Annotated in this window: 50 protein-coding genes and 6 tRNA genes (1 of these 56 running past the window's edge); 25 read left to right on the forward strand and 31 right to left on the reverse strand. The window is 35.6% G+C overall.

Annotation, left to right across the window (positions count from 1 at the left end):
* Nucleotides 1-248 precede the first annotated feature (248 nt).
* Both ACUTSE_RS14310 and ACUTSE_RS14315 read right to left on the reverse strand, forming a co-directional pair.
* Entirely contained in the window at nt 249-3905 is a 3657-nt protein-coding gene (locus tag ACUTSE_RS14310) for a M1 family aminopeptidase (RefSeq protein ID WP_445640735.1), read from the reverse strand.
* A gap of 3 nt (nt 3906-3908) precedes the next feature.
* Nucleotides 3909-4781 (reverse strand): ABC transporter ATP-binding protein, encoded by an 873-nt coding sequence (locus ACUTSE_RS14315; RefSeq protein WP_115091679.1) that lies wholly within the window; start codon nt 4779-4781, stop codon nt 3909-3911.
* Between the two features lie 192 nt (nt 4782-4973).
* Here ACUTSE_RS14315 and ACUTSE_RS14320 point away from each other — a divergent pair, with 192 nt between their 5' ends.
* Nucleotides 4974-6500, forward strand: coding sequence for a SulP family inorganic anion transporter (locus ACUTSE_RS14320; RefSeq protein WP_445640777.1), 1527 nt, complete (start codon nt 4974-4976; stop codon nt 6498-6500).
* A gap of 317 nt (nt 6501-6817) precedes the next feature.
* On the opposite strand, the gene ACUTSE_RS14325 is transcribed toward ACUTSE_RS14320, so the two are convergent.
* The 5 genes from ACUTSE_RS14325 to ACUTSE_RS14345 form a co-directional block, all read right to left on the reverse strand.
* Nucleotides 6818-7852 carry a PLP-dependent cysteine synthase family protein gene (locus ACUTSE_RS14325; protein ID WP_002987226.1) on the reverse strand — a complete coding sequence of 345 codons (1035 nt, stop codon included), beginning with the start codon at nt 7850-7852 and terminating at the stop codon, nt 6818-6820.
* Nucleotides 7853-7921: 69 nt separating this feature from the next.
* Nucleotides 7922-9982 (reverse strand): S9 family peptidase, encoded by a 2061-nt coding sequence (locus tag ACUTSE_RS14330; RefSeq protein WP_445640736.1) that lies wholly within the window; start codon nt 9980-9982, stop codon nt 7922-7924.
* Between the two features lie 90 nt (nt 9983-10072).
* Nucleotides 10073-10690, reverse strand: a complete 618-nt coding sequence (locus tag ACUTSE_RS14335) for a GNAT family N-acetyltransferase (protein ID WP_445640737.1) — start codon at nt 10688-10690, stop codon at nt 10073-10075.
* Between the two features lie 124 nt (nt 10691-10814).
* Nucleotides 10815-11360: an NADPH-dependent FMN reductase gene (locus ACUTSE_RS14340; RefSeq protein ID WP_445640738.1), complete on the reverse strand. Its 546-nt coding sequence runs from the start codon at nt 11358-11360 to the stop codon at nt 10815-10817.
* An 11-nt stretch (nt 11361-11371) separates the two neighbouring features.
* Nucleotides 11372-11689, reverse strand: coding sequence for a GNAT family N-acetyltransferase (locus ACUTSE_RS14345; protein WP_445640739.1), 318 nt, complete (start codon nt 11687-11689; stop codon nt 11372-11374).
* A gap of 182 nt (nt 11690-11871) precedes the next feature.
* Here ACUTSE_RS14345 and ACUTSE_RS14350 point away from each other — a divergent pair, with 182 nt between their 5' ends.
* The 4 genes from ACUTSE_RS14350 (at nt 11872) to ACUTSE_RS14365 (ending at nt 14023) form a co-directional block, all read left to right on the forward strand.
* Nucleotides 11872-12195 carry a YbaB/EbfC family nucleoid-associated protein gene (locus tag ACUTSE_RS14350; RefSeq protein ID WP_002987236.1) on the forward strand — a complete coding sequence of 108 codons (324 nt, stop codon included), beginning with the start codon at nt 11872-11874 and terminating at the stop codon, nt 12193-12195.
* Nucleotides 12196-12202: 7 nt separating this feature from the next.
* Complete coding sequence (locus ACUTSE_RS14355) at nt 12203-12940, forward strand: DUF4369 domain-containing protein (protein WP_445640740.1); 738 nt, start codon at nt 12203-12205, stop codon at nt 12938-12940.
* Nucleotides 12941-12979: 39 nt separating this feature from the next.
* Nucleotides 12980-13537, forward strand: a complete 558-nt coding sequence (locus ACUTSE_RS14360; protein WP_445640741.1) for a Crp/Fnr family transcriptional regulator — start codon at nt 12980-12982, stop codon at nt 13535-13537.
* Between the two features lie 75 nt (nt 13538-13612).
* Nucleotides 13613-14023, forward strand: coding sequence for an SRPBCC family protein (locus tag ACUTSE_RS14365; protein WP_445640742.1), 411 nt, complete (start codon nt 13613-13615; stop codon nt 14021-14023).
* A gap of 74 nt (nt 14024-14097) precedes the next feature.
* On the opposite strand, the gene ACUTSE_RS14370 is transcribed toward ACUTSE_RS14365, so the two are convergent.
* The 3 genes from ACUTSE_RS14370 to ACUTSE_RS14380 form a co-directional block, all read right to left on the reverse strand.
* The gene (locus ACUTSE_RS14370) at nt 14098-15612 is read right to left on the reverse strand and encodes a PH domain-containing protein (RefSeq protein WP_445640743.1); all 1515 of its coding nucleotides are present in this window, start codon (nt 15610-15612) and stop codon (nt 14098-14100) included.
* On the reverse strand, nt 15612-16193 hold the full coding sequence (locus ACUTSE_RS14375) for a PH domain-containing protein (RefSeq protein WP_445640744.1): 582 nt from the start codon (nt 16191-16193) through the stop codon (nt 15612-15614). The genes ACUTSE_RS14370 and ACUTSE_RS14375 overlap by 1 nt, the downstream gene beginning before the upstream one ends.
* A 128-nt stretch (nt 16194-16321) precedes the next feature.
* Nucleotides 16322-17029 carry a hypothetical protein gene (locus tag ACUTSE_RS14380; protein ID WP_445640745.1) on the reverse strand — a complete coding sequence of 236 codons (708 nt, stop codon included), beginning with the start codon at nt 17027-17029 and terminating at the stop codon, nt 16322-16324.
* A gap of 259 nt (nt 17030-17288) precedes the next feature.
* On the opposite strand from ACUTSE_RS14380, the gene ACUTSE_RS14385 reads away from it, so the two are divergent.
* The 10 genes from ACUTSE_RS14385 to ACUTSE_RS14430 all read left to right on the forward strand — a co-directional run bounded on the left by ACUTSE_RS14385 (nt 17289) and on the right by ACUTSE_RS14430 (nt 27500).
* Nucleotides 17289-17672 carry a hypothetical protein gene (locus ACUTSE_RS14385; RefSeq protein ID WP_445640746.1) on the forward strand — a complete coding sequence of 128 codons (384 nt, stop codon included), beginning with the start codon at nt 17289-17291 and terminating at the stop codon, nt 17670-17672.
* Nucleotides 17673-17805: 133 nt separating this feature from the next.
* The gene (locus ACUTSE_RS14390) at nt 17806-19191 is read left to right on the forward strand and encodes a TolC family protein (protein WP_445640747.1); all 1386 of its coding nucleotides are present in this window, start codon (nt 17806-17808) and stop codon (nt 19189-19191) included.
* 12 nt (nt 19192-19203) lie between these two features.
* Entirely contained in the window at nt 19204-22377 is a 3174-nt protein-coding gene (locus tag ACUTSE_RS14395) for an efflux RND transporter permease subunit (protein WP_445640748.1), read from the forward strand.
* A 23-nt stretch (nt 22378-22400) separates the two neighbouring features.
* The gene (locus tag ACUTSE_RS14400; protein WP_445640749.1) at nt 22401-23480 is read left to right on the forward strand and encodes an efflux RND transporter periplasmic adaptor subunit; all 1080 of its coding nucleotides are present in this window, start codon (nt 22401-22403) and stop codon (nt 23478-23480) included.
* Between the two features lie 7 nt (nt 23481-23487).
* On the forward strand, nt 23488-24021 hold the full coding sequence (locus ACUTSE_RS14405; RefSeq protein WP_445640750.1) for a TlpA family protein disulfide reductase: 534 nt from the start codon (nt 23488-23490) through the stop codon (nt 24019-24021).
* Between the two features lie 297 nt (nt 24022-24318).
* Nucleotides 24319-24666, forward strand: a complete 348-nt coding sequence (locus ACUTSE_RS14410) for an SdpI family protein (RefSeq protein WP_115091681.1) — start codon at nt 24319-24321, stop codon at nt 24664-24666.
* A gap of 609 nt (nt 24667-25275) precedes the next feature.
* Nucleotides 25276-25557: a DUF2089 domain-containing protein gene (locus ACUTSE_RS14415; protein WP_002987264.1), complete on the forward strand. Its 282-nt coding sequence runs from the start codon at nt 25276-25278 to the stop codon at nt 25555-25557.
* A 31-nt stretch (nt 25558-25588) separates the two neighbouring features.
* Nucleotides 25589-26170 (forward strand): hypothetical protein, encoded by a 582-nt coding sequence (locus ACUTSE_RS14420; protein ID WP_445640751.1) that lies wholly within the window; start codon nt 25589-25591, stop codon nt 26168-26170.
* A gap of 40 nt (nt 26171-26210) precedes the next feature.
* Nucleotides 26211-27152: an alpha/beta hydrolase gene (locus tag ACUTSE_RS14425; protein ID WP_445640752.1), complete on the forward strand. Its 942-nt coding sequence runs from the start codon at nt 26211-26213 to the stop codon at nt 27150-27152.
* 6 nt (nt 27153-27158) lie between these two features.
* Nucleotides 27159-27500: an SdpI family protein gene (locus tag ACUTSE_RS14430; protein WP_445640753.1), complete on the forward strand. Its 342-nt coding sequence runs from the start codon at nt 27159-27161 to the stop codon at nt 27498-27500.
* A 3-nt stretch (nt 27501-27503) separates the two neighbouring features.
* On the opposite strand, the gene ACUTSE_RS14435 is transcribed toward ACUTSE_RS14430, so the two are convergent.
* Nucleotides 27504-29702 carry a B12-binding domain-containing radical SAM protein gene (locus ACUTSE_RS14435; protein WP_445640754.1) on the reverse strand — a complete coding sequence of 733 codons (2199 nt, stop codon included), beginning with the start codon at nt 29700-29702 and terminating at the stop codon, nt 27504-27506.
* Between the two features lie 136 nt (nt 29703-29838).
* On the opposite strand from ACUTSE_RS14435, the gene ACUTSE_RS14440 reads away from it, so the two are divergent.
* Together ACUTSE_RS14440 and bshC are read left to right on the forward strand one after the other, a co-directional pair.
* Nucleotides 29839-31743, forward strand: a complete 1905-nt coding sequence (locus ACUTSE_RS14440; protein ID WP_445640755.1) for a T9SS type B sorting domain-containing protein — start codon at nt 29839-29841, stop codon at nt 31741-31743.
* Between the two features lie 102 nt (nt 31744-31845).
* Nucleotides 31846-33435 (forward strand): bacillithiol biosynthesis cysteine-adding enzyme BshC, encoded by a 1590-nt coding sequence (gene bshC / locus ACUTSE_RS14445; protein ID WP_445640756.1) that lies wholly within the window; start codon nt 31846-31848, stop codon nt 33433-33435.
* A 67-nt stretch (nt 33436-33502) separates the two neighbouring features.
* Here bshC and ACUTSE_RS14450 read toward each other — a convergent pair whose 3' ends face one another.
* The 5 genes from ACUTSE_RS14450 to porU form a co-directional block, all read right to left on the reverse strand.
* Nucleotides 33503-33922: a GNAT family N-acetyltransferase gene (locus ACUTSE_RS14450; RefSeq protein WP_445640757.1), complete on the reverse strand. Its 420-nt coding sequence runs from the start codon at nt 33920-33922 to the stop codon at nt 33503-33505.
* A 500-nt stretch (nt 33923-34422) separates the two neighbouring features.
* Nucleotides 34423-35814, reverse strand: a complete 1392-nt coding sequence (locus ACUTSE_RS14455; RefSeq protein WP_445640758.1) for a hemolysin family protein — start codon at nt 35812-35814, stop codon at nt 34423-34425.
* Between the two features lie 218 nt (nt 35815-36032).
* Complete coding sequence (locus ACUTSE_RS14460) at nt 36033-36515, reverse strand: cytidine deaminase (protein ID WP_002987283.1); 483 nt, start codon at nt 36513-36515, stop codon at nt 36033-36035.
* An 86-nt stretch (nt 36516-36601) separates the two neighbouring features.
* Nucleotides 36602-37744, reverse strand: coding sequence for a type IX secretion system outer membrane channel protein PorV (gene porV / locus ACUTSE_RS14465; RefSeq protein WP_445640759.1), 1143 nt, complete (start codon nt 37742-37744; stop codon nt 36602-36604).
* 39 nt (nt 37745-37783) lie between these two features.
* On the reverse strand, nt 37784-41632 hold the full coding sequence (porU, locus tag ACUTSE_RS14470) for a type IX secretion system sortase PorU (protein ID WP_445640760.1): 3849 nt from the start codon (nt 41630-41632) through the stop codon (nt 37784-37786).
* A gap of 205 nt (nt 41633-41837) precedes the next feature.
* On the opposite strand from porU, the gene gldJ reads away from it, so the two are divergent.
* From gldJ to ACUTSE_RS14490, 4 genes are all read left to right on the forward strand, one after another.
* The gene (gene gldJ / locus ACUTSE_RS14475) at nt 41838-43367 is read left to right on the forward strand and encodes a gliding motility lipoprotein GldJ (protein ID WP_445640761.1); all 1530 of its coding nucleotides are present in this window, start codon (nt 41838-41840) and stop codon (nt 43365-43367) included.
* A gap of 68 nt (nt 43368-43435) precedes the next feature.
* Nucleotides 43436-44740: a UDP-N-acetylmuramoyl-tripeptide--D-alanyl-D-alanine ligase gene (locus ACUTSE_RS14480; RefSeq protein ID WP_445640762.1), complete on the forward strand. Its 1305-nt coding sequence runs from the start codon at nt 43436-43438 to the stop codon at nt 44738-44740.
* Nucleotides 44741-44804: 64 nt separating this feature from the next.
* Nucleotides 44805-45257: an NUDIX domain-containing protein gene (locus ACUTSE_RS14485; protein WP_445640763.1), complete on the forward strand. Its 453-nt coding sequence runs from the start codon at nt 44805-44807 to the stop codon at nt 45255-45257.
* Nucleotides 45258-45430: 173 nt separating this feature from the next.
* Nucleotides 45431-45766 carry a hypothetical protein gene (locus ACUTSE_RS14490; protein WP_445640764.1) on the forward strand — a complete coding sequence of 112 codons (336 nt, stop codon included), beginning with the start codon at nt 45431-45433 and terminating at the stop codon, nt 45764-45766.
* Between the two features lie 142 nt (nt 45767-45908).
* On the opposite strand, the gene ACUTSE_RS14495 is transcribed toward ACUTSE_RS14490, so the two are convergent.
* The 6 genes from ACUTSE_RS14495 to ACUTSE_RS14520 form a co-directional block, all read right to left on the reverse strand.
* Nucleotides 45909-45990: transfer RNA gene (locus ACUTSE_RS14495), tRNA-Leu, on the reverse strand.
* 93 nt (nt 45991-46083) lie between these two features.
* A tRNA-Lys gene (locus ACUTSE_RS14500) sits at nt 46084-46156 on the reverse strand.
* 42 nt (nt 46157-46198) lie between these two features.
* Nucleotides 46199-46271 (reverse strand) — tRNA-Lys (locus ACUTSE_RS14505).
* A 41-nt stretch (nt 46272-46312) separates the two neighbouring features.
* Nucleotides 46313-46385 (reverse strand) — tRNA-Lys (locus ACUTSE_RS14510).
* 51 nt (nt 46386-46436) lie between these two features.
* Nucleotides 46437-46509, reverse strand: a tRNA-Lys gene (locus tag ACUTSE_RS14515).
* Nucleotides 46510-46541: 32 nt separating this feature from the next.
* Nucleotides 46542-46614 (reverse strand) — tRNA-Lys (locus ACUTSE_RS14520).
* Between the two features lie 138 nt (nt 46615-46752).
* Between ACUTSE_RS14520 and ACUTSE_RS14525 the strand changes: the two genes are divergently transcribed.
* On the forward strand, nt 46753-47274 hold the full coding sequence (locus ACUTSE_RS14525) for a shikimate kinase (protein ID WP_445640765.1): 522 nt from the start codon (nt 46753-46755) through the stop codon (nt 47272-47274).
* On the opposite strand, the gene ACUTSE_RS14530 is transcribed toward ACUTSE_RS14525, so the two are convergent.
* From ACUTSE_RS14530 to ACUTSE_RS14540, 3 genes are read right to left on the reverse strand one after another with little or no spacing between them, the layout of a single operon-like run.
* Nucleotides 47271-47768 (reverse strand): phosphoribosyltransferase family protein, encoded by a 498-nt coding sequence (locus ACUTSE_RS14530; RefSeq protein WP_445640766.1) that lies wholly within the window; start codon nt 47766-47768, stop codon nt 47271-47273. The genes ACUTSE_RS14525 and ACUTSE_RS14530 overlap by 4 nt on opposite strands.
* Nucleotides 47747-48379 carry a methyltransferase domain-containing protein gene (locus ACUTSE_RS14535; protein ID WP_445640767.1) on the reverse strand — a complete coding sequence of 211 codons (633 nt, stop codon included), beginning with the start codon at nt 48377-48379 and terminating at the stop codon, nt 47747-47749. Before ACUTSE_RS14535 ends, ACUTSE_RS14530 begins: the two co-directional genes overlap by 22 nt.
* Entirely contained in the window at nt 48336-48725 is a 390-nt protein-coding gene (locus ACUTSE_RS14540) for an RNA-binding S4 domain-containing protein (RefSeq protein WP_002987301.1), read from the reverse strand. Before ACUTSE_RS14540 ends, ACUTSE_RS14535 begins: the two co-directional genes overlap by 44 nt.
* An 82-nt stretch (nt 48726-48807) precedes the next feature.
* On the opposite strand from ACUTSE_RS14540, the gene ACUTSE_RS14545 reads away from it, so the two are divergent.
* Nucleotides 48808-49899 carry a hypothetical protein gene (locus tag ACUTSE_RS14545; protein ID WP_445640768.1) on the forward strand — a complete coding sequence of 364 codons (1092 nt, stop codon included), beginning with the start codon at nt 48808-48810 and terminating at the stop codon, nt 49897-49899.
* A gap of 116 nt (nt 49900-50015) precedes the next feature.
* On the opposite strand, the gene ACUTSE_RS14550 is transcribed toward ACUTSE_RS14545, so the two are convergent.
* A complete protein-coding gene (locus ACUTSE_RS14550; RefSeq protein ID WP_445640769.1) occupies nt 50016-50978 on the reverse strand; it encodes a transketolase family protein in 963 nt (320 codons plus the stop codon).
* A 22-nt stretch (nt 50979-51000) separates the two neighbouring features.
* A complete protein-coding gene (locus tag ACUTSE_RS14555; protein WP_002987309.1) occupies nt 51001-51852 on the reverse strand; it encodes a transketolase in 852 nt (283 codons plus the stop codon).
* A 168-nt stretch (nt 51853-52020) separates the two neighbouring features.
* Between ACUTSE_RS14555 and ACUTSE_RS14560 the strand changes: the two genes are divergently transcribed.
* On the forward strand, nt 52021-52794 hold the full coding sequence (locus tag ACUTSE_RS14560; protein WP_445640770.1) for an ABC transporter ATP-binding protein: 774 nt from the start codon (nt 52021-52023) through the stop codon (nt 52792-52794).
* Here ACUTSE_RS14560 and ACUTSE_RS14565 read toward each other — a convergent pair.
* Genes ACUTSE_RS14565 through ACUTSE_RS14575 form a run of 3 tightly spaced genes read right to left on the reverse strand, consistent with a single transcriptional unit; the run spans nt 52778 to nt 55177 of the window.
* The gene (locus ACUTSE_RS14565) at nt 52778-53779 is read right to left on the reverse strand and encodes a cation diffusion facilitator family transporter (protein ID WP_002987313.1); all 1002 of its coding nucleotides are present in this window, start codon (nt 53777-53779) and stop codon (nt 52778-52780) included. The genes ACUTSE_RS14560 and ACUTSE_RS14565 overlap by 17 nt on opposite strands.
* An 11-nt stretch (nt 53780-53790) precedes the next feature.
* Nucleotides 53791-54354, reverse strand: a complete 564-nt coding sequence (locus ACUTSE_RS14570) for a pseudouridine synthase (RefSeq protein WP_445640771.1) — start codon at nt 54352-54354, stop codon at nt 53791-53793.
* A gap of 7 nt (nt 54355-54361) precedes the next feature.
* A complete protein-coding gene (locus ACUTSE_RS14575) occupies nt 54362-55177 on the reverse strand; it encodes an alpha/beta hydrolase family protein (RefSeq protein ID WP_115091536.1) in 816 nt (271 codons plus the stop codon).
* Between the two features lie 199 nt (nt 55178-55376).
* Here ACUTSE_RS14575 and pepT point away from each other — a divergent pair, with 199 nt between their 5' ends.
* Entirely contained in the window at nt 55377-56624 is a 1248-nt protein-coding gene (gene pepT, locus ACUTSE_RS14580; RefSeq protein WP_002987321.1) for a peptidase T, read from the forward strand.
* Between the two features lie 58 nt (nt 56625-56682).
* On the opposite strand, the gene ACUTSE_RS14585 is transcribed toward pepT, so the two are convergent.
* A protein-coding gene (locus ACUTSE_RS14585; RefSeq protein WP_445640772.1) for a toxic anion resistance protein crosses the window boundary here: on the reverse strand, nt 56683-57671 show its 3' portion. Its footprint extends 100 nt past the window's final position; the window shows 989 of its 1089 coding nt (coding positions 101-1089); the start codon falls outside the window, past its right edge — the gene reads right to left on this strand; the stop codon is at nt 56683-56685.

The following is a 57671-nucleotide window of genomic DNA, read 5'->3' on the forward strand; positions in this document are numbered from 1 at the left end:
TAAATGATATCAAGAAATCAGATAGTAAAGCTGACAGATCCGCTTTAATTGGTTATAAACCGGATGCTGTAAAAGGAGAAGCTTTAGTACAACGCAATGCAGTGTACGACAATGCGGCGTATAAATTAAAAACCTACGCTGTAGGCATTAAAATAAAATATGGTTTTGGCTTATAATACTACAAACACTCTTTAACTTACTAACATTTACAAATGAAAAAAAGGGACCTTACGAGGTCCCTTTTTACTTTATATTGCTTTTCTATTGTCATATGAACGAGTATCAATCAACTTATAATAAGGATCAATCCCCACTTCAGTTGGTTTTTCATCTACAATAATCGTAAACTCATTTTCAATGGCGGTTACTTTTACTTTTTGCAGATATAGCACTTTCTCTTTACTCTTCGCTTCTTTCGCTTTGGTGAAAATACCAACCTCAACATAATCAGCTAAAGGCAAAGATTCTATTTTCAAATTCTTATCTCCAGTAAAGACAAGCGGAGTTGTTCCTTGATCTGCATATATCTTTTCTCCTTTATCTCCGGCTCTATATTTACTCACATAAGCTTTGATTTTCACTTCATATTTACCTCCATCTAATGGCTTAATTTCAACTTTATCCACATAGTTATCATATAACGTAATGGTTTCAAACATATCTTTTACCATATAGCGCAAAGAATCAGGAGTAGCGACTTTAATATCATTCACTAATTCTGCAGAAATGGTATAAGGAGCTTCTTGAAAGGCAACTTTTTTCACATACTCTTTTAATACTCCATTCAAAACCGCATCTCCTAAATAATCACTCATCGTATAAAAGACTAAAGATCCTTTATTGTAATGGATGTATTGTTGATTTTCATTATACATCAAAGGTTTCTCTTTTTTAGACTCTCTTGATCGTCCACTTAAATAACCATCTAATGCATCTTTCAAAAAACGCTGCATTTGCCCTTTACCGTATTCTTTTTCTAATACCTTCAATGAACTATATTCCGATAAACTTTCGGAAAGCATCGTTGCTCCTTGTACATTTGCTCCAATCACTTGATGGGCCCACCATTGATGTGCTACTTCGTGTGCTGTTACTGAAAAAGGATAATCTACTGCATTTTCATCGGTATCATCTACATCTGCTACGAATCCAATTGTTTCAGAAAATGGAATCGTATTAGCAAAAGACTGTGCAAAACTTCCCATACTTAATGGAAACTCAATAATTCGCACTTGCTTGTGTTGGTAAGGACTAAAAGCTTCAGAATAATAGGTCAATGACTTTTTCACTCCAGACATCATGCGATCCAAATTGTATTCGTGTCCTTTATGATAGTAAATCTCAATATTGACATCCTTCCATTTATCGCGTTTTACTTCATAACGCGCTGAATTATAAGCATAGAAGTTCAACATCTTTTGATCCATTTTATAATGGAAGTAACGGCGATTTCCTTCGGTCCACTCTTTTTGTAAATAACCTGGTGCAATCGCTATTTGATCAGCCGATGTACTCACTGTGGTTTCAAAGTGAATCCAATCAGCATCACTGCTGATATACGTATTTTGTAAAGCGCGTTTGTCTGTTTGTTCCGCCATACGCTCTTTTGGTGCTAATCCGTGTTTTTTGCGAATTTCATCATCAGTCAACTCCCCACGGTCACTATATCCTAACGAAGGGAAATAACTATTGTTTAAGAACGTTCCGTTATTTAGGATAGGAGATTCTGAACGAATCATGGTATTCGGTTTGTTTTCTACAACAAATTCTAACGTTCTCGTTTCTCCTGCTTGCATCGGTGTATCCAAGCGATAAAAACTCACCCCTTGAATAGAATCAGTAGACAAAAATGTCCCTCCTTCTATAACAATCGTATTCTTTAAACTTGGATAGTAAGCCACGTACAAGCTATCTAATGCTTGCGTAGTTTTATTTTCCAGTATATAAGTTCCCCTTGCTTGGAAATTGTTCTGCTCTGGATATAAATCAACATCTACCTTTACATCTACAATGCGCGGTTGTGCCATCCATTGGTATTTTTTATACGTTTTTTCGTATGCTACTTGTAGAAGCTCTGATTCTTTGGCTGAATGAAACACATTCAATACCGTATTTTCATAATATAAATAAGCACCTAACCCTATAAAAGTCACAAAGAAAAGTAGAGTTGGTACGATAACAATTGCTTTTGAGCGTTTCTTTGCATAGTAAAAGCGCTCTTTCAATCCACTAAATACCCCTCTTCTCCAAAACAATAAGGTCAATCCGCTCAATCCTGCTACAAATAAGCTCCAATAAAGCGCATAGATTACGAACTTACCAAAATCAGCACTCGAACCGAAGCCATTCATATCCGAATAAGAAGGTGTCGGAATCGAATTAAAAAAGAAAATTGGTTGTTCTATTCCTATTTTACCAATTGCAGGCCATCCCATATTAAGCACAAGTAAAACGAAAAATCCAATAATATAATTTTTGAAAAACGTTTGTACTGCCAATGCCATCAAGGCCCAAATAATAAATTCAATCCAATCATACCCCAACAAACTTTGAAGGTATAGCCCAATTTCAAACTGATAAAAGCCGTTATACGCCTGAATTCCAATACTTGTTACCATGATTAATACCAACAACATCAATTGCAATCCAATCAAGGCAAAAAACTTCGAAACGAACAATACCCAGTTAGGAACTGCAGTCGAATCTACAAGTAAATTCATACGTGTATTTTCTCCACGGTGCACAAGCAATCCTGCTCCTAAAAAGGTAATCATCAAGATAAAGAAATGGAAAGTCGAGCCAGGAATCATCAACATTTGCCTTGTCAAGGGATAGGTTGATGTTCCATACATAGTCATAGCGAAACTGGCTACCAAAATCATAAACAATAAACCAACGCCAATCAAAATCAAGAATACGCGGTTACGCGCTAAAAACTTAAAATCGATTTTTGCAAAGGCAAACACATTGCTCCAATTGGCTTTGAGAGAAAAATCATAACGCACCTTTGGCAATACAATTTTAAAAATTCCTCCAAAGTTATTTTTCACTACACGATCTCCTTTTATCTTTCTCTTCCATGAGAATGTGGCTGGTTGTTGTTCAAATTTAAATACTTTACCTAAAACGAATAAAGAGATCAAACTGATTACCAACCAAATACATCGATTTAAAAGATAATACTTCTCTAGTGGTAAATTATTGACATTCAATTCCTCTACGCTCCAATAACGCGTATAATAGCTCAGAGCTTGTCCCCCAGAAGGATCTAATAAGGCACCTAATTCTCTATAATCTACATCAGCAGCAATACTATTAATGATCCCTTGCACAATCATGATGATGATGATGGTTATAAATCCAGTATAAATACTACGTGTCAATGTCACTACAGCAAACACAATCACGCCAATAAATAACATATTGGGAATTAAATTGATCAAGTATACTTGTACATAGTTCCACAATTCATTAGGACCTAACAACTCTGGATTTGCCCAAGGAATAAGAGTCGCTAAGAATGAACCAATTCCCATCATGATGCTAATCAAGAGCGTCACAAGAAAAGAACTAGTAAATTTACCTAGTAAATATTGCCATTTAGAAAAAGGATACGAATATAAAATATGGTGTACATTATATTTATAATCCCTGTAAATGGCCATTCCAATAATAGAAGGAAATAAAAAATACAGTAGCATATTGAATGAATCCAACATCACATTGAGTAAATAAGCGGAATTCATTTGCAATAAAGAAGCAGATGTATTTTTCACGGCATCAAAAACACCAATGGTCGACATCATCGATAAGAAACTTATCGCAAAGAAAATCGCTAGGTATAAGTAGAATACCCAGCTCTTAAACCAACGTTTAAGTTCAAAAGAAAAAACTGTTTTAAACATCCCTTAATCGTTTTTTAATGCAACAAAATAAACATCTTCCAAAGTTGGTTTAACCGATTCAAATCCTTCACTTGCTAAAGAATCCTCAGCATATACGCGAATTTTTAATCGGTTTTCTTGGTTATACTTTCCAGAAAGGATATTCAATTGGTTGTATTGATCCACCTCTTCTCTATTGATCTCTTTTAACCAAATACGTCCCGTTAATTTTTGTTCCGCTTCTTTCGGTGTGCTTCTTTCCAAAAGATGTCCGCCATTTAAGATAGCCATCTCATGACATAATTCATTCACATCATCTACGATATGCGTGGAAAAAATCACAATGTTATTGGTTCCAATTTCTCTTAGAACATTTAAGAAACGATGACGTTCAGCTGGATCTAATCCTGCTGTTGGTTCATCTACAATAATTAATTTAGGGTCATTTAACAACAATTGAGCAATACCAAAACGCTGTTTCATTCCTCCAGAATATCCACTTACGCTTTTGCGTCTTACTTCATATAAATTAGTTACTTCTAATACGCGATTCACAATTTCACGGCGTTCTGAAGCATTGGAAATTCCTTTTAATCGGGCAAAATAATCCAATAAATCCACGGCAGACATATTAGGATACACACCAAAATCTTGCGGTAAATACCCTAATACTTTACGAAATTCATTTTGCTGTTCTAAGATATTTATATCGCCAAATCGAATACTTCCTGTATCTGGCTTTTGTAGTGTAGCTATTGTTCGCATTAAGGTTGATTTTCCTGCTCCATTAGGCCCTAATAAACCAAACATCCCTGGTCCTATTTCTATTGATAAATCATCTAATGCTTTTACCCCATTTTTATAGGTCTTACTTAAATTTTCAATAACTAATTTCATACTTCTATTTTTTTGGTTTACTCTATAAGTATCCCGATTTACTCTTTTGTTACACAACACGCTAACTTATTCTTCTCTCTTCATCCTGAGTCCTATTTTTCTTCCTCTACTCAAACTACAATCCCTTGATGCTTTATACCCTTTACTTGAATTAAAATTTTTAATTTTGTCGCCTTATTTAGAATCACGATGATGCATCCTTTCTTGTCTATTCCGGCATTAAAAAAAATAAATTTTAAAAATGAGATTCTCGCCGGCTTAACCGTTGCGATGACCATGATTCCTGAATCACTATCTTTTGCTATCCTTGCAGGATTAACTCCTTTAACGGGGCTATATGCTGCTTTTTTAATGGGGATTATTACGGCCATCTTTGGAGGAAGACCAGGTATGGTTTCAGGAGGTGCTGGAGCAACTGTAGTGGTATTAATTGCCTTAGCCTCCCTCTATGGTGTAGAATATCTATTTGCTGCTGTAGTCTTAGCGGGTTGCCTCCAATTTCTTGTTGGAGCTTGTAAATTAGGTCGATTTGTTCGACTCATTCCTCAACCTGTGATGTATGGTTTTTTAAATGGATTAGCTGTTATTATCTTCTTAGCTCAAGTAGCGCAATTTAAAGTCACAACGGCGGATTCAACAACTTGGTTAACGGGAACATCCCTGTATCTCATGCTAGGGTTAACAGCTTTAACTATTGGTATTGTTTGGTTTTTTCCCAAACTAACAAAAAAGATTCCATCCTCCCTCGTTGCTATTGTGGTAGTTACCTTATTCGTTTTCTTTCTTCAAATTGACACGAAAAAAGTCATCGATATTGCAACCGTTAGTGGTTCTTTTCCTAGTTTTCACTTGCCTCTTGTTCCTTTTACTTGGGAAACTCTACAGATTATCCTCCCTTTCTCATTGGTTATGGCTGGTGTTGGATTAATTGAATCCCTCCTAACCTTAAATATTGTAGATGAAATAACCAATACCAAAGGCGATAGCAATAGAGAAGCTATGGCACAAGGTGGAGCAAATATTGTCAATGGATTTTTTGGAGGTATGGGTGGTTGTGCGATGATTGCTCAAACCTTAGTTAATATCGGGGCCGGTGCAAGAACCCGAATTGCAGGTATTATCGGAGCTTTAACCATTCTTTTCATTATTCTCATTGGTGGACCAGTCATCGAACAAATTCCGATGGCGGCTCTTGTTGGTGTTATGATGGTCGTTGCCATCTCTACTTTTGAATGGGTTTCGTTTCGCTTAATTACCAAAATGCCAAAGGCTGATATCTTTACCCTTTTTCTAGTGACAGCCATTATTATTTTCTCTCATAATTTAGCTTTAGCCGTATTGGTAGGTGTCATTGTTTCAGCATTAATCTTTGCTTGGGATAATGCCAAACGCATTCGCGCTAGAAAGTCATTCGATCAACAAGGCAATAAAATTTATGCCATTTATGGCCCTTTATTTTTTGGTAGTACAACCTCTTTCTCAGAAAAATTTACTCCTCAAGAAGACCCCAACAAAATCATTATCGATTTCAAAGAATCACATATCGCAGATATGTCAGCCCTAGAAATCCTCAAAAAAATAATTATCAAATACCAAGAGCTAAACAAACAAGTAATCTTGCGCAATCTTAGAGCAGATAGTATACGCTTGCTTGAAAACAGTAAATCCTTTCATCAAATTGAGATTGAACAAGAGGAAAATCAAGAAGAGTTAGTTTAAGCATAATGACTAACGAAAAAACGGCTGTTTTGATTCAAAAAAACCTAATTTAATTCTTCAAACAGAGAATAATAAAGAATACTATAATTATTTAACAAAAATACAAGCTATAAAATCATTTATTAGATTTTTTTACATACATTTGTTTACTAATAATTTAGAATAACTGAAAATCAAGTACATATTTGTGCTTTATCTTATAACTAAGGAAAAATTAAAAATCCAGCTAGTTTTAGACTACTACGGATTCTTTCTGATAACCCCTTAATCTGAAAGAAAAAAAGGCTGTTTGTTACCCAAACAGCCTTTTCTACTTTTTACTTGATGTAGTTTATTTCATTTTTAGGTTCACTCTCATCGAGAAACCCTTGTTGACGCATCCAATCATCACTATAGATTTTACTCATATAACGAGATCCGTGATCAGGAAATAGTAATACTACTACGCTATTTTCATCAAACATTCCTTGTTCTGCATATAAACGTGTCGCTTGTAAAACCGCTCCCGAAGTATACCCTAAGAATAACCCTTCTGTACGAGCTAATTCTCTAGCTACTAAAGCAGCATCTTTATCAGTTACCTTCACAAATTGGTCAATCACAGCAAAATCAGTAGCCGATGGAATCAAGTTTTTCCCTAGTCCTTCAATTTTATAAGGTGCTATTTCATTTGGATCTAGCTCTCCTGTTTCGTGGTATTTTTTCAAAACAGATCCATAAGCATCTACTCCTAAAATTTGAATAGCAGGATTTTTTTCTTTCAGATAACGAGCAGTTCCTGAAATCGTTCCTCCCGTTCCTGAACAACAAACAAAATGAGTGATTTTCCCTTTTGTTTGTTCCCAAATTTCTGGCCCAGTAGATAAATAATGTGCTTCTGTATTTAATTCATTGAAATACTGGTTAATATAAATTGACCCAGGTGTTTCTTCATGCACTCTTTTTGCTACTTCATAATAAGATCTTGGGTCATCAGCAGCCACGTTAGCTGGGCAAACATATACCTTTGCTCCCATCGCTCGCAACATATCAATCTTATCTGGTGATGATTTATCACTCACTGAAAGGATACATTTATATCCTTTAATTGCACTAATCATTGCAATACTAAAACCTGTATTTCCAGAAGTCGTTTCTACAATTGTTCCACCCGGTTTTAAAATTCCTTTTTTCTCTGCAGTTTCAATGATATGCAAGGCAATTCTATCTTTTGCCGAATGTCCTGCATTAAAAGCCTCTACTTTTCCGTAGAAATGTCCTTTTAATGAAGCGGTCACTTTGTCCAATTTCACTAAAGGTGTATCTCCTACTAAAGAGATTACATTATCAAAAGCTTGGATTTCTTCTTTCATCTTTTTTGTTTTTTAATGGGGTATTGCTCACAGAAATTGAGCGCAATACCTATACTAATTTAATTCTTTTTACTGTTTAATTCCGACTAAATCGAACATGAAAGCAAACTCTTTCGCTACTTCTTTTAAGGATTCAAATCGTCCTGAGGCACCTCCATGCCCTGTATCCATATTGATATCAAAATACAATTGGTTGTCATTGGTTTTGGTATCTCTTAATTTAGCTACCCATTTAGCTGGTTCCCAATATTGCACTTGCGAATCATGTAAGCCGGTTAAGATATACATATGAGGATAATCTTGTGCTTTTACATTATCATAAGGAGAATAAGACAACATATACTCATAGTATTCTTTTTCATTTGGATTTCCCCATTCGTCATATTCACCAGTAGTTAATGGAATACTGTCATCTAACATTGTGGTTACTACATCTACAAAAGGAACTTGAGCAATAATTCCTTGGTATAAATCTGGGCGTTCATTTGCGATTACTCCCATCAACAAACCACCTGCAGAACCACCCTCTGCAAATAAATATTCTTTGGAGGTATATCCTTGTTCAATTACATGAGCTGAACAAGCAATAAAATCCGTAAACGTATTTTTCTTCACTAATAATTTTCCGTCTTCATACCAATCGCGTCCCATATCTTCTCCACCGCGAACATGCGCAATAGCGTAAACAAAACCGCGATCAAGTAGGCTCAATCTCGTAGTAGAAAAATAAGGTTCCATTGTAATTCCATACGATCCATACGCATACAATAAAAATGGATTGTTCCCATTGCGTTCCATTCCTTTTTTATACACCATTGATATCGGAATTTTAACTCCATCTTTTGCTGTAGCCCAAATTCGCTCTTCTACGTAGTTCTGCTTATCGAAATCTCCCAATACTTCTTGTTCTTTCAAGATTTCTTTCTCTTGGGTACGCATATTAAAATCAATTACCGAAGACGGTGTATTTAACGATTGATACACAAAGCGGAAATTTTCTGTTTCAAAATCAGCATTAATTTGTGCTTGTGCATTATATGTTTCGCTTTCAAAAGGCAAATAATACGCTTGTTCTCCTTCTTTCCAAGGTTGAATTTTGATATGAGGAAGTCCATTAGAACGTTCTGAAATCACCAAGTAATCTTTGAAAATATCAACACCTTCTAGCAATACATCTTCACGATGTGGAATCAGTTCAGTCCAATGTTCAGTTGCAGTTTGTGTTTCTGGGCAAGACATTAATTTAAAATTATCCGCATCATCCTTATTCGTCAGAATATAAAAGCGGTTATCATAATGCGAGATCCCATACTCTACTCCTCTTTCTCTTTTTTGGAAAATTCTAAATTCACCTTGTGGATTATTCGCCTCTAAAATTTGATATTCACTAGTTAAGGTACTTTCACTTCCAATAACGAGGAATTTTCTAGATTTCTCTTTGTAAATAAAAGTATCAAAAGTATCATCCGTTTCGTGGTACACTAAGACATCTGCTGTCATTGGCGTGCCAATCACGTGCTTATAAATCTTATCTGAACGCAAGGTAACTGCATCCTTTCGGGAATAAAACAATGTCTTATTATCACTTGCCCACGTAGATGCTCCCGTTGTATTAGTAATTGCTACATCTAAAACCTCTCCTGTAAGAAGATTTTTTACATGCAGGGTATATTCTCTTCGAGATACGGTATCCACACCATAAGCCACCCATTGATTGTCTTCAGATACGGTAATTCCTCTTAAATGAAAATATGCATATGGTGCAGCCATTACATTACAATCGAACATAATTTCTTCTTCTGCCTCTAAACTTCCTTTTTTACGGGAATGTATAGGATAATCTTTTCCTTGCTCAAAACGCGTAATATAATAATAGCCATTGTAGAAATAAGGCACTGATGAATCATCTTCTTTGATTCTGTTTTTCATTTCTGAGAACAAGCGCTCTTGTAAGTCTTTCGTATGAGCTGTAGAGGCTTGGTAATAAGCTTTCTCAGCTTCTAAATAAGCTAATACTTCTTTATTCTCTCTGTCGTTTAACCAAAAATAATTATCAATACGCACTTGGTTATGCGCTTTTAGTTCATGAGGTATTTTTTTAGCTACAGGAGCTTGAATAGATTCGTTCATTTCTTTGATTTAAAATACAAAAATACGTGTTTTTCAGGGGGAAGACTAAGATTTGATCCATAGTTTTAGAGCACCCCACTGCAATATATCCTACAATTTAGCTTGTAATTTCTCTTTAGCTGTCGCGAGCCATTCCTCTCGCAATAAGCCAAAAATGGCACTATCTCTACGAGTACCATCCGTTCTGATTTTATTTTTTCGCAAAACACCTTCTTGTTTACACCCTAAACTAAGAATAGCCGCTATGCTGCGTTGATTTTCATTATCTGCTTCAAATTCGACACGCTCAAAACGAAGTTTTTCAAATAAAAACTCAAATAATAGATATTTACAATTCTTATTTACTCCTGTACCTTGAGCAGATTTACTATACCAGGTATAGCCAATCGCGCTAACCTTATTGCGCACATCGACGCGATAATAACGAGTAGAACCCACAAATTTCTGCTGCTCTTTGTCCCATACGACAAAAGCATATCCTTGCTTTTCTTTGCGCATGGCCAACGCAGATTTTACATATTTAATCATGTTTTCGTTATCTGTTGGTTTATCAGAGGAAAAATACCAGATATCGGATTCATTTAGTGCGTAATACAGTAAATCAACGAGGTGTTTTTCACTTAAAGGAATGAGCTTTACACGATCATTCTCTAAAACATACTCTTTTGTAAAATCAAAAGTAGCAGGAATTTCAAGGGTTGAAGTCATAGATTGTTTGGTTAAGTTTTACCCGTATTTAACTCAAAGATATTCATACTTTTTGGGCTAAGTACGAACCTTTAACAGCATACTAACAAAAAAGAGATAGTGAATGGACTATCTCTTTCTTCGATTAATTTTCTTCGACTAATTTATGTTTAAAATCGTCAACTTGATTTTTGAAATCTACCAACAAAGCAGCATCTAAAATCCCTTGCTCACGATCAAAGTTTTCATGAAACTTAGGTAAGGCGAATGTAGTTAAGATATTTCCTCCAAAAGCGGGGAAAATCGTCTTAGCAATATTCATTGAATTTTGAGCTCCATATCCGCCAGGTGACGTTGATAAAAGAAGCATAGGTTTATTTTGAAGTAACTTCAAGTCTAATCTCGAACACCAATCAAATAAGTTTTTGAATCCTACTGTCCAATTTCGATTATGCTCCGCCATCGAACAAATAAGCACATCTGCCTCCTTTATTTTGGCTAAGAATGCCTTCGCTTCTTCTGGGCAATTCTCCTTTTCGCAATCTACAGAGAATACAGGTACTTTATAATCATTCAAATCAATCAATTCAACCTCATATTCTGGAAAAAATTCCAACGCATAGGTTGCAAATGCTTTATTAATGGAAGTCGTAGAAATACTAGCTCCAAATCCTACTATTTTCTTTTTCATCTTTACTTGCATTACAGTTTATCATAGGCAGAAAATCCTAAATCAACGATTCTTTTCCACTCCGGATGTTTTTTGATATAAGCAAAAACAAGCGGACAAAACGGCATCACCGTTTTATTGTGTTCTTCTATAAACATCAGCGTCTTTTCAATCAATGCTGTTGCAACACCACGACCAGCTAATTCTTCAGGACTTTCTGTATGAATTAAGTGGATACGCTTACTATCTTCTTTATAATCAATAAAAGCAGTATATCCATCTACAGTTAATTCAAATCTGTGATTTGCTGTATTTTGTTTCACAGCTAAGGGCAAAAATTCTTCTTTCATCTTTTTTTGTATTAACGGGTGTTATAGTATCAAAAATACGGATTATAAATTCGCTAATCCTTAATGTAAATTAATTTATAGGGAAGATAATACAAAATTTGTTCTGGTCTTTCTCCATATCATGAACAAAACTTGAAAAGAATATACTATTTTTGTCACACTAAATTTTAATGTACTATATTATGTTTGGCGACTTAATGGGAATGATGGGTAAATTACAAGAAACCCAAGCTAAAATTGAAGAAACAAAAAAGAGATTAGATACTATACTAATTGACGAAAAAAGTAGTGACGAATTACTACAGGTTACTTTAACAGCAAACAGAACAATTCGTTCCTTATCCATTTCGGATGAATTAATGGAAGATAAAGATCAATTGGAAGATTATCTTGTTCTAGTATTAAACAGAGCCATTGAAAAAGCTACAGCAATTCACGAGGCTGAATTAGCAGCGGCTGCCAAAGATGGTATGCCTAATATCCCAGGGTTAGATTTATTTAAATAAGAATAGGATGAAAAAATATATGGGTATTGCCTTACTCTTAGGCGCTTCACTTCTTGCTTCATGTAGCAAAGACACAAAAGGAACAAACAACCTAACTATTACAGGAAAAATAGAAGGCTTAAAGCAAGGGAAAGTATATCTATACCATGTTCAAGATACTGTTTTCACTGCTATAGACTCTGTCGTTTTTGATGGAAAGTCATCAAATTTCGCTTTCAAACATCATTTAGAATCACCAGAAATGCTTTTCCTTTCATTAGATCGTGGACATAGTAATTCTATTGATAATCAATTGGCCTTTTTTGCAGAACCAGGAGCAATGACCATCGAAACGACATTGAAAAACTTTTACAAGGACGCAAAAGTACAGGGATCACAAAGCAATGAACTATACAATGAGTATCTTAAGTCAAGAACTCTCATTACAGATCGTCAAAACGATTTATACATAGCCTTATTTGAAGCTCAAAAAACAGCAAATGCTGCTCAACTAGACAGCTTACAAGGCGTAAGTAAAAAATTAGCAGGTCGTTTATACTTGAATGCGATTAACTTTGCTTTAAACAACAAACATTCTGATGTAGCTCCTTATATTGCGCTTACTGAATTATATGATCGCAATATCAAATACTTGGATACCATTTATAATGCGTTAACTCCTGAAATACAAAATCACAAATACGCAAAAAGTTTGAATGAATTTATTCAAGAAAGAAAAAAAGAAGAAACGAAAGTAACTGAATAATCGTAAATTGTCCTTTGAATCAAAGGACAATTTTTTTTTATGTCATTACAAGCCTCTTTACAATTCCTACTTCATTTAACGGATAATGAAGCTCAGGAAGCTGCCAACTATTTTGTTCCGCATACCTACAACAAGAATACCTCTTTACTAGAAGTAGGTAAAGAAGCTACTCAGCTTTTCTTTCTTACAGAAGGCTATATCCGCATTCATGCTGATTTTGATGGAAAGGAAATTACACAGTGGATTAGTGCACCGAGTTATTTTATTACCGATTTATCTTCTTGGCTTTTTGATCAACCCGCGAGATGGAACTTTACCACCTTGACTCCTGTTTCCTTATTCTCCGTTTCAAAGAAAGACTACCAACAGCTACAAACGAAAATCGCCGATTGGCAAACCAAAGAACGAAATTTCATCGGCCATTGCTTTCATCAAATGGAACAGCGAATTTTTCAATTCTTATCTCAAAATAGCGAGGAGCGTTACCATGCTTTTTGCCAGGATTACGCCTTTTTATTCAATCACGTACCGCATCAGTATATTGCCTCTTTATTGGGTATGACGCCCGAAACACTGAGTAGATTAAGGCGAAAATAAATCTCCCCTGTTTTCTTGATGTATATCAAGAGTTCCTAATTCAAAAGCAAAGATATTTGTGTAAAACAATACGATATGAAACTGGTTACACAAATAGAAATTAAAGCAAATGCAGAAACCATTTGGAATGCATTAATTGATTTTGAAAATTACTACAAATGGAATCCTTTTATTACTAAAATAGAAGGAACTGCTGCACCACGTCAAAAACTGAGAGTAAAAATTCAGAACATGCGTTTTGCTCCTATTGTTCAGGTATACAAACCACATCAAAAATTAACTTGGTTAGGTAAACTAGGTATTAAAGGTCTTTTTGATGGGTATCACTACTTTGAAATTATCCCCATTGATGAACACAAATGCTTATTCGTTCAAGGTGAAAATTTCAATGGATTACTCGTGCCTCTCCTCAAAAAGAAATTGAAAAAAGAGACACTTCCTGGTTTTATCTTGATGAATTGTTCACTTAAAGAATATGTGGAATAGGGAATGGTTTACTGTTAACAATTTATACGGTGGACAGTTTACGGTAAACTGTAAACCGTCCACTGTAAATTATACTACATCCAATGCTTATTTTCACTTTCGATCTTATACAACCATTGATTTCTAAATTGCTTCATTTGTTCGTAATTCGAGGTGCTAAAATGAACAATTCCTCCCGCAGTATGCAACATTAGGTTTCCCACATTAGCTGCTTTTTGCCATGCAAATTGAGATAGTACAATTTTTTGAATTTTATGGGGTTCTAAAATAGTGTGTGTTATATCCCAAGCTCCTGTTTTTACAATGATAAAATCATCCGTAACAATTAATCGTCCCACTCTAAAATAACGCCAAATCAACAACGTTACCACTACAAAATAGGCAGCTGCACTACTAAACCTCAAACTTGTATCTAGTGTTTCTTGTGTTAGTCCTATAAATAAGCTGATTGGTACGAGCACCAAAAAGAAGAAACGAAAACCAAAAAAACGATAGTTGTATTTCAATTCAACTCCTTGAAAATCCAACGGTTTTTTATAAATCATATCAAAAAACTCTTTGGTTTCTTCATTGGAACAACCTGGGATTTCTAGTCCTGTTTTCTTATTTAACGATTCTTTTCCAAAGACTTGGTGAATTTTAAAACTTGAAATCCCCCATAGTTTCTGGAAATAATTGCGCACAATTTTGACTAATTGAACACGAGATGGTTTAATGATTGTACTCTTCGTATGAAGTAATCCGTATGAAAGAAATAAACTACCTTGTTGAACCACCACTTTATAGTTATAAAATTTAATAACGGTGCGAATGATATTGGCAATAAAGATAGCTGCTAAAAAAACAAGGATTAGAATCAATCCGACATAAAAAGTGATTCGTTCTTCGATAAATGTATCGATTGCTTCATCATTTATGGTATCTCCAAAAAACTTAGAACCTTCATATATCAGGGAGTTTGCAAATAATAAAACAATTCCCATTGTATACAGGTAATTGGTCGTTACTCCCACTTTTAATAAGGTCAATACATTGATATGTCGAACATCTTGTACGGTATTCCTTTCTTGAGTTGTTCCTTGATCTACAGTATCCTCCCCCTCTGCTTCTAGCAATCCTTCTCTATAGGCCAATAATGTTTCTTTTAACGCTTGGGCGACTTCATGAGAAACAGAGGTAATTACTCCTTCTTTAGCTCCGCTTCCTGCAGAATCGACCTCAATCGAATATATTTGAAACAACTTATTTATAAACGATTGATTGATATTTACCTGTTGAATCTTGCGAAGTTGAATGGTCGTTTTTGTTTTATTAAAAATTCCCTTTTGCAAGACAAAAGCATCGGTTTCCTTTTCAATGTGAAAAGTAAAATTACGGTAGCTGAAATAAGCAAAAACTAGGGCTAAAATAAGCCCACCAATTACACTCAATAGGATCCAATCCCACCTCCCTGTCCATTCCCCTTTGTTGATTCTCAGGGCTACTAAAATAAGGACAGGAAAAAAAGCACGAACAAATTTTTGCAACCAATAAATAAAATTGACAACAATACCAATAGGTGCCTGTCGATTAGGAATATAAAAATTCATTATTGCTCAGTATTTAAAAAGTCTTGCGTATTGTTTTCGCCTCTCTCCTTGGCTTGAGGTAATACTTTTTCAATCACATAAGCCTTTATTTTATTGGCCTCTTCAAGAGGTAAACCTGGAATTTTTAAATCTCCTAAACTTCCACCTGCCGTAAAAAACTCAATTCTACAAAGTCCAAATAACCTCAACAAAGCTCCTTCGTAAATTTCTACATGTTGGACTCGATTAAAAGGAATTGTCGTTTCTTTTTGATGGAGTACACCCGACTTATATAGAATATCATGTTCTCTCACTGCATATCCTTTTTTACTCACACCCAACATATTTAAAACCAGCACAAGCAAAGAAAACACAACACTTGCACCAAATACAATGGCCTTGTATTCCAACAACATGGAATCCTCTCCTAAAAAGGGTAAGTAGAAACCACTTGCTCCCAATGCCAAAATAAACAAAAGAAAAATAATCGTACTGATTAGAACAACACGTTTATACTTTACATGTAAAGGTTGGAAAATTACTGCAGCTGTAGTAGGCAGTTCTGTGGTATTAATTTGCTGGTTGGAAAAGATTGTGTTCATATCTAAAATAAGCATTTGGATAAACAAATATATTCTTTTCGCTTTGATGAAACTAACGCCTATCCTATAAAAAAAATAGCCACCATATAGATGATGACTATTTTCCCAATTGATTTATAGATATAGAATTAAAACTGCTTTACAAGACCTATGTAATAAGGTTTTTCAGCAGATTTAGAACCGACTAGAATTAAGGAAAAATACCTACCTTTTTCCAAAGTGATTTGATCGCGTTTAGCTATTTCTTTACCGTCTTTATCCTGTACAGTCACCGTATAGGTTTTACTTGTTTGAGCGATAAATTTTTCATTTTCTTTCGCAGACGTTTCTGTTTCCGTATTTCGATTGGTAAACACAACCTCATCATCTAGTTTTACATTTACAACTAAATCCTCTCCTGTCAAATTAAAAAAACGAAGTCCCGAATGAGTCAAATTCCCTTCTTCTCCAAGGGTAATACGTTGATCATTGGTTATAAAGTGGATAACCTGATCTTTTGATTTCCCTCCTACGAAAGAAGTATAGAGTTGTCCATCCACCACTTGTATCCCTGCATTACTCACAATTCTTTCATTTTGATTGGTGACAATATCCAACGAGCGATTCCCCGTATATAATCCGATATAATCATAGCCTTTGTACATCAACCCTTGATAAGGAGGTTGTACAAAACGACCATTAGCCAAATACCAAACAGCCTCTGAACCACCATAACCATTCACCATGGTTAAACCACCTACCGGATAAGGTCTCCATCCACTATTGTCATCTGTACTACAACTTGTCACTGCGAACAAGCTAAGAATTAACCCAAATAATACTAATACTCTTTTCATATTGTGTTATTTAATTTTTGTTTCTTTCCTGAATATCAATCAAAATTCATACCAAAGGTTTCTCTTTTATTTTTTATGTCATTATTTTTTTGTGTGAGGCTGTCATTTTGTAATTAAGCTTATTCATTTGCCTTCTGTTATGAATCTGACGAATTACCATTCACCGAATTAAAAATAAAAAAACGTTGTATTTAATTTTGAAATACCCTATGTTTGTCTCTGTATGAAAATAAACACATCACATATCATGCTCAAAAAAATGCAAAAAGCGTTCGCTTTGGTGTGTGCGGTATGGCTTATTTTCTCTACTTGTTCCATGCAGACGAGTCTCAACCACTTACTTGGTGACACGACGACTCCCATAGAACAAACAACTAAAACCAATAAAAGTAAAAAATACACAACAGTAACTGAAAGAAGTTGTGGTCAAAGTCTCAGTATCGATGATCATAGCCAAGTGTTACAAAAAGCGGGGTGGGATATCACAAATCCATTTATTGCTTTAGTTGTATCTACTTTTCTTATTTTCTTTTTTGGCATTCGCATCAAAGGTGAATCCAATACAAATCCTGCGTATCAGGATACCTCCCAATTACAGGGCAAGCTCCCTTTATTTATCGAATTTCAGAACCTGAGAATTTGATTTTTTAACGTCTTTCTGGTCAGTCTATCGTGGTTAGCTTAAGCTATTACACGGTTTACCTACTATCTATTCGTTAACAAAATCCAATAATTTGCGATCTATCTCTGGACAGATCCCTTATATTCTCTTTCTAATGAAAACGATTTTTCGTTCGGCTACATACCTGTGGTTGACCTGTTTAAGCGTGACTATTTATGCTCAAGAGCCAGGAAAAAATTCCTTGGGTGACTTGTGGGAAAAAGTAGCACATAATTATCCAGGATTACAAGCACAGACAGCTTTAGTAGCCTCAACAGCAAGCAAAACACAAGCGGTAAAAAGTCAAGCTTTACCTCAATTTAAAGTTCAAGCCCAAAACTCATATGGTACTTTTGAGGGGAGTAATGGGGCATTTTTTCCACAATCTGGCTTTTTTAATGTCAGTGGAAACCTCACACTCTTGGATGGCAGTGACCAAACCTTCAATACCTTTGGTTCAGCCGTAGTTGAATGGGAAGTATTTGCCTTTGGTAAACAGCAGCAGGAAAACAAAGCTGCTACTGCCCAATATCAACAACAAATAGCACAAAAAGAAGCTTACGTCCTACAACTCAAAAAAGAATTAGCCTTTCGTCATATTCAGCATTTATATGCTACAGCCAATTATGATTGGATGAGTAAAAATGCAGAGCGTCTGAGAAGCATCGAATTAATTACCAATGGATTAGCCGTATCAGGATTAAAACCTGCGGCTGATAATCTATTGGCACATTCTTCCTATCTACAAGCAGCAGGACAACAAAGTTTTTGGACTGGAAGTAAACAAGCGACTCACATTGCCTTAACGGAATTAGTTGGAGAACCACTAGATACCCTTGATGCAACGCGTTTACACAACTTTCTAACTTTTCCTTTACACAAAACCAATACATCAAACACAGCTGAGGAGATTGAACATCCTGTTTTAGCTCAATACAAACAAGAAGCTTCTTATTTTGAACACAGCAGTAAGTCTATGACAAGAGCAGCACTCCCAAGTGTAAAAGTACTAGGAGGGTATGCGATTCGAGGTAGTGGTATTCAAACCAATACGGTTACAGACAAATGGAAAGATGGTTTTTCTAATTCTGTTGACAACTATCTAGTTGGCGTTGGTATCACTTGGAATTTTTCTTCCTTATTTATCAACCAATATAAAAAACAAGCCCTAAGTAAACAGGCAGAAAGTGCGGAGAAAAAATACAATGCGTATGAGCAAGCCTTACATGCCAATATAGAAGCTAGTCAAGTTCAGATTAAAGAACAAACAGCGCAATTGCAGCAAACACACCAAGCGATTGTACATGCAACTCAGGCTTATACCATGTATATGGCGCGTTATAAAAGCGGCTTAATCACACTTAGTGAGCTCTTACAAATTCAACAGTTACTCGAACAAGCGGAGAAAACCCACATTGAGGCAACCCAACAATATTGGATGCAATTGGTTTCTGAGGCAACCTTAACCGCGAATTTTGACTTTTTATTTACTAACTTATAATATAGACTCCGTATGAATCTAATCAGATTTGCCTTAAGAAAGCCTATTGCCATTCTAATCATCGTATTAGCCTTGGGCTTCTTATCGATTAATTCGATTAAGAAAATCAATGTCGATATCTTTCCAGAAATAGAACTTCCTTCCATTTATATTGCCATGCCTTATGGTGGACTTTCGCCAGCCTATATGGATGGATTTATGGCGAATGAATTTCAAAAAGTATTGCTCTTCGTTGGAGGAGTGCAAAACATTGATTTTAAAAGTGTTCAAGGATTAACCTTGATGAAATTATCCTTTTATCCAGGAACGGATATGGCGCAAGCAGCAGGAGAAGTTTCTACCCAAGTATCTCGTGCAATGGGATTCTTACCACCAGGAGCTGTACCTCCTATGGTGGTTCGATTTGATGGTAGTTCTCTACCTGTTGGACAACTCGTTTTTGAGAGTCCCCAACGTACTATTACAGAACTACAAACCATGGTACAGACGCGAATTAGACCCATGTTTGTGGAAATTCCTGGGGTAACTGCACCTGCTCCTTTCGGAGGTAATGTGCGCTCTATTATTGTCAATATTGATCCACAAGCCATGCAAGCCAATGGCTTGAGTCCAGAAGAAATTACCTTAGCCATTACGAAAAACAGTCACCCCTCTCCTGCAGGAAATATCCGCATTGGAGAACAAAACTTAATGGCTCCGATTAACTCCATTGCAACCAATCCAGAAGTATTTCTCAATACTCCGGTGCGTACAACTGACAATAGAACCATCTATATAAAAGATGTTGCACAGGTGATTGATGCAGCTGACCAAACAACAGGATATGCCTTAATTAATGGCACGCGCTCTGTTTATTTGCCAATTATCAAAAAAGCAGATGCTTCAACCATAGATGTAGTAAAAAACTTAAAAGCGTCTTTGCCTTTATTGGAAAACACACTTCCTGAAGATGTATCTATCCGTTATGAATTTGACCAATCCAAATACATTGAACGCTCTTTGACCAACTTGATTCACGAAGGAATCTTAGGAGCTTTATTTACTGGATTGATGATTTTCTTATTCTTAGGTGATACACGTGGAGCCATCATTGTAATATTGACGATTCCAGTGGCTATCTTATCTGCTGTGGCAGCATTATATTTTATGGGTCAAACCATTAATATTATGACCCTGAGTGGACTTGCACTCTCCATTGGTATTCTCGTCGATGAAGCCACCGTGACCATAGAGAATATTCACCAGCACTTTGAGATGGGAAAATCCAAGGCCCAAGCTATTTTAGACGCGCTTCTTGAAATTTCAATTCCCAAGTTGCTTATTCTTCTTTGTATTTTAGCGGTGTTAACCCCTGCTTTTATTATGACGGGGATTCCGAAAGACATGTTCATGCCTCTTTCAATGGCGGTAGCGTTTGCCATGATTTTCTCGTTCTTAGCTTCACAAACGTTCGTTCCTATTTTAGCCAATTGGTTAATGAAGAACAAACACCTTGCGATTTATGACAAGAAAACAAAAAGACAACGCAAATTCTTTGAGAAATTTCGCTTGCGTTACTCTCAAGTGGTGCGTGTTTGGCACAAGCGATCTCGTGCACTTTTTGTCGGTTACATCCTCGTAGCTGTAGGGTGTATTGCCCTTTTACTGCAATTCATTGGAACCGATATCATGCCTGCTTCTAACAGTGGGGATTTTCAGATTCGCATTGAAGCTCCTCAGGGAAGTCGCATTGAGAAAACAGAAGAAATTGTCAAAGAGATTATCAGCGATATTGCTTCGGTATTACCAGAAAATGGAATTTCCATCACTTCGTCTTTTGTGGGGATGCACCCTTCGGGAACGCCGATTAACCCTATTTTCTTATTCACTAATGCTTCCCATGAGGCCGTATTGCAGGTAGCCATTGATCAAAGTATCTACAAAGGGTCAATTTCAGCACTCAAAGAGCAAATTAGAGAACAAGTAAGTACCAATCGACCAGAGGTCCTGATTAACTTTGAACCTATGGAATTGGTAGAAAAGATCATGGGCCAAGGAGCCATGACGCCTATTGAAGTTAAAGTTGGTGCGAGACAAATTAAATTGGCAGAAAATCACGCCAAGAAAATTGAACAAGAATTAAAAGAAATTCCTTATCTACGCGATATTCGAATTGCAGAACCTTTAAACTATCCAACCTTACAAATTGAAGTAAACCGCGATTTATTAGGTCAATTTGGTTTAACGATGAGCGATGTTACCCGAAGTTTAGCTACGGCAACTTCTTCTACGCGTTATACGGACAAAAATTTATGGGTGGATCCAAACTCTGGATTAGTTTTCCAAGTACAGGTTCAAATTCCGGAAGGAACGATTGACAGTGCTGAAAAACTCAAAGCGCTTCCATTGAAAAAAGGTAGTTTACGTCCAATTTTAGAGGATGTTGCAACTGTTAATTTAGTAGATGAAGCAGCTCAAGTGAACCGAAAAGGGCCGAATCGATATGTAACTGTTATTGCAAACATCCACGATAAAGATTTGGGATCAGCTTCTAAAGCTGTGAAAAAAGCCATTGCCAATGTAGGAGAACCGCCAAGGGGAACTATTGTTTGGACAGAAGGGACGCTCAATCTCTTAGATGAAACACTTGGTAATTTATTAATCGGACTTGGTGTTGCTGTTGTTACCATCTATTTGATGTTATCCGCTTACTATCAATCTTTCCGATTACCATTAGTAATTCTATCTGTATTGCCGGCAGTAATTGCAGGAAGTTTACTGTTATTATTCCTCAGTGGAAGTACCTTAAACTTACAATCGTATATGGGGATTATTATGTCTATTGGGGTTTCCGTTTCCAATGCTGTGCTCTTAATTAATCAAGCGGAATACTATCGAAAAGAAATGCAATTGCGCACTGTTAATGCAGCTCGCTTAGCTGCTTCTTCTCGTCTACGCCCAGTATTAATGACTGCTGCTGCCATGGTTGCGGGAATGTTGCCGATGTCTTTAGGTTTAGGAGATGGTGGAGAACAAGTTGCTCCCTTAGGTCAAGCTGTAATTGGTGGTCTTTTAGCATCGACTGTTACCATTCTATTGCTTCTACCGCATTTCTTTACCTCAACGATGCAAAAGGCAACCTTAGTTGGTCCTTCATTAGATCCTGATGATCCAAAAAGTAAATTTCACTCACTTGAAACCCATTAATTTTGATTTTTAATAACACAATTATGAAACGATACGTCATTTTATCTCTCACGATATTAGGTAGCACTTTATTTTTCACAGCTTGTAAGGATAATGCTCCAACTGAAAAAACAGCCACTCCTCCAACTGTTACTGTGGATTTGAGCACGTCTCCTTTACAGGAATTAAATCCTATTTATTCTATTACTGTACCAGGTGAAATCAAACCCTATGAGCAGGTCGCTTTATATGCTAAGGTTTCTGGTTTCATTAAACACTTGTACGTTGATCGTGGAGATCATGTAAAAAAAGGACAATTATTAGCGTTGCTAGAAGCACCTGAGATGAATCAACGTGCCTTATCGGATCAGTCTATCCAGGATAAAGCCTATAGCGATTACCTTTTAGCCAAACAAGTATATGATCGCTTGCTAGAAGCCTCAAGAACTACAGGCGCTGTTGCACAAGTCGAATTAGAACGTGCACAAAGTACAATGAACAGTACAAAATCTGCTTTTGAATCTGCTAAAGCCAGTACAGCACAAGCCAAACAGCTTCAAGATTATTTGCGTATTGTAGCTCCCTTTGATGGAATTATTACACAGCGTAACTTATCTAACGGATCTTTAGTAGGCAATAACGGAAATACGCCTATTTTTGAAATGGCTCAAAATAATCAATTGCGTTTAACTGTAGCAATACCCGAAAAACACGCAGGAGCTATACAAAAAACGGCTGCTGCAACGTTTACCATTAGTGCTTATCCTGGAGAGCAATTTACAGCACAACTGTCGAGAACTTCTGGCGTATTGAATCAACAAGATAGATCCTTAACCTTGGAATTTGACCTTGATAATACAAATGGAAAATTACAAGGAGGAGATTATGCACAAGTGAAATTAGCCTTACAACGCAAGCAACCGACCTTATGGATGGCTACAAAGAGCATTCTCAACACCCAATCAGGTAATTTTGTAATCACGAAAAAAGGCGATCAGTTATCTAGAATTCCCGTTGAATTAGGCGTGCAATTGGATACTCTTACGGAAGTATTCGGTGCACTTCACAAAGAAGACTTGGTAATTAACAAGCCTTCAGAAGAAATGAAAAACTCAAAAAAATAAATGTAGTATGATGCAATTCACACAAAAATTAAACCGTCATCTCGGAGCTCTTATGCTCCTACTAGCATTAGGGTTATATGCTAGTACTCCTGCTCAAGCACAGCAAAAAAACGCCCCTGTTGTAAACACCAAAACAACGGATGCTGTATTTTTTGATGCGACAGGGAAAAAAGTATCCTTGAGTTCTTTACAAGGTAAAGTTGTATTTGTTAACTTTTGGGCTACTTGGTGTCCTCCTTGTATTAAAGAAATGCCTTCCATTCAAGCATTAAAAGAAAAAATGAAAAACCAAGACGTTGTTTTCTTACTGGTTGATATCGATGGTAACTATGAAAAAGCAAAAGCTTTTATGGACAAAAGGAGTTTAGATCTTCCCATTTATATTCCTGCAGCTACAGTTTCAAGTACTTACTTGGGAACCTCTATTCCTACCACTGTGATTTTTGATAAAAAAGGAAATATGATTCAACGTATTGTTGGTGGTGTTGACTTTGCTTCTGAGGAAGTTGAAAAATTTATGAATCAAGTTTTGAAATTGTAAATTAATTGTTTTCAAACAGTTAGAATCAAGCTCACTTCTCGTAAGTGAGCTTTTTTTATGTCCCTTTTTTTCTTAATTATTCCATCCATATAAAACAAATACTTTATTAACAACGCGATTTTTTTGAATTAAGCATAATAAAACCAGCTATTAACTAAAAACAAAAAAATAAAGCACTCATTATAACTTAAAATATTGAAAAACAAATAATTCTTTCCTTTTAGACTTCTAGATTAAGTTTAAGTTAATTTTTTGTTTATTTTAGCAAATACCAAAACCAACCAAAAAACAACAAATATGACCATGCTATATATTTTTCCTATAGTTCTAGGCCTAATAGGATTTTTTAATCTTCTTTTTCACTTTAAACAAGTGCATTTAATAGGCTATAGAAGTCATAATGCGTTAAAAGATGACAAACACTGGCGCGTAGCACAACGCACAAGTAGTTCGTCTCTTATTGCAGCTAGTTTATTCTTAATTTGCATGAACTATACGCTAGCTCAATTTGATTATGCCACACAAACACTACAAGCAATTATGATTACTGCTAATATCTTTTGTGTGTTGTATACGATTATTCATACAGAAACTGTATTAGAAAAAATCGACCAGAAAATCGACCAAAATTATATTCAAAAATAATTTCAATTATTATTATTTCTTCCTCTTTCTTGTGCTAACGATTACAACAGCCAGAAAAACATTTTACTTTGCTTTAAAATCACTACTACTACTAGACAAGAAAGAGGTTTTTTATCAATAATATTATTTTACTTACGCAAAAAAGGTATGGACATGATTTGTTCATACCTTTTTTTATGAAAATAGAATAAGGAGGATTTTTTTGTGAGGTTTGTGCTTTGTTCTTTGTGAGGTTTGTGCTTTGTGAGGTATGTGCTTTGTGAGGTATGTGCTTTGTGAAGTCGTGAATTTTATGGATGAAATAAGATTTTGATGCACTCTTAATCAAACAAATTATCTAGTTACTTGGCAAATTGCCATTTGCCACTACGGGGTTTTACATCACACCACCTCATCGTCTCACCCTCACACAGTCTCACCTTCTCACCCTCTCACCTTCTCACCCTCTCACCTTCTCACCCTCTCACCTCCTCATCATCTCACCAATCTCATCATCTCACTTTCTCACTTTCTCACTTTCTCACTTTCTCAAAAAACAACCTATTAAAAAAAATATTTTTAATTATAACATAAATTTTATTAAATTAGCCTTTAATAAAATTGAACAATTTGAAAACAAAACATAAATTACCTACACATTGCCCTAGTTGCAACAATAAATTACATGTTACACAATTAGCGTGTGAAAGTTGTGAAACAACAGTAGGTGGACAATTTGAATTACCGCTACTCTCTCAATTGACACAAGAGGAGCAAGATTTCATCTTACAATTTTTTCTTTACAGTGGAAGTCTAAAACAAATGGCACAACAAATGAATATTAGCTATCCAACTGTGCGAAATAAATTAGACGATATGATTGATCATATTAAAAAACTACAAAACCCATAACATAATTACAAACCAACACAACTACAACTTTATGAAAAATGCTATTACCAAACCTTTTGAAACTCTACAGGAAACCAAACTCTTGTTCATTGGTTCACTTCTTTTAGTCGCTGGATCTTTGTTTGCTTTTCTTACCAATACCCGATTTGATGGGGTTTTAGATATGCATCTTACCACCCAACTTCAATGGTATCAACCACTAGTAGATAATATAGTAAATACACTGTGTCTAACGGTTACCTTATTTATACTCTCGCGTTTTTTACCAACCAAAGCACGCCTTATTGACATTTTCAATGTAGCACTCATTTGTAGGGTTCCTCTTTATTTTTCACTTTTTGTCAATATAGGAAACATCCAACAAGAAACGGCTGATTTCTTAGTCGCCAATTTGCATAATCCTACAATGATAACAGAACTCCCTTTTATCAATCTCTTTCTATTCGGGTTAAGTGCCTTAGTAGGACTTACAGCTCTTGTTTTTATGGGATTTTTACTTTACAGAGGATACAAAAATGCAACAAATTCAAAACAGGCTTCTCATCATGTATTACTAATTGTAGCAGTATTACTAGCTGAAGTTGTATCTAAACTATTGGTTTATTTATACTAATACTTATAGAAAAAAACTACTACTCTAACCTTATACAACTATGAAAACTATATTACACTTCTTTATTTACCTCTTAACAGCCTTATGTGCTTTATTGGGATTTGCTCAAGCACCTCAAATCAAAGAGATTGCTATTGATTCCCAATTACTAGGAGATTTATATACCACAGCTACAAAAAACGACAATCTCGTTATTATTGTTCCTGGTTCAGGTCCAACCAATCGCAATGGAAATAGTTTTGCTGGTTTAAAAGGTAATTCATATAAAATGTTAGCAACAGCTTTAAGCTCTCATAATCTTGATGTATTTACCTATGACAAACGCTTTATTACGCAATTAAAACTGAATCAACCTATAAAAGAAGAAGAAGGACGTTTTGAAGATGGAGTGGATGATTTAGCTTTAATTGTCACTTATTTCACGTCTCAATATCCTAAGATTACCTTAGTTGGACATAGTGAGGGTGCACTACTTGCCAATCTTTTAGCAAACAAATCTGCTACAGTTACGAAGTACGTTTCTTTACAGGGACCAGGTACAACTGCAGATCAAATCATCTATGAACAAATCACCCAACAATTACCAGCTTTAGGAGCAAAAGTAACAGAAATCAATACTGCATTAAAAAATGGACAAACAGTAAAAGAGATTCCTCCTATGCTTCAAGCCTTGTATCGCCCTAGCGTACAACCTTACTTAATTTCCTGGATGAAATACGATCCAAGCGTAGAAATAGCCAAAATAAAACAACCAACACTGATTATTGATGGTGATAAAGATTTACAAGTTTCTTTAAAACAAGGGGATTTATTGAGTCAGGCAAATCCCAAAGCCAAACGCATTACCTTAAAAAACATGAATCACGTCTTAAAACAAATTGACAAAGACGAAGATAATATGAAAAGCTATGGTGATCCCACTTTTCCTTTACATCCAGAACTTGCTTCGGCAATTGCAACTTTTATACAAACAGCTAACTAACCGCTTATGTCTGAGCCGACTCTTTTTCATTACTTTTTTTTGCCTATTATTTTCATTATTGTAGGATGGCTTACACCAAAGTGCAAAGATATTGGCCCTATAGGTTATCGAACTCCTCGAAGCATGAAAAATCAAGAAAATTGGGATTTTTCTCAGAAATTAAGTGGTAAACTTATGCTTATCTTGGGTAGTATTATATTAATTGTCAATCTACTTTTCTACATTGATATTTTTCCGCAAACTAATTTTCAACTAACAGAAATGGTACTTATTGGCGGAGGTGTACTTCTAGTAATCCTCATTACTGAGATACGCTTATATCAATTCGAAAAAAGGGCAACGAACTAACCCTTACACTACAAGTAGTGCCATTTCACGCAATTGTTGTACTGGCTTTGAAAACCAAAATAGCTCAAAGTCAGTAGAACAGGTCGTTTCAAAACTCGTTTTCATCTCTTGATAGGTTTTCGTTTGTGTGGTACTTCCCTTTACTTCTTCTATAAAAGAAGCAAACCAATCCCCCTCTTCTTGGTCTAAACTAATGGTTAGGGTATCATTTTTAGTATAAAAAATAAGGTCAACCATTTCACGTGCTTGTCCTTTTTTCTTTTTTGTAAAATATTCTTTATATGGATATGTACCCAACCACACGATTTTTTGATTTCCTCTATAGGTAGGTAAAAGTTCACTTTCTAAACAAGAGGCAATATAATCTGGGCGAATAGAGGTACGAGGGACTTTGAAATCAAACCACTCGTTCAACGGCCAATCCAAACACATGCCATGCATAAAATTAAACAGGGATTTCTTTAATCCAAAAGAAAACTTATCGTGAATGGCGCCATTCATTTCGACATGGGGAACATCATTATTTGCAAAAGCACTATGCTCTGTCTTCTGTGCGATTACTTTATATTCCTCTGGATTCATTCCTACTGGAGAGTGTGCAGTCATTGCAAATTGATGCCAAAATCCAGATTGCATAATACCCGCTTCAAATAATTGACGAACCATCTCCAAGCTGTCAATGGTTTCTTGTGCGGTTTGCGTTGGAAAACCATACATCAAATAGGCGTGAACAAGAATACCCGCTTCCGTAAAATTGCGATTTACACGAGCCACTTGTTCTACCGTTACTCCTTTTTCAATCAACTTTAGCAAGCGATCTGATGCAACTTCCAACCCTCCTGAAACAGCAATACATCCGGATGCTTTCAACAGGAAACACAAATCACGAGTAAAACTTTTCTCAAAGCGAATATTGGTCCACCAAGATACTGTGATTTTTCTTCGAATAATTTCCAAAGCTACTTCACGCATCAAAGCTGGTGGCGCCGCTTCATCTACAAAATGGAATCCCGTTTCTCCCGTCTGCTCAATTAACGTCTCCATTCGATCGACAATCAATTTAGCTGCTACAGGCTCATATACCTTGATGTAATCCAAGCTAATGTCACAAAACGTACATTTTCCCCAATAACAACCATGTGCCATGGTTAACTTATTCCAGCGTCCGTCACTCCACATACGATGCATCGGATTGACAACTTCAATTACGGAAATATAGTCATTGAGTTTTAAACTTGAATAATCAGGCGTTCCAACTTCTGCTTGTTTGTAATCTCGTTTAAGTGGGTTATTGATATACACCACTTTGTTATCCTTACACACAAACGTGCGTTTTAATTCTTCTTGCGCTAATTTTCCTTCAACATGGAGAATTAGATTTTCTAAAGGCGCTTCCCCATCATCCAGGGTAATGAAATCAAAAAACTCAAATACTCTGGTGTCCGATAAGGAACGTAACTCCGTATTGGGGTATCCCCCACCCATTGTTACTTTTATCTCAGGATGATTTTGTTTAATCCATTGCGCACAGCGAAAAGCACTGTATAAATTACCTGGAAAAGGCACTGAAAATCCAACGATCTTGGGATTAGATTGAGCAACAATCCCCGTTAAAAGTTCAAGAGTCAATTCATCAATAAAAGTTAAGGGTTGCTGCAACGACTCATACAACTCATCAAAAGTATGCGCTGATCGACCTAAACGCTCGGCATAACGACTAAACCCAAAATGAGGATCAACCGTATCAACAATTAAATCCGCGATATCTTCAAGATACAGCGTCGCTAAATGCTTCGCTTGATCTTGGATACCCATCGAACCAAAAGCCCATTCTAGCTCTTCTAGCTGATCAAATCGAGAGGCTCTAGGTAAAAAATCTTCTTTGATAATGGTGTGTGCAAACGTTGGATTTTTCCCCTGTAAAAATTTAATTACAGCATCTATCGTAGCAATATACTCATTTTCTAAAGCCAACATACGATGCGTATTGCCATTAACCTCCCCTACGACTGTGTGAATATGATCGTATAAACGAGTCAATCCTTTTTTACTAAACAGTCGCAGAATCACTTCAATTCCCAAATCACTTTGATAGCTTGAAATGGATAAGGTATTCAAAAAACCTGTAATATAAGCTGTCGCTGGATACGGTGTATTCAGCTGTGTAAAAGGCGGAGTAATTAATGTAATTGTCGTTTGCACCCTAGATAATTTAAGAGACAAAATTACCTACATTTTCTTAGTATAAATAATATTTTAAAAAAATCTCTGACGAAAGATTTATTTTAAGTTAATTTTAAGTTATATTTACTACACACTCAACCCAAAAACTAACGATATGAAGTATTTTCTACCACTAATATTACTAATCACATCTAATTTAATATATTCACAACGAATAAACCCTGATGACGTTATTGTAATATGCTCTAACCAACAAATAGTTGGGCAAACACCTCAAAGTACCAATTATACGAATTTAAGAACGTCTTGTGGTCCATTTAGTCCCTTATCTAGTTCATTAACTCTTTTCTATGTAGAAATAAAATCAGGTTCTACGTTTACATTTGTAATCAGCCCACAAGCAGCTGTTGATTACGATTTTGCTTCTTGGAAAAATCCTAACTTTGCCAATCTAGGTCCTGGTGATCGAGGCTCCCAAAATGACGGAGTAGATGCTCGTCAGTACAATATTGGTTTATCTCTTACCGAAACGATGTTATGTGAGGAGCCAGGGGCAACTACTTGGTTAGGCAACACAGCTACTGTACCAGGAATGGTTAGATATTATGATGTGCAACCTGGGGATGGTATTTTGATTGCTGTTAATCGTTGGTCAGCAACCGATGCTGGTTTTACCTTATCCTTTGGTGGTGATGCTGTACTAAACTGTGATCTTACAGAAAAGACCTATGAACAATGTGATGAGAACTATGATGAAAAAGAAATTTTCGATTTAGATTTTATCAAATCAGATATTAATAATATCGATAATACTTTCATAATTGACTTTTTTGAATCGGCAGATGATGCTACTAATCAAACGGCAACAAACTTCTTAGCATCTCCTTATACCGTTCAATTCGAAGATAGCCCAAAACAAATTTATGCGCGTTTTAAAAGAGCTAATGGAATATATTTCAAAACAATGAAAATCAATCTCATTGTCAATGAAGTACCGCAAAAACCCAAAGAGCCTTTAAAATATGCCTTATGTGTCGAAGAATTAAAAGACAAAGAAAAGCTAGCCACGTTCAATTTAACCCAGTTTGAAAACAAACTCAATGAAAACAATATTGGAAAGATTGACTTCACTTATTTCGAACCATTTAATGATACCATTCGCAAGATCAGTAATCCAACTAAATATAGCTCAATGCGTAATACCCTTACCATACGCATGACCATTGACGATAAATGTCCGATTGATATTCCTTTACAATTAATTGTCAATGATATTGACATTAAATCAATGGCTTTCACGTATTCTGAGCTTTGCGCAACTGAAACAGAAATAGGACTGGTTTACGATTTAAATCAAACGTTAAGTACCTTATTAAGCAATAAAGACGAGACAAAATACAACATTCAGTTTTTTAATTCACCTGAGGATGCAGAAAGTGAAACGAATGCCATAGAGGATCCTTCCAATCACTTGGTGCCTTACTACCAAGAACAACTTATCACCGTTAAAATAACAGATAACAATACTTGTTCGACGCAATCTGAAATTCGCTTGCATGCCGTGCCAAGATTTAGAATGGAAGACCAAGTAACCACCGAATGTACTCCTTATAGACTTCCAGAATTACCGGAAGGGTATGCCTATTATTTAGAACCAAATAAACAAGGAAATAACATCAAATTGAATACACCTGAAAGTATCTTTTATGGCCCTAAAACCATTTATATCTATGCGACAAAAGACTATGGACTTCCAAAGCTAAACGATTGTACCTTTGAAGATAGTTTCACTGTGACAACTGAAGGTTGTATCATTGCTAAAGGAATTTCTCCTAATGGTGATGGACTCAATGACAATTGGGATCTCGAGCCTTATGGTGTAATTAATCTAAAAATATTCAACCGATATGGTATTGAAGTTTACAAAAAAACAGGAGGATATAAGAACGAATGGTATGGCCAATCAAATGGCAGTACCAAACTACCAAGTGGAACGTACTGGTATTATTTTGAAGCCATCACGGGTGTTTATTCTGGATGGATTGAATTAATGTATTAATATTTGAAATAAAACCGTATTTTTACTATGCTTAAAAAGTTTTACTATCTTGATAGTAAAACTTTTTTTTTAAAACAAACTTTCTAATTGACCTTGTGTCTTATGACTATACCTACAATTACATTTCAAAACTCTGGTTATTTTTCCAAATTAATGGTTGATTACCTCAACCAAGCGGAGAAATTAAAACCATTGTATCAACATTTTCCCACTTTAGCTAATTTTAAACTGCAGATAGACGCCAAACAACAGCATTTTTCAACTGAAAAACGCCGTGTTTTACACGATGCGTTAGTTGAACAATATCAAGGCATTGATCTATCCGCTGCAACTAAACAAAATATAGCTTTATTGCGAGAGGAAAACACGTTTACCATTACAACAGGGCATCAATTAAACTTGTTCACAGGTCCGTTGTATTTTCTTTATAAAATTGTTTCTACCATCAATTTGACGGTAGAGTTGAAACAACAATACCCAGCTTACAACTTTGTTCCAGTCTTTTGGATGGCAACCGAAGATCACGATTTTGAAGAAATTAATCACTTCTATTTTCAGGATAAGAAGATTTGTTGGGATCAAGAAAGCAAAGGCCCTGTAGGTCGTTTGAGTACAGCAACTTTAGACAAGGTATACGAAGTATTTAAAGGGCAATTAAATGCTGGGGATAATGCTAAAAAACTTAAAATTTTATTTGAAGAGAGTTACCTCAAACACGACAATTTAGCTGATGCAACCCGTTATTTAGCCAATGCATTATTTGAATCTTATGGCTTAGTTATTGTCGATGGAGATCACGCTCAGCTGAAATCTCTTTTTGCACCTAGTATACAACAGGAATTGCTGCAACAGAATGCTATTCAAGAGGTAGAGAAAACCTATGCTATTCTTGAGGATTATTTTGTTCAAGTAACACCCCGAGACATTAACTTATTTTACATTCAGGACCAGTTACGCGAGCGTATCATTTGGGATCAAGATCGATTCAAGATTAACAATACAACGCTTTCTTTCTCCAAAGAAGAGATACTAGCAGAACTGAGTAATCACCCAGAGCGTTTCAGTCCTAACGTAATTTTGCGTCCTCTATACCAGGAAACTATTCTGCCGAATTTATGTTATATCGGTGGTGGTGGAGAACTAGCGTATTGGTTACAATTGAAACCAGTCTTTGATTTACATCAAGTTGATTTTCCTATGTTATTGTTGAGAAATTCAGTCCTACTTGCTACAGAAAAACAGGTCAAAAAACTAGATAAGTTACAACTTACCTGGTCTGATATTTTTGCTCCTGCAGAAGTGTTACTACAAAAGAAATCAGCCGAATTATCTGATGTTTCTTTTAACTTTGACGCACAACGTCAGGTATTACAACAACAATTTGATCAACTCAGAGCACTTGCCCAACAAACCGATGCTTCGTTTATTGGGGCAGTAAATGCACAAGAGAAAAAACAAATCAAAGGACTTGATCACTTGGAAAAACGCTTACAAAAAGCAGAAAAGAAAAAGAACAAAGAAGTACTTGATCGCATCTTGGCTATTCAACTGGAATTATTCCCTAAAAATAGTCTGCAAGAGCGTTATTATAACTTTGCACAGTTCTATCAAGAATCAGGAGATGATTTAATACAAAAACTAGTTGAACAACTCCGACCATTAGATCACGATTTTGATATTATAACCGTATAAAAAAAGTAGGGGCGAATGATTCGCCCCTACTTTTTTTCTTTGTCCTCTTCCTCTTTAAATAAAGAACCTACTCTTTTTTTGTGTATCCCATTCCGCGAGATGCTGGCCAAACGGATTTAAATCCATATTGTTCATATAAGCGATAAGCTTCTCCATCTGCAATCAGGTTAATATAGCAGGAAACAGGTAAATTTTCCTGAATGTATTCGTCCAATTTCTTCATAATTAGTTTACCCAATCCCTTTTTTTGATGGGCTGGTAAAACACAAATATCCACAACTTGACAATGACAGGCTCCATCGCCTATCAATCGCCCCATGCCAATTACTTCTTTGTCGTTAGTTTCATCTAAAATAGCAACACAACAAAGCGAATTACACAAGCCAATAGCGGCAGCTTCTTTTGTTTTAGGCGATAACCCCGATTGTACACGTAAATTACAATACGTTTCTACTTCTATTATTTGATATACGGCTTGATATTTCATCTTATTCTATGATTCCATTAAAGGATGTAAGTACCGTCTTTTTTTTAATTCAACAAATTCACCTACTCCTTTTTATTTGTTAATTTCTATTTGAGGCGTTTGTGCTTTGTGAGGTTTGTACTTTGTGAGGTTTGTGCTTTGTGAGATTTGTGCTTTGTGAGGTTTGTACTTTGTGAGATTTGTGCTTTGTGAGATTTGTGCTTTGTGAGATTTGTGCTTTGTGAGATTTGTGCTTTGTGAGATTTGTGCTTTGTGAAGTTTGTACTTTGTGAGGTTTGTACTTTGTGAGGTTTGTACTTTGTAAGGTTTGTACTTTGTAAGGTTTGTACTTTGTAAGGTTTGTACTTTGTAAGGTTTGTACTTTGTAAGGTTTGTACTTTGTGCAGTTTAAACAACTCATATAAGATTTATCATGTATGAAGGCGAATACCATTCGCCCCTACACTCTTTTCCCTTTCTCTTTTCCAATAAAAAAGGCAACCGAAAGGTTGCCTTTTTTATTAGCTCTGTGCTATATCTTCTAGATGTTCATCTTTCAACGTTAATTGAACCTTTTCTACCGAGTTTCGATACATATTGACTACTTCTCCAGTATAATGTTCTAAATCGATGATATCGCCTTCTTTTAACTCTTGATCAGGGCAAACTTCACTGATTAATCCCGCTAACGTATCATAATGTTCACTTTCTTCAAATTTGAAAGGCAACCAACGGTTGATATCAGAAATATTCGAGTGAGCATCCACCATGTATACACCTTCACCAGTAGAAACTACAATCGGTTCTTCATTGTCATACTCATCTTGAATTTCTCCTACTAATTCTTCTAAAATATCTTCCATCGTAACAATACCTGTAAACTCTCCAACCTCATTGGTTGCAATTGCCATTTGCAAGTGTTTTGCTTGAAACTGTTTCAATACATTTTTAATCAATGCATTTTCCGAAATATAAATAGGCTCACGCATTAAAGAAGCAAGAGATACATCCTCTTTTTCTTTGATCATGGCTTTCATCAAATCTTTGGTATAAATTACTCCTTTGATATCATCAAGGGAATCATCATATACTGGAAAACGAGAATACCCTTCTGTAATGGCATAGTCGATTGCTTCTTTTACGCTTGTATTGATTTCAATTGCTGAAACATTTTTACGCAGCGTTTGAATATTGTTTACACGTCTATCATCAAAATCGAAAACATTTTGAATCAATAGTCGTTCTGTTTCTTCAATTGCACCACCTGCTTGACTTTCGGTGATGATCATTTTCAACTCTTCTTCTGTGTGTATATCTGAACCGTGTACAGGTGTAATACCGAACATACGCAAAATACCATTTGCTAATCCATTCATCAACCAAATAATCGGTTTGAATACAAAATAGAATACGCGCAACGGTAAAGCGATAGAGAATGTTGTTTTTGTAGGGAAATGAATCGCGATTGATTTTGGTGCTAATTCACCAAATACAATGTGCAAAATCGTAATAATAGCGAAGGCTATTGGAAATGAAATACTCTTGGCAACTGAATACCATTCTGGTCCAGTCATACCGAATAAATCAAATACCTTCATGATAACGGGAGTCAATGAACTTTCTCCAACCCAACCTAATCCTAATGAAGCTAATGTAATTCCTAATTGAGTTGCTGCCAAATAGGCATCTAGGTTTGCAACTATATTTTTAGCAACACCAGCTACTTTAGAGTTTAATTCTTGATGTACTTCAATTTGTGAGGTTCTTACTTTTACAATTGCAAACTCTGCTGCAACGAAAAATCCATTTAGGAATACTAAGAATAACGTAAGCAATAACTTACCAATTGAAATTTCTTCGGGAACAATATTAACGCTAGCTAATATTGTGATGATCTGGGGGTATGTGTCCATTTTATAAATTCAAAAGGTCCGCGTTCAATTTTTTTAGGGACCTGGAAGCGAAGTTTTAGTTTCATCGCCTTTTCATATCAAAATTAATAATTTATTTGATATAATATCAAGGTTAACACTCGTTTTTTTCAAAACGGGTAATTAACTAGGTATCAAGAGGGTAAAACTTTTTATTTTATACCCTATTCTACTTATATCTTCTTATTTGTTCTTGTCTTTTACATTGATTTTGCATCAAAATGAAAAGGCAACATATTAAGGAGAGAAGGTGAATAACAAACGATTCCCTCTGCTCCCATAAAAAACATCTCAATAGGTTGAGCTTGTTTCACTTCATATTCTAATATACTCTGTCTACATGCACCACAAGGAGGGATGGGATGATCCGTTACTTTTAGGTCTGATGTTGCTGAAATTGCAAGCTTTAAGATTCTTTTACCTGGATGTAAAGCTCCTGCTTGAAAAATAGCGGTGCGTTCTGCACATAAACCCGATGGAAAAGCAGCATTCTCTTGATTCGATCCTAATACAATTGTTCCATCCTCTAACAGTAAAGCAGCTCCTACGCGGAATTGAGAATAAGGCGCATAGGCGTTTTTTCGAATGGCAATAGCCTGTTCCATCAATTCTTGATCTTGTTGTGCTAATTCGCGAATCGATTCATATTCAATGAAGGTCGTTACTACTTCTACTTTTTTCATAAGTCAAACGATTAGAGATAAAAAATCCAAACTCGTTTTTGGTAAAACGGTTTGGATTAGGGTACAAATATAATACTTTTCTTTTGTTATCCTTTAGGGTATGTTTTTCTTCCTAAATCAAATGTTAGGGAAAAACGAAGGGTATTTTCTAGTGGGTTGTTGATTTTTGAAGTAGAGAACAGATACGATAAATCGACTGTAATCATACTGTATTTAAACCCTGCCCCTAGTGTTGCATATTGTCTAGCTCCTTTATTTTTATTTTCATTGAAATAACCTGCGCGGAATGCAAATGTATTGTCATACCAATACTCTGCTCCCATTGCCCAAGCAATTTCTTTCATTTCTTCACTAAAACCGCCTGGTGCATCACCAAAAGATTTGAATACTCCTTTAAACCATCCTGTGTCGTTATACTTGCGCATCTCTTCTGGATCAGTTACATCTGCTGGAGGAGTTGGCACCATTAACTTATTAAACTCAGTGGTAATCGTTAAGGTATTATAATCATCTAAAATAAAGTCAAAACCAGCTCCTAATTTTAAATTTGCAGGTAAGAAATCTCCTGTTGGTTTATCGCTATAACTAATTTTAGGACCTAAATTTTGTAAATTAAAACCAAATCTCCAACGCCCATCAAAATCAGAAAAGGACATTCTATCCGATTGGTAGAATCCCGAAATATCAACAGCAAATGTACTTGCACTTGATGCATCACCATCTCCTGTATCAGGTAATTTCAGATTGGAATTGATGAAACGCCCAGTAACGGCCATACCAAATTTCTCACTTAATTTCAATGCATAAGATGCATCAATCGCAAATTCACTTGGTTTATACGTCGCTCCAATACTATTATAATCTTCTCTATAAGTTACTTCTCCCATTCCAAAATAACGGAACCCAACAGAAAATGCACTTCGCTCGTTGTATTTATTAAAATAGTTTACTTGAGCAAGAGACATTCCGCTAGATATCTTTGACATATACGGCGTATAACTCATCGCAAATCCTTGATCTTTTGTTGCGAAAGCGTATTTTGAAGCATTGTGTTGTTGTGAAAAAGCATCTGTTGTAGTCGCAACTCCTATATCTCCCATAGCTGCTGATCTTGCATCAGCTGCAATCGTTAAGAAAGGAACTCCTGTTGTTATAGGATGCATATCTGTCTGTGCATACAATGCAGATCCTCCTAGTATAGATATAACTAATGCTGTGAAATTTTTCATTCAGTTGTGTTTATAAAATTATACAAATATAATTGTTTCCTAAAGTATAACTAATTTTTCTATTTTTTCGACTTTTTTTCCCGTCTGTGATGAACGTACAGTCAAGCGGTAAATATAGACTCCTTTTCCGATTCGATCTCCGAAATCATCACGTCCATCCCATTGTATCTCACGACTCAAATTCCCTTCCGTTGTGATCTGTTGATTGATTGTTTTTACAATTCTTCCCGTAATCGTCATAATCTGCACTTGAACATCCAAAGGCTCTAGTGGTCTATTGTGTGTGAACCAGAACTCCGTATAATTGACAAACGGATTAGGGTAATTCAATACTTTTTCAATTTTTAAGGCTTCATCTTGTTTAACCAAAAACTGAATTTCGGTGGTAGACAAATTGTTGTACACATCCCATACTTTAAATTGAATCGTATGCATTCCTGGATCTAACTCTTTCAGCTGGTAAGTCACCTTTCCTTTTCTGAAATTATCCAACTCGGTTTCGTAATAATCGTTAAGTATCACACTTTTATCTTCCTTATCATCTACCACAATTACGATATCATGTCCTATTCCGCTAGCCGTATTAATCCCACTTTCATCTTCAACAAACGCAAGAAATACAGGATTATTGTCGGTTGCTCCTCCAGAGACAAAAGATTCATTATCCATATATAGTCTTGCTATAGGCGGAGTAATATCTTTTGGTGCATTTTCATTCAGCCCTCCAATGACTAAATCATCGTTATTTCCTGTATATTCAATCTCTTGATTCGAAGAATAAAAGCTCACTTTCCCTTTTCCTTCGTTGAGTCGAATATCTTTTGGCATGATAAAGTCAAAAGAAAAAGCCCCATTTTTTACACTGGCATTTCCTCTAAAGACTACCTCTCCTAAAGTTTGATAATCCATCACCCAAGGGATACCATTATTCATGACATTGTCATTCCCCAGTGTTTTCTTATCTAAATACTTATCGTAAATCTCAACAGCTAAACTTCCAGTGAAAGAATTAACAACATTATTTCCTTCATCTTGTACCTCTCCCTTCATCTTTACATAGTCTAACGCTTTTACAGGGTTATTTGTTGTTAGCTGAACATCCTCTTCATTCACTTGAGACAACACTACCTTTAAATGAGGCAATGCAATTTTCAACGCTGGGTCTCCAATAAATGAAACGACATTTTTATCTCTATTCGTATATGCATTTTTAGTATGTCTCAAAGCATCTGCCATAGAATAGGTCGCAGCATGTTCAAAAAACAAATCAGTAAAAGTTCGATTCAACAATCGTCCAATATCAATTCCGATTTCTCTCGTCGTTCCAATCAGAGCGATAGCCCCTCCTTTTGAATTATTAAATAATACTTCACCTCCACTTGTGTAATTCGGATCATCAAATCGACTAAACTCACACGTAATAATAGAAAAAACAGGATATTTATTTTCATTACTTAACTTTCGAGCATCTTCAATTGTGAAGACACGTTCTTGAGCTAATCCATCCTCACCACCATGTCCTAAATAATTAATGAACAAAGCTCCTTTTTCAATAGCATCTAAGAAGTCTAACCTCGCTTGCGGATAGCGATTTCCCCCTGCAGATGTTTCTTGTACATAAGCATCAAGGTAGATTTTCTTGGCATTAAAAAACGGGTTATGGGTTAAAATACGATTTACAATAGTATCCGTTTCAACTTGTAAAACGTAATCAGACGATTTATCAACGTCATCCGCCATAGCAACGAGGTTATTTTTCCAACGTCCGCGTGCTTGATCTCCGTTATACGCTATTATTTTTTGGACTGCCTGATTGGCTTCATCCAAATTCTTTGCCAGTATCCTTCCAACCGTAAGGTCAATTCCAAAAACTACATTATACATATCGCCTTCTCCTTCATCGAGCAAGCCATAGAAATCATCTGACATAAAGGTGGTGTACATCGAAAAGTTAGAATTGCTATTCTGTGCTTTTTTCGTTTTACTCATTCCATAATGTAAAGGCACGATATTCGCATTTTGTTCTATTCGCTGCTTATAATCATAAGACCCTGTACCGAATAAGTTAAGGTATTTCAACTCACTCCCTTTTTGTTGCATGCTCTCATAGACATAGCGAACAAAGTTTCGAATTGCTGCGCCATCTTGCTGTCCAGAAGAAAACTCGTTGTAAATCTGATCAACCGTCACAACCATCGGCTTTAAGTTACTATTTTGGCGATGAAATTGCGCTAATTGTTGTGCAGCTGAAGCAAAAGCTTCATTAGTAATAATAAGGTAATCAACCGTTCCTTGTGCTTGAACCGCTCCCTTGAGGTCTTGATTGCGCACACGACTATTATTGACCATTTTAGGCGAGTAATAATCTGTTGGAATTTCTACTTGAAAAACCTGATTAGTTCCACCATAAGCTTTGAAGCTATACTGACTTTGATTAGCTACAGGTAATGTCGTAATAGCGGAAACATCCGTAACATTCCAAATTCTATTCACCTGATTGGTATTTGTCAAGCTCCAACGAACCACACCTTCTATTGTTTTCACCTTATTATTAGAGAAGCGATATTGTTTTGTTCCTCCTATTAAGTTTCCGGTATAGAAAAACTCAATATAATCAAGGTATCCTTTAGAGTTTGGCACTCCCCCATTTTGATATGTAAGTGTTACCTCAACAGCAGGAGAACTTAAATACTCTTCTTTTTCCAAAAAGCTTTCATATCCTTTTGTCGTTGCACTACGAATAGGGAAAAAAGTAACCGCCCCAGCAAACCTATTATTAATAGCATACGTAAAAGATGTATTTCCATACGAACTCGAAGCGGTGTTTACACCAAATGTAACGGGTTCACTAGTTTTTAAATGCATTAACTCTAATGAAAAGCTTTGGTCATTGACAATTCCAAACTCCTCACCAAACCACTTTCTCCCAAGCTTACCTATATTAACAAGATCTTTCTCGTGAAAAACTTTCCCATCAAATTCAGTAATGGTTGCTGTTTCTCTTGCTGTAGGTTCTACAAAATTGCTAATTCTCAATCCTTGTTGTTGCCCATAAGTCAGAAAGTAAATCGCTTCGTCTACATATAGGTTTTGATACGTTAAACTCTCTTCATTCCATTGATCTACACCTGTTGCATAAAACAAAACATAATCATCAGCCTCCATTGTTCCTTTAGACTCCCCTTGTACATAAATACTGTTTTCTTGTAAATCGGTCGGATAATTCGCTTGATTCACTATAGGTAACATCGTTCCTCCTGTCCCATAAATCTGAATCGTACGAGGATCAACAGAGGAAGGAACTCCCAATTGGGTAAGAAAATTCTTATCTAATTTGTAAATTCCCGTTTTATTCACGCCAAATTTGAACCAATTTCCTTGTTTAAGTACAGTATTAGCGTTGAGATTTCGACCTCCATTGACCAAATTTTGTCTGATATTAGGCTGAGAAGATTGATTTTCGATGAGATACGAGATGCTTTTTACTCGCTTTAATCCACCATTTGTATAGACAATCGGAGAAAAATACACATAACTTTGAGAAATATGATTCACCATTGCCGATTTAATTTCTATCTTTAATTCTTCTTGATATAATTTTTTCTTGGCGTCTGATAGGAAATTCGCGTCTAAATCTTCGTAACTAACTTGAAGAATTCGTACATTATTTTTAAAACCTGATGGAATATTTGATTCCAAATTCGAGTAAATTAACTTTTTATTAACATTTTCAAATGTTAAATTTTTATCTATTTTGGCGACGTCAAAATCATCTGTAGATAACGCTTGTTCGACTAATTTATTGTCCCACTTCAACTCCAATCTTCTCGACTGAGAAAAAAGTGTAAAGCAAGTAAGAATCAGTAGTGTATTAATAATTATTTTCATATATATTTGCATGAGGAAGAATTATTCCTTAGCAAAAATAATTATTTTTTCCATATACAATACACGAATAAAAAAAGCGTTATTTAAGTGATGATAATTATTTTTGAACATAAAAATTAAGTTTTTTTTAAAATATTCATAGCAAGGATATTGCTAATTAATCGTTAATTCTTATATTGCGTCAAATTATTTACCCGTTTTTAACATGAAGATTAATAGACTTATGACTTTACAACTGCTTGCTGGCCTACTAGCTACAGTTGGTTTAACGAGTTGCAGTAACACAAATAATGGAGTTTCTTCTGCTACTGGTTGGAAAATAAATGATAAAAAAGGAGGCTTTCAGTACAACACGAATTTTGAACAGCAGAATCCTAAGGGTATGGTATCCATTGAAGGGGGTGCTTTTACAATGGGAAGAGTGCAAGACGACATTATGGCTGATTGGAACAATAATCCTAAACAACAGTATGTCCAATCTTTCTATTTAGATGAAGCTGAAACAACTAACATTGCTTATAACGAGTACTTATACTGGTTAAAGAGTGTTTTCCCTCCAACGAATCAAGTTTATGCAGAAATCTACAAGAGTGCTTTACCTGACACGACCGTATGGAGAAGTGGATCAGGTTTCAATGAAACACTAATTTCTAGTTATTTAAGACACCCTGCTTATGCGAACTACCCTGTAGTTGGAGTAACTTGGTTGCAAGCGAATGACTATGCGAAATGGAGAACAGACAGAGTGAACGAGTTAACGTTAGAGCGAGCTGGGTATCTGAAAAAAGATGCTAAGATTATGGAAGCTTACGCTGACGCTCACTTTAGCACTGAAACATATTTAGCGAATCCGGAGGCTGTTTACGGAGGTAATACAGATATCGTATATCGCGGTGTAAAAAACAAAGCAAAAGAAGGAGAGAAAAACCTTTATGCTACAATGAACTACGGTCTTTTCACGGCTGAGTACCGTCTACCTACTGAGGCAGAATGGGAATATGCTGCAATTGGAATGGCTGGAACGAGAGAATACAACAACTACCAAGGAAGAAAAACATATCCTTGGGAGAATCCTACAAAAAAATCAGGAAACAAACGCAACAATACATTGAAGTCTCAATATGCTAACTTCAAACAAGGTCGTGGAGATTATGGTGGAATCGCAGGTTGGGCAACAGATAATGCAGATATCACAAATGCTGTAAAATCTTATGCACCTAACGATTTCGGTCTATATGATATGGCTGGTAACGTAGCAGAATGGGTAGCAGATGTATACGATCCACAAATTGATCAAATCGATACAGATTTCAACTTTTTCAAAGGAAACATTTATTACAAAAATCAAATCGGACCTGACGGAAAACCACAAATCGTAACAGATCAAACCGTAAAATTCGATACTTTATCTAATGGACGTTTACGCTTGCGTAACTTACCTGGACAAGTTTCTCAAATTGCTTACGATGCAGACGTAAAACAAGCTACAGGAGAAGAAGATGTGGAGGCTTTAGCTGAAACTTCAGTTACAAATAAAAAAGGAGACAAAATCACAAATATTTACAACGATAAGAGTCGTGTAATCAAAGGTGGTTCTTGGAAAGATAGAGCATACTGGTTAGATCCAGCTACAAGAAGATTCTATCCAGAAGATCAAGCTACGGACTATATCGGATTCCGTTTAGCCATGACTAAAGTGGGTCAAAAACAAGTGATTCGCAAAACGAAAAACTAAAATAAGATAACCTATATTTCTTTTAAAAGTCCTAATTTTAATTAGGACTTTTTTTTTACTTTTGACTTATGAATATACAGGAATTATACAGCTGCTTCACAGAAGCTGACGGCATAGCAATTGACACGAGAAATATTACGCCCAATAGTCTTTTTTTCGCTTTAAAAGGCGATAATTTTGATGCAAATGAATTTGCACAAGAAGCTTTAGATAAAGGAGCGCGTTATGTAATCATGGATAATCCTAAACTCGTAACGGACCGAGATAAAATGTTTCTTGTACCCAATGCCTTACAAGCTTTACAGCAATTAGCAAACCATCACAGACAGCAATTGGGACTTCCTATTATTGCCTTAACAGGTAGTAACGGAAAAACAACAACCAAAGAGTTAATTAAAGCTGTTTTAAGTCGTAAATACAACGTAAAAGCAACACAAGGCAACTACAACAATCACATTGGTGTACCTTTAACTTTACTTCAATTTGACGATGAAACCGATATTGGAATCGTAGAAATGGGAGCCAATCACCTCAACGAAATTGCGCTTTTATGTACCATTGCACAACCTGATTATGGTTATATTACTAACTTTGGTAAAGCTCATTTAGAGGGATTTGGCGGTTTTGAAGGAGTAATCAAAGGAAAAAGTGAATTATACGACTATTTAGAAGATAATCACAAGATGGCTTTTGTCAATGCAGATGACCCTAGACAGGATGCAAAAACCATCACCTTCTCAAGGTATACGTTTGGATCAAAAGAAACAGAAGCTAACCTTGAGGTTGAAATCATTGAACACACAGAATTAGCAACAATACAACTAGGAGAAAAGCGCATAACCTCTCATCTTACTGGTCAATATAATGCTACTAATATGGCAGCTGCTGTAGCCATTGGTCAGTATTTTGGCGTGAGCTTAGAAGAAGCAAATCAAGCTATTCAAGCATATATCCCTACAAACAATCGATCTCAATGGATTAAACAAGAGCCATTTACCATTTTACTAGATGCGTATAATGCGAATCCTTCGAGTATGGAACTATCTGTAGCAAACTTTGATCAACTCCCATCCACTTCCCCAAAAATTTACATTTTAGGAGATATGTTTGAGTTGGGTACAGCAAGTGAAAAAGAACATAAAAACATCATCCAACAAGTGGAAGATACCACTTTTGAAAAAGCCTTTTTCATTGGAAAAGAATTCTCAAAAGTAAAAGATACGACTACTTCAACCGCGATAACTTTTTTTGAAACACTACCCGATTTCATGGCAGCATACGGAGATGTAGCACAAACATTGGCACATCATACAGTTTTAATCAAAGGATCAAGAGGAATGGCATTGGAAAAAATCATTTCATTTTTAAAATAACACAAAGGCTGAATGTAATTTTCAGCCTTTTTTGTTTTACCTTCATCTTCTCAAAACAACAAAAATGCAAGAAAAAGTTTACCCAAACGCAATACCAACGGTCGATATTGCTGTTTTACGATTAAATTCAGACCACACCTATTCCCTCTTATTAGGTAAAAAAGAACACGAACCCAAATGGCGATTTGTCGGAGGTTTCGTTGACGCAGACGATTCTAGCTATGAATCAGCCGCTGTAAGAGAGTTATTTGAAGAAACGAACCTCGTAGCCGCACCAGATGAAATTAAGTACGTAGGCTCAACTAAAATAGATGATCCGCGCTACCGCAATCACAAAGACAAAATCATCACCCATTTGTATCTGTTGGAAATTCCTGCAACAACAGCAGATATTCAACCCAAAGATGATATCAAAGCGCTACAATGGCTTCCCTTAGCTTCTTTTTCAAAAGAAGATATTATGGATGTACACCATCCAATCGTTACTTTATTTATGCAGTATATCGAAAAACGATAACACCCTACAAAAATAAGAAAAGGATAAGCTCACAAAGTTTATCCTTTTCTATTTAATACCATTCAACAATATTAATATTGCCCTACCATCCTTTTCTTGTACAGAAAAACTACACATTAAATTAATTTAACAAACCCTATCTTAATTCCACCAATTTTTAAATTATATTAATTATGAAAAAATTTCTTTTAGGATTCGCTTTGACGTTATCCATGGGAGCATTTGCTCAAAATCAAGAAGTACCTTGGATGGGAAAACTTATTAATGATTTTGTCCCTGAATGTTATCTCATTGCCGACTCAAATGATGACTATAATCACATCATACTTGGAGGCAGTATGGAATACGATTTCTGGGTAACAGATATGTTTTTTTTCAACAAAACAAATGCAGAAGTAGAAGAATGGATGCAAGACTATATTTGTACAAACCATAGATTTCCAAATTTTGCAGAGGTAAGTAAAGGAAGACCTGTTTTTAAGGTATATAAACCTATTTTGAATAATTAATGAGCTAAGCGTATTTTTTAAATACGCTTTTTTATTTTACAGCACAGACAAAAACTATGCTCATCCGTTTGAATTTCGTCAATCCTCTAATTTTTCCAAAATAAAAAAACGCAAATAACATGATGTTATTTGCGTTTACTTGTGACCGGAATGGGACTCGAACCCATACGTCTTGCGACACCACCCCCTCAAGATGGCGAGTCTACCAATTCCTCCACCCGGCCTTGTGTGTGATAAATATAATTCTTTTTTCATTTTCGGTACTGAAGAAACAAGAAAAGAATTAAAAAAAGCCATTCGATTAGGAATAGCTTTTGTGACCCGACTGGGGCTCGAACCCAGGACCCCAACATTAAAAGTGTTGTGCTCTACCAACTGAGCTATCGAGTCGTTACAATGTAACTTGTAAGTGCATTTTTATAAAAGTAATTGTGACCCGACTGGGGCTCGAACCCAGGACCCCAACATTAAAAGTGTTGTGCTCTACCAACTGAGCTATCGAGTCATTACAAGTATAAATTGTATGCTTTGTTTTTATAAAATATGTGACCCGACTGGGGCTCGAACCCAGGACCCCAACATTAAAAGTGTTGTGCTCTACCAACTGAGCTATCGAGTCATTGCAATCCAAAGAATTGCTTTGTATTTTATAAAAGTATGTTTTTTTTTGTGACCCGACTGGGGCTCGAACCCAGGACCCCAACATTAAAAGTGTTGTGCTCTACCAACTGAGCTATCGAGTCATTGCAATCTTAGAATCGTATTAGAATTTTTGTGACCCGACTGGGGCTCGAACCCAGGACCCCAACATTAAAAGTGTTGTGCTCTACCAACTGAGCTATCGAGTCTAATCAATTCCTGATTGCGGGTGCAAATATAGAACGTTTTTTTTTAAAAACATCATGTTTTTGTTTTATTTTTGTCTACAACATCCCCCTAAAACGGGGTATTTATGCATAACTCACTATTTTACAACCCCTTATTTTATGGAAAAAATAATTATTTTAGGTTATATGGGCGCAGGAAAATCTACAATTGCTCGACAATTAGCCCAAGAACTACAACTTTCTTACTATGACCTAGACCATGAAATTGAAAAACAGCAACAACAAAAGATAACAACAATTTTTGCAGAAAAAGGCGAAGTATACTTCAGAAAGATTGAACACCAAATCTTACATCAACTTTTAAACAAAAACGAAAGAGCAATACTAAGTTTAGGCGGAGGCACCCCTTGTTATGCAAACAATCATCTCATATTGCAACAAGACGGGATTCAATCTTTTTATTTAAAGGCATCCATACAGACCTTAACAGAACGCTTAGCAAAAGAAAAAGAGCATCGACCAATGTTGCAAACCAACACAGAAGATACTCTTGAAACTTTTATCGCTAAACATTTATTTGATCGCAGCTATTTCTATTATCAAGCTAAACACGTCATTGCTGTTGATGATAAACCCGTCAATCAAATTGTAGACGAGATTAAAACGATACTTAAAGATTAACTTAAGTACGCGTATTCATCTTCTTCCGTAAAAACCACTTGGATGTGCTCTAACAAAGAAGTAGACAGGGATAGTCCTTTATAATCCGCCTTAATAGGGTATGTCTTGTGGTTTCTGTCAATTAAAACTGCCGTCTTCATTTTCTTTATCGGTACGTTCAAAAAGTGTTTTACTCCATAAATCAACGTTGCTCCTGAATTTAATACATCATCAACTAAAACAATTGATTTACCTGTATATTCCTCTGGCGTTAAAGAGGTGCGAATTGGATTAATAGGATTAGCCTTATCAATCTGTACTTCACACAATTTCACTTTAATTGTAGCGATTTCCTCTACTACTTTGGCAATTTTTTGAGCAAAAATAAAACCACTATTCGCTACACCTGCAATTACAATTTCTTCTTCTTCAGAAAATGTTTCGTAAATCTGATACGCGATACGTTTGGTTTTAAATCCAATCTGCTCTTTATTTAAAATGATTTTTTGTGCCATATCTTTTTCTTTAATATAATAAACAATTCTCGATTTTGTCTAGGTTTAATGGAATTGAATGCTCGTTCCATAACCTCGATGGTAAAATAAGGTTCAAATAACGCTAAATACTCTTCTTTATTGCCACCATAAGGTGGTGTATCATGCTCAAATGTAGTATCAAATAGCAATCCTACTAATTTCCCTTCTGGTTGAAGTAACTCATACATTTTTTGAACGTAATCTTTTCTTTTTTCTATAGGAAGAGAACAAAAAAACGTTTGCTCTAGAATTAAGTCATACTTTCCTTGGTGCTGGAAAAAATCTGCTAGAACAACTACATCTTTAGTAATACTAGGTTCATTTTCGATTGTTTGCTCAAAGGCCATTGTTGTAAAATCTACACCAACACTTTTGTTAAATCCCTGCTTGTGTAAATAAACCAATTCATGCCCATGTCCAACTCCTGGAACCAATATGTGTATTGATTTATCTTCTAACTGATCAATATACTCTTTCAAAGGGGTAGTAATAGACTTGGCATTCCAAAAATCCTCTTTATTTTGATATCGATCTTCCCAATACGATTTATTCAACATCTTCATCATACTCTTCATGATCCAAATATCCATCGATATCTCTTCGATCTTTTTTCGTTGGTCGTCCCGTTCCTTTCGCTCGATAGTACTCTTTGGTTTGACGGAGTAAGTCTAAATGTTCAAAAGCCTCTGCCGGTGTCTCATCTTTGCGATAAATATCAACTAATTTAGCACCAACTCTACTTTGAGGTACATCTAATACCGTTAATTTATAGACTATTTGATCCCTTCTCAATGTGATTTTATCTGTAGGAAAAACTTCACGTGAAGGCTTTACTGTTTGTCCGTTTACTGTAATATGTCCCTTCTTACAAGCTTCAGTCGCTATATTTCTTGTTTTATAATACCGTACACACCACAAATACTTGTCAATACGCATAATTAAATATTAAAATTCTTCAATAAACAAGACAAAAATAAAGTAAAATTGTATCTTGCACTACTAAAATAACTCAAAAATAATGAATAGACTATTTTCTATTTTAGGTATCCTAACAATCGCTTTTACAGTATCTAACTGTAATAAGAGCGATGATTCTGGAGGCTTACCTCTTGTACCGCCTAGAGATTCCAAAGAAGTTTATACAGAAAACATTACTTCAATCGAAAAGTATTTGAAAAACAATTACATGATTGAACGCAATGGTGTCATTTCTTTTGATAGTATAACAAGTGCTAATTACAAAAATCAACCTACTATTTTTGAAGATAGCCGTTTGAAATCTATCATGATGAACAATGATGATTATACTGCTTATACATTACCAGATCCTTATGATCGCACAAAAACTATTTTTAAATATGCTAAATCTGCGGATACTGTAAAATACAAAATGTACTACCTCGTACTTAATGAAGGAGAAGGAAAGAAAAGTTCACCAGTCGATTCAATATTTGTAAAGCGAACTAACTTTACATTAAAAAATGAAAACATAACTTCAATCAATCATCCTTTTATCGGTGGTTTTTATTCATTCCCACACACAGTGGCTGAATTAAAAGGAACTGTACCCTCTCCACTACGCATGTATACAGGAGAACGTCAAATGCTGCGTTTTATCAAAACCGCTTTAAACTCTGGAATTAACCCAGATGGTACAATCTCTTTTGACGAAACTACTGCTGGACGTATTATTGCCTTCATTCCTTCAGGATTAGGTCAGTTTAATTCTGGATATTCAACGTTAAAAGCATATCAACCCTACATCGCTGATTTGACTTTAATAAGTGCATTTGAAAGAGATCATGATTTAGATGGCATTCCTTCTAAATTCGAAGTAAAACCAGAAAAAATTGGTACTGAACTAACGATTCACGATTACTTTGAGTTAGATACTAGTGCAGACGGTGTTCCAAACTTTTTAGATATTGACGATGATGGTGATGGAGTTCCTACAAGAATAGAATTACAATATAAAGATGCTAACGGTAAAATTAAGCATTATAGTTATGATGCTCCTGAATTAAAAACATGTTCAGATACCCCTCGCTACTTAGATAGTAAGTGTAAACCATTTATGGTAGACGGCGAATGGGTTTGGCCTAGCAAATAAAAAATATTTTAAAAAAGCAGTTAATTCATTAACTGCTTTTTTTATTTGTACTTATTACTAGAAACAAAAAAAGAGATGGTAAACCATCTCTTTTTTATTTATATCAACTGTATATATTATCTTTTGAATTTTCTATTGATAACAGTTTCTGCTTTTTCTACAATATTAGCCGCTTTTAGACCATATTTCTCCATTAATTCATCAGGAGTACCTGATTCACCAAAAGTGTCTTGTACAGCAACAAATTCTTGTGGTAGTGGATTATTTAAAGCTAGAACTCTAGCAACACTTTCACCTAACCCTCCTAAGAAGTTATGCTCTTCAGCTGTTACGATACATCCTGTTTTAGCAACAGAACGCAAAATAGCCTCTTCGTCTAACGGTTTAATAGTATGAATATTGATTACTTCTGCTGTAATTCCTTTTGCTTCTAACGTTTCTGCTGCTAATAAAGCTTCCCAAACTAAATGTCCTGTTGCAGCAATTGTAACATCTTTTCCTTCTTGTAAAAGAACTGCTTTACCAATTTCAAAGTTTTCGTTCTCTGGCATAAAGTTAGGCACTACAGGGCGACCAAAACGCAAATATACAGGTCCGTCATGTTCTGCAATAGCCAAAGTAGCTGCTTTTGTTTGATTGTAATCACATGTATTAATTACAGTCATTCCTGGCAACATTTTCATTAATCCAATATCTTCTAAGATTTGGTGTGTAGCTCCATCTTCTCCTAACGTTAATCCTGCGTGTGAAGCACAAATTTTTACATTTTTCTCCGAGTATGCTACAGATTGACGAATTTGATCATACACACGTCCTGTTGAAAAGTTAGCAAATGTTCCTGTAAAAGGAATTTTTCCACCAATTGTCATTCCCGCTGCAATTCCAATCATATTTGCTTCTGCAATTCCCACTTGAAAGAAACGCTCTGGATGATTCTTTTTAAAATCGTCCATTTTCAACGATCCGATCAAATCTGCACATAAGGCAACTACGTTTTCGTTTTTTTGTCCTAATTCTGTAAGTCCAGCTCCAAAACCTGAACGCGTATCTTTACTTCCTGTATTCGTATATTTTTTCATGATAATTCTAAAGTCAACTAGATTAATAATCTCCAAATGAAGTTTCTGGATTTTGTTTTAAAGCTTCTTCTAACTGTGCATCGTTAGGTGCTTTTCCATGCCAAGCATGTGTTCCCATCATAAAATCAACACCATTCCCCATTTCTGTATACAACAACACACAAACTGGTTTACCTTGTTTAGTCAAAGCTTTTGCTTGTTCGTATCCTTTTAGAATAGCATCAATTGAATTCCCTTCTTTGATTTCGATTACAGTCCAATCAAATGCCTCAAACTTAGCTTTCATAGAACCTAAATTCAATACATCTTCTGTTGGTCCATCGATTTGTTTGCCGTTTAAATCAACTGTTGCAATTAAGTTATCGATTTTATTAGCAGAAGCATACATCATCGCTTCCCAATTTTGACCTTCTTGAAGTTCACCATCTCCTAAGAGTACATAAACTAAATGCTCGTCTTTATTTAATTTTTTTGCTTGAGCTGCTCCAATTCCCACAGACAATCCTTGTCCTAAAGATCCTGAAGCCATACGTACACCTGGTAGTTTATCATGTGTACAAGGATGCCCTTGCAATCTAGTATTTAACTTTCTAAACGTAGCTAATTCTGCCACAGGGAAATATCCACTACGTGCTAATACACTATAAAATACTGGAGAAATATGTCCATTCGATAAGAAGAAAAGATCTTCGCCTTCTCCATCCATTGTGAATGTTTCCTTGCGGTCCATGATCGCTTGATACAAAGACACTAGGTATTCAGCACACCCTAATGAACCTCCTGGATGCCCAGAATTCACCGCATGTACCATTCTAAGAATATCTCTTCTTACTTGTGTAGTTAACTCCGTTAGTTGTTGTGTGTTCGGTTTCATTATTTCGACAATCTAAATTTATTACGCAACAAATATAAAACTTATTTACTGTACTCTATATTATAATCAAACGAATCTACCGATGAAAGTCTTACTTTTTACCTTGTAATTCACTAGCGATAAAAAAGTTTGTAGTAAGTTTGTACCTCGCCTTAAAATAAGAATATCATGCTACAAACGAAGGACTTAACGATTGGATACTCCCAAGGAAAAAAGCCAACACCTCCCATTCAAAAAGAGCTCAATCTTCAGCTAAAGCCTCAAACTTTAACTACTTTGCTCGGCATCAATGGTATTGGCAAATCAACCTTGATTCGAACTTTAACAGGGCATCTCCAACCTTTACAAGGCATGATTACGTTAAATGGGCGAGATTTTACTTCGTATTCTGCAGCTGAACGCGCCAAAGAAATCAGCGTTGTTTTAACCGATCCTATTCCCCATTCTAATTTAAGTGTATTAGAAGTCTTGCAAATTAGTAGAATTCCCTATATCGACTGGAAATCTACTCCTACTAAAGAAGATACTTATTGGATTGAAAAAGCAATTGACCTTACTGCTATATCTGCTTTCATTCAGCAACCTTTACTGAATTTAAGCGATGGACAATTACAACGTGTTTTCATTGCACGAGCATTGGCTCAAAATACACCTTTGATTATCTTAGATGAACCTGCGAGTCATTTGGACTTGAATCACAAAGTGAAGCTATACCAATTATTACAACAACTCACAAGACAAGAAAATAAAACCATTCTCTTCTCTAGTCACGATATTGAACTAGCGCTTCAATTTGCTGACGAAGCGATTGTACTTCAAGCTCATGGTTATACGCAAAACACCATTGAAAACTTAACTTCCAATGGTGTTTTTGATCATTTTTTTGAAGATGACATCCTGCAATTTGATAGAGACACAAAGCGCTTTACTCTTGCTCTGTAGTACAAGTATGTCGTTTATTTTTTGAAACGTTTTCTATTGTCCACTTAATTTGTTTGACAAAAGGTTCTTTTCTAAATGGGCAATCTTGTTTGCTGCATATACTACACGAAAATGTCTTGCAATCATCCATGTGCACAAAGAGTTCTAAATCATCACCAAAGTGTTCACTTATCTCCTTTTCTAACAATTCTACTTCCTTGTGTCCTTCGACAATTGTAAAATACCAAGGGACAGTCATATGGCAATCGAAATGCAAAACACTTCCATATTTAATGATACGCATATTGTGCAAATCAATCCAATTTTCTTTTCTATTGTGTTCTAGATATGCTACAACCTCTTCTAGTAAAGCCTCATCTGTTTCATCCATAATACCTGAAACAGCACCACGAACAATTTTATATCCTGTTACAATAATAATAAAGGCAAAAACTAGAGCAACCGCCCCATCCAGCCAGTGTAAATTAGTAAAATACAGCAACAATAAACCGATAATAATTCCTAAGGTGGAATAGGTATCAGATTGCAAATGTTTTCCACTAGCAACTAAAGCTAACGATTTATTTGTTTTTCCTTTTTTAATAGCATACCAACCTAAAATAAAATTCACAATTGCAGTAATGGCAACTAAATAAATTCCGTAATCCAATTGTCCAATAGGCTGAGGATTAATTAAATTGCGTACAGCTTCAAAAATAATAGCAATACCTGCCATAATAATCAGCCCTCCCTCAATTGTTGCAGAAATAAATTCCACTTTCCCATGTCCATAAGGGTGATTTCGATCTCGAGGTTGTGCCGAAAGATATAAGCTATATAAACCGATAAAGCCGCTAATCACATTCACTACACTTTCCAAAGCATCTGTAAAAATCGCTACAGATCGAGTCATATACCAGGCAACTAGCTTGATAATAAACAAGAGTACCCCTACAATTGCTATTATTTTCTGAAATTGGTAATTCTCATTTGCTTTACTACTCATACAACTTGTATTTATACTCTTGAAACTTCTTTTACTTCCCCTACTTGTAATCCTTCTAATGTAATATCTCCAATTCGAACGCGAACTAATCGCAAAGTAGGGAATCCAACACTCGCTGTCATTTTTCGGACTTGCCTAAACTTTCCTTCTGTTAGTACAATGCGTATCCAACTTGTTGGCCCATGTCTTTCATCGCGTATTCTTCGTCCTACACCAATCCAATTAGGCACTGCTGACAGGCCTTCAACTTCGCACTCTTTTGTAACATACTTTTCCCCTTTGACACCAATTTCCACTCCTTTTCGCAATAGATCAATTGCTTCATCCGTTATTTGTCCATCAACTTGAGCATAGTATTCTTTTTCATATTTTTCACCACGCACACGCTCACTTGTCATTCCATCCGTGGTCAGCAACAGCAACCCTTCTGAATTTTCATCTAAACGTCCAATAGCCATAGTGCCCTCTGGGAAGTCAAATAATTCTCCTAGTTTCTTTTTTGTTCTCTTTTTCTCGTAAATAAATTGGCTGATATATCCATGAGGCTTATACAGGAGAAAATGTCTGTGTTCCATTATTATATTACTTTTCAAAAGTTTTATCGTAAAAAGAATTAATTGCTTCGATGTATCCCTGTCCGTGATACGTGTTTGTCATGGCTTGAAAGCCTTGTAAATGCCCTCCTTTAAAAATAACCACCTGACTTTTAACATTCAAAGGTTTCACACGATTGCTCTCGTGTACGGTTGTCAAGCCATCGCGATCTCCCGCAAAAAACAACACAGGAATTGATAAACGCGTAAGTGCTTTATCATAATCTCGCGCTTGTTCAGGTAATTTTATTTCTTTCTCTAAAAATCCATCTAATTTGGCAACAATCGCTTTGGGGCTTACCATAAATCCATCTGCTATCAAATAATCATAGGGTTCAACATCATAGGCAAGTACAGCGGCAAGAGTTCCTGTAGACAAAGCCCAAACGCCGATTTTGGTTTGAAACTTATTTTTTGTATAAGCAACAACTGCTTGTAAATCCGTTGCAAATTCGTCGTAGTACAACTGATCTTCCTCTAAAGGAAAGGCATCACTTTCGCCAAATCCACGATAGTCAAACAGTACTACATGATAACCTTGGTTGACTACTTCTATGACTTGTCTCAACCAATAGGACATATTTCCCGTATCACCATAAGCTAAAACCAACGTTCGATTTAGTTTTTTCTCTTCCTTCGCATATAAGATCCACGTATTTAACGCGTACCCATCAGGGGTTTTAATGCGAACCTCTTCATATTTAAAATTTGAATTTACGGGATCATCTACATATTCCTTTATCGGATTTACAGCTCCCACTAGATTCACAATCAACAAAGTAAATAAACAAAGTAAATATTTCATTTGCGGCGATATTTTAAATAAAAATCAAAGATACAACAATACTTCCTTCCAAATAATTGCAAGCTTTCAAAAAAAGGCATACTAATGATATTCTAATATTTTTCAGCTTCCTTTCTTCTTGTTCAAGAGAAAAAGCTGAGACATTATAAGGCTATCATTTAATAAATTCATACTTTTGTTAGATATAAAATTTAATACTATGCAACATATTATTGATCGTTTCATCAGTTATGTAACTGTTGATACTGAGTCTGATCCTTCTTCTCAAACCTGCCCAAGTACTGAAAAGCAATGGGATTTAGCAAACAAATTAGTTGAAGAACTAAAACAAATTGGTCTAGAAGACGTAACAATAGATGAAAACGCATATGTGATGGCTACTTTGCCAAGCAATGTAGAGCACGAAGTACCTACTATTGGTTTTATTGCGCACTTTGACACTTCACCTGATTTTTCTGGTGCAAATGTAAAACCGCAAATTGTAACTAACTACGATGGTGGGGATATCGTTTTAAACAAAGAACTAAACATTGTTTTATCACCTTCATACTTTAAAGATCTATTACAATATAAAGGTCAAACGTTAATCACTACTGACGGAACTACTTTACTAGGAGCAGACGACAAAGCTGGAATTACAGAAATTGTTTCAGCGATGGAGTATTTGGTACAACATCCAGAAATCAAACACGGAAAAATTCGAATTGGCTTTACACCAGATGAAGAAATCGGACGTGGAGCACACTTATTTGATGTAAAGAAATTTGGTGCTGAATGGGCTTACACAATGGATGGAAGTCAAATTGGAGAATTAGAATACGAAAACTTCAACGCAGGATATGCGAAATTGACGTTCTCTGGAAAAAGTGTTCACCCTGGATATGCAAAAGGAAAAATGATTAACTCTATTCTTTTAGCAAACAAATTCATCAATAAATTACCAAAAGATGAAGTGCCTCAAAAAACAACTGGATATGAAGGATTTTTCCACGTACACACAGTAAGTGGAAGTATCGAAGAATCAGTAGTTGAGTTGATTATCCGCGATCATAACTTGAAAAAATACGAGCAGAGAAAAGTATTTATTGACAAGTTAGCGAAGAAATTCAACAAAAAACACAACAAAAAATTTGGTGGACCTATTGTTTCTTGTGAAATCGGAGATCAGTATTTCAATATGAAACAAAAAGTAGAACCTGTAATGCATATTGTTGATACAGCAGAACAAGCGATGAAAGATTTAGGTATTAAGCCTCTTATCAAAGCAATTCGCGGTGGAACTGATGGATCTCAATTATCTTATATGGGATTACCATGTCCTAATATTTTTGCAGGTGGACATAACTTCCACGGGAAGTATGAATATGTACCTGTAGAAAGCATGGTAAAAGCTACAGAAGTAATCGTTAAGATTGCTGAGCTAACAGCTACTAATGCAGCTAAATAATATAGCACACATACAAAAAAGGAGATTCAGATGAATCTCCTTTTTTTATTTCATTTTTTTACTTGCTAGTTGCTGTAGCGTTTCCTATCAAGTGTTTCTTTAATTCACTTTCTTGTTCAATTAATTCGATTTCAACCGCTCTTCGTTTTCCTTTTCCTTCTTCTTGAATGCGAACAATTTCATCTATCGTACTAATAATATCCGCATTTACTTTGCGAATTGTTTCAATATCTACAATTCCTCGCTCCGTTTCTTTTGCAATTTTAACCGTTGAATCTTTCAACATTTCGCTATTTCTAGTCAACAATTCATTTGTTGCATCAGTTATTGCTTGTTGAGCGCTTAATGCTTGTTGTGATCGCGCAATTCCCAAGGTCAAAATCATCTGATTTTTCCACAAAGGAATAGTATTAACAATACTCGATTGCAGTTTTTCCATCAACATTAAACTATTATTTTGCACCATTCGAATCTGTGGAGAAGATTGGAGGATAATCATACGCGTCAATTTCAAATCGTGTACTTTTCGATCGAAGCGAATCACTTGTTGTTCCAAATCTTTATACGCCTGAATTTTCGCAGGATCTTGTTCTTGCTCAACTTCAGCCTTAGCTCTTGGCAATTCGATTGTATTTAGTTCTTGTAATTTCTCATCTCCTGCAGCAATATATAAAGACAGCTCCTTGAAGTAATTTTTATTCTCATCAAAGAGTTTATCAAACATAGCTACATCTTTCATCATTAACTTATAATGACGCTCCAATTGTAGTTCTATTCCATTAATATTCGTTTCAACCTTGCTGTATTGCGCTTGTAAACGCGCTATTTTTTTCTTTAAGGTATCTAAAAAAGGAAAAAAACTTTTCTTATTTGCAATTCCTTCAAACGATTTTACCTCTTCGCGCAAGGAAACTAATATTCCTGACGTTTCTCCCAAATCCCTCGTTTGTACTTGTTTTAAAATCTCAGTCGCGAAAGAACTTGCTTTTAATTGACTACTTGATCCATATTGAATCACTTGGGTCGTATTCGTTAAATCAATACTCT

Source organism: Myroides sp. TSA_177.3 (genome assembly GCF_052691955.1).

Coding starts and splice junctions, on each gene's coding strand:
- gldJ (WP_445640761.1), top strand. CDS start 41,838: ATGAAGATTAATAGACTTATGACTTTACAACTGCTTGCTGGCCTACTA.
- ACUTSE_RS14355 (WP_445640740.1), top strand. CDS start 12,203: ATGAAAAAATATATGGGTATTGCCTTACTCTTAGGCGCTTCACTTCTT.
- ACUTSE_RS14440 (WP_445640755.1), top strand. CDS start 29,839: ATGAAGTATTTTCTACCACTAATATTACTAATCACATCTAATTTAATA.
- ACUTSE_RS14315 (WP_115091679.1), bottom strand. CDS start 4,781: ATGAAATTAGTTATTGAAAATTTAAGTAAGACCTATAAAAATGGGGTA.
- ACUTSE_RS14430 (WP_445640753.1), top strand. CDS start 27,159: ATGTCTGAGCCGACTCTTTTTCATTACTTTTTTTTGCCTATTATTTTC.
- ACUTSE_RS14340 (WP_445640738.1), bottom strand. CDS start 11,360: ATGAAAAAGAAAATAGTAGGATTTGGAGCTAGTATTTCTACGACTTCC.
- ACUTSE_RS14485 (WP_445640763.1), top strand. CDS start 44,805: ATGCAAGAAAAAGTTTACCCAAACGCAATACCAACGGTCGATATTGCT.
- ACUTSE_RS14350 (WP_002987236.1), top strand. CDS start 11,872: ATGTTTGGCGACTTAATGGGAATGATGGGTAAATTACAAGAAACCCAA.
- ACUTSE_RS14330 (WP_445640736.1), bottom strand. CDS start 9,982: ATGAACGAATCTATTCAAGCTCCTGTAGCTAAAAAAATACCTCATGAA.
- ACUTSE_RS14380 (WP_445640745.1), bottom strand. CDS start 17,029: ATGAAAAGAGTATTAGTATTATTTGGGTTAATTCTTAGCTTGTTCGCA.
- ACUTSE_RS14390 (WP_445640747.1), top strand. CDS start 17,806: ATGAAAACGATTTTTCGTTCGGCTACATACCTGTGGTTGACCTGTTTA.
- ACUTSE_RS14325 (WP_002987226.1), bottom strand. CDS start 7,852: ATGAAAGAAGAAATCCAAGCTTTTGATAATGTAATCTCTTTAGTAGGA.
- ACUTSE_RS14545 (WP_445640768.1), top strand. CDS start 48,808: ATGAATAGACTATTTTCTATTTTAGGTATCCTAACAATCGCTTTTACA.
- ACUTSE_RS14550 (WP_445640769.1), bottom strand. CDS start 50,978: ATGAAAAAATATACGAATACAGGAAGTAAAGATACGCGTTCAGGTTTT.
- ACUTSE_RS14450 (WP_445640757.1), bottom strand. CDS start 33,922: ATGAAATATCAAGCCGTATATCAAATAATAGAAGTAGAAACGTATTGT.
- ACUTSE_RS14320 (WP_445640777.1), top strand. CDS start 4,974: ATGCATCCTTTCTTGTCTATTCCGGCATTAAAAAAAATAAATTTTAAA.
- ACUTSE_RS14565 (WP_002987313.1), bottom strand. CDS start 53,779: ATGAGTAGTAAAGCAAATGAGAATTACCAATTTCAGAAAATAATAGCA.
- ACUTSE_RS14345 (WP_445640739.1), bottom strand. CDS start 11,689: ATGAAAGAAGAATTTTTGCCCTTAGCTGTGAAACAAAATACAGCAAAT.
- ACUTSE_RS14540 (WP_002987301.1), bottom strand. CDS start 48,725: ATGCGTATTGACAAGTATTTGTGGTGTGTACGGTATTATAAAACAAGA.
- ACUTSE_RS14455 (WP_445640758.1), bottom strand. CDS start 35,814: ATGGACACATACCCCCAGATCATCACAATATTAGCTAGCGTTAATATT.
- ACUTSE_RS14530 (WP_445640766.1), bottom strand. CDS start 47,768: ATGGCACAAAAAATCATTTTAAATAAAGAGCAGATTGGATTTAAAACC.
- ACUTSE_RS14490 (WP_445640764.1), top strand. CDS start 45,431: ATGAAAAAATTTCTTTTAGGATTCGCTTTGACGTTATCCATGGGAGCA.
- ACUTSE_RS14405 (WP_445640750.1), top strand. CDS start 23,488: ATGATGCAATTCACACAAAAATTAAACCGTCATCTCGGAGCTCTTATG.
- ACUTSE_RS14555 (WP_002987309.1), bottom strand. CDS start 51,852: ATGAAACCGAACACACAACAACTAACGGAGTTAACTACACAAGTAAGA.
- ACUTSE_RS14310 (WP_445640735.1), bottom strand. CDS start 3,905: ATGTTTAAAACAGTTTTTTCTTTTGAACTTAAACGTTGGTTTAAGAGC.
- porU (WP_445640760.1), bottom strand. CDS start 41,632: ATGAAAATAATTATTAATACACTACTGATTCTTACTTGCTTTACACTT.
- ACUTSE_RS14420 (WP_445640751.1), top strand. CDS start 25,589: ATGAAAAATGCTATTACCAAACCTTTTGAAACTCTACAGGAAACCAAA.
- ACUTSE_RS14480 (WP_445640762.1), top strand. CDS start 43,436: ATGAATATACAGGAATTATACAGCTGCTTCACAGAAGCTGACGGCATA.
- ACUTSE_RS14570 (WP_445640771.1), bottom strand. CDS start 54,354: ATGGAACACAGACATTTTCTCCTGTATAAGCCTCATGGATATATCAGC.
- ACUTSE_RS14400 (WP_445640749.1), top strand. CDS start 22,401: ATGAAACGATACGTCATTTTATCTCTCACGATATTAGGTAGCACTTTA.
- ACUTSE_RS14425 (WP_445640752.1), top strand. CDS start 26,211: ATGAAAACTATATTACACTTCTTTATTTACCTCTTAACAGCCTTATGT.
- ACUTSE_RS14375 (WP_445640744.1), bottom strand. CDS start 16,193: ATGAACACAATCTTTTCCAACCAGCAAATTAATACCACAGAACTGCCT.
- porV (WP_445640759.1), bottom strand. CDS start 37,744: ATGAAAAATTTCACAGCATTAGTTATATCTATACTAGGAGGATCTGCA.
- ACUTSE_RS14335 (WP_445640737.1), bottom strand. CDS start 10,690: ATGACTTCAACCCTTGAAATTCCTGCTACTTTTGATTTTACAAAAGAG.
- ACUTSE_RS14410 (WP_115091681.1), top strand. CDS start 24,319: ATGACCATGCTATATATTTTTCCTATAGTTCTAGGCCTAATAGGATTT.
- ACUTSE_RS14535 (WP_445640767.1), bottom strand. CDS start 48,379: ATGGATATTTGGATCATGAAGAGTATGATGAAGATGTTGAATAAATCG.
- ACUTSE_RS14575 (WP_115091536.1), bottom strand. CDS start 55,177: ATGAAATATTTACTTTGTTTATTTACTTTGTTGATTGTGAATCTAGTG.
- ACUTSE_RS14460 (WP_002987283.1), bottom strand. CDS start 36,515: ATGAAAAAAGTAGAAGTAGTAACGACCTTCATTGAATATGAATCGATT.
- ACUTSE_RS14385 (WP_445640746.1), top strand. CDS start 17,289: ATGCAAAAAGCGTTCGCTTTGGTGTGTGCGGTATGGCTTATTTTCTCT.
- pepT (WP_002987321.1), top strand. CDS start 55,377: ATGCAACATATTATTGATCGTTTCATCAGTTATGTAACTGTTGATACT.
- ACUTSE_RS14525 (WP_445640765.1), top strand. CDS start 46,753: ATGGAAAAAATAATTATTTTAGGTTATATGGGCGCAGGAAAATCTACA.
- ACUTSE_RS14370 (WP_445640743.1), bottom strand. CDS start 15,612: ATGAATTTTTATATTCCTAATCGACAGGCACCTATTGGTATTGTTGTC.
- ACUTSE_RS14365 (WP_445640742.1), top strand. CDS start 13,613: ATGAAACTGGTTACACAAATAGAAATTAAAGCAAATGCAGAAACCATT.
- ACUTSE_RS14360 (WP_445640741.1), top strand. CDS start 12,980: ATGTCATTACAAGCCTCTTTACAATTCCTACTTCATTTAACGGATAAT.
- ACUTSE_RS14560 (WP_445640770.1), top strand. CDS start 52,021: ATGCTACAAACGAAGGACTTAACGATTGGATACTCCCAAGGAAAAAAG.
- bshC (WP_445640756.1), top strand. CDS start 31,846: ATGACTATACCTACAATTACATTTCAAAACTCTGGTTATTTTTCCAAA.
- ACUTSE_RS14395 (WP_445640748.1), top strand. CDS start 19,204: ATGAATCTAATCAGATTTGCCTTAAGAAAGCCTATTGCCATTCTAATC.